General features: G+C 58.8%; 41 protein-coding genes, 1 tRNA gene and 2 pseudogenes (2 of these 44 only partly in view). 25 read left to right on the forward strand and 19 right to left on the reverse strand.

The annotated features are described in order from the left end of the window. A protein-coding gene (locus H3T90_RS05315) for an amino acid permease (protein ID WP_198191188.1) crosses the window boundary here: on the forward strand, nucleotides 1-1,291 show its 3' portion. It extends 185 nt beyond the left edge of the window; only the last 1,291 of its 1,476 coding nucleotides appear in the window; the start codon falls outside the window, past its left edge; the stop codon is at nucleotides 1,289-1,291. A gap of 205 nt (nucleotides 1,292-1,496) precedes the next feature. Beyond that, the gene (locus tag H3T90_RS05320) at nucleotides 1,497-3,002 is read left to right on the forward strand and encodes an amino acid permease (RefSeq protein WP_198229818.1); all 1,506 of its coding nucleotides are present in this window, start codon (nucleotides 1,497-1,499) and stop codon (nucleotides 3,000-3,002) included. A 311-nt stretch (nucleotides 3,003-3,313) separates the two neighbouring features. On the opposite strand, the gene ilvC is transcribed toward H3T90_RS05320, so the two are convergent. The 6 genes from ilvC to fbaA form a co-directional block, all read right to left on the reverse strand. Continuing rightward, nucleotides 3,314-4,363: a ketol-acid reductoisomerase gene (gene ilvC, locus H3T90_RS05325; protein ID WP_015022635.1), complete on the reverse strand. Its 1,050-nt coding sequence runs from the start codon at nucleotides 4,361-4,363 to the stop codon at nucleotides 3,314-3,316. A 264-nt stretch (nucleotides 4,364-4,627) separates the two neighbouring features. Continuing rightward, complete coding sequence (locus tag H3T90_RS05330; RefSeq protein ID WP_195760154.1) at nucleotides 4,628-5,884, reverse strand: MFS transporter; 1,257 nt, start codon at nucleotides 5,882-5,884, stop codon at nucleotides 4,628-4,630. Between the two features lie 399 nt (nucleotides 5,885-6,283). Continuing rightward, nucleotides 6,284-7,252, reverse strand: a complete 969-nt coding sequence (locus H3T90_RS05335) for an FAD:protein FMN transferase (protein WP_198229819.1) — start codon at nucleotides 7,250-7,252, stop codon at nucleotides 6,284-6,286. Between the two features lie 9 nt (nucleotides 7,253-7,261). Next, nucleotides 7,262-8,563, reverse strand: coding sequence for an adenylosuccinate synthase (locus H3T90_RS05340; RefSeq protein ID WP_046323543.1), 1,302 nt, complete (start codon nucleotides 8,561-8,563; stop codon nucleotides 7,262-7,264). A 142-nt stretch (nucleotides 8,564-8,705) separates the two neighbouring features. Further along, a complete protein-coding gene (locus tag H3T90_RS05345) occupies nucleotides 8,706-9,044 on the reverse strand; it encodes a hypothetical protein (protein ID WP_198229820.1) in 339 nt (112 codons plus the stop codon). Between the two features lie 192 nt (nucleotides 9,045-9,236). Then, nucleotides 9,237-10,301, reverse strand: a complete 1,065-nt coding sequence (gene fbaA, locus H3T90_RS05350; RefSeq protein WP_198229821.1) for a class II fructose-bisphosphate aldolase — start codon at nucleotides 10,299-10,301, stop codon at nucleotides 9,237-9,239. A gap of 273 nt (nucleotides 10,302-10,574) precedes the next feature. Between fbaA and H3T90_RS05355 the strand changes: the two genes are divergently transcribed. The 5 genes from H3T90_RS05355 (at nucleotide 10,575) to rlmB (ending at nucleotide 16,367) form a co-directional block, all read left to right on the forward strand. Then, the gene (locus tag H3T90_RS05355) at nucleotides 10,575-11,567 is read left to right on the forward strand and encodes a nucleoside hydrolase (protein ID WP_198229822.1); all 993 of its coding nucleotides are present in this window, start codon (nucleotides 10,575-10,577) and stop codon (nucleotides 11,565-11,567) included. A gap of 13 nt (nucleotides 11,568-11,580) precedes the next feature. Next, entirely contained in the window at nucleotides 11,581-12,984 is a 1,404-nt protein-coding gene (locus tag H3T90_RS05360; protein WP_198229823.1) for an MFS transporter, read from the forward strand. Nucleotides 12,985-13,828: 844 nt separating this feature from the next. Further along, nucleotides 13,829-14,410 (forward strand): dCTP deaminase, encoded by a 582-nt coding sequence (gene dcd / locus H3T90_RS05365; protein WP_198229824.1) that lies wholly within the window; start codon nucleotides 13,829-13,831, stop codon nucleotides 14,408-14,410. Between the two features lie 107 nt (nucleotides 14,411-14,517). Then, nucleotides 14,518-15,282 carry a carboxymuconolactone decarboxylase family protein gene (locus H3T90_RS05370; protein WP_198229825.1) on the forward strand — a complete coding sequence of 255 codons (765 nt, stop codon included), beginning with the start codon at nucleotides 14,518-14,520 and terminating at the stop codon, nucleotides 15,280-15,282. A gap of 92 nt (nucleotides 15,283-15,374) precedes the next feature. After that, nucleotides 15,375-16,367: a 23S rRNA (guanosine(2251)-2'-O)-methyltransferase RlmB gene (gene rlmB, locus H3T90_RS05375; RefSeq protein WP_198229826.1), complete on the forward strand. Its 993-nt coding sequence runs from the start codon at nucleotides 15,375-15,377 to the stop codon at nucleotides 16,365-16,367. A gap of 418 nt (nucleotides 16,368-16,785) precedes the next feature. Here the strand turns inward: rlmB and H3T90_RS05380 are convergent. From H3T90_RS05380 to H3T90_RS05390, 3 genes and pseudogenes are all read right to left on the reverse strand, one after another. Beyond that, nucleotides 16,786-18,147 (reverse strand): annotated as a pseudogene (locus H3T90_RS05380) (DUF4032 domain-containing protein); the annotation flags it as partial. Between the two features lie 172 nt (nucleotides 18,148-18,319). Then, complete coding sequence (locus tag H3T90_RS05385; RefSeq protein ID WP_198229828.1) at nucleotides 18,320-19,447, reverse strand: ABC transporter ATP-binding protein; 1,128 nt, start codon at nucleotides 19,445-19,447, stop codon at nucleotides 18,320-18,322. 204 nt (nucleotides 19,448-19,651) lie between these two features. Continuing rightward, complete coding sequence (locus H3T90_RS05390; protein ID WP_198191175.1) at nucleotides 19,652-20,050, reverse strand: carboxymuconolactone decarboxylase family protein; 399 nt, start codon at nucleotides 20,048-20,050, stop codon at nucleotides 19,652-19,654. A 172-nt stretch (nucleotides 20,051-20,222) separates the two neighbouring features. On the opposite strand from H3T90_RS05390, the gene H3T90_RS05395 reads away from it, so the two are divergent. The 7 genes from H3T90_RS05395 to H3T90_RS05425 all read left to right on the forward strand — a co-directional run bounded on the left by H3T90_RS05395 (nucleotide 20,223) and on the right by H3T90_RS05425 (nucleotide 27,649). Further along, nucleotides 20,223-22,193, forward strand: a complete 1,971-nt coding sequence (locus H3T90_RS05395) for a serine/threonine-protein kinase (protein ID WP_198229829.1) — start codon at nucleotides 20,223-20,225, stop codon at nucleotides 22,191-22,193. Nucleotides 22,194-22,254: 61 nt separating this feature from the next. Next, the gene (locus H3T90_RS05400; RefSeq protein WP_198229830.1) at nucleotides 22,255-23,178 is read left to right on the forward strand and encodes a DsbA family protein; all 924 of its coding nucleotides are present in this window, start codon (nucleotides 22,255-22,257) and stop codon (nucleotides 23,176-23,178) included. Between the two features lie 110 nt (nucleotides 23,179-23,288). Then, nucleotides 23,289-23,362: transfer RNA gene (locus tag H3T90_RS05405), tRNA-Thr, on the forward strand. Between the two features lie 402 nt (nucleotides 23,363-23,764). Then, nucleotides 23,765-25,195, forward strand: a complete 1,431-nt coding sequence (locus tag H3T90_RS05410) for a resuscitation-promoting factor (protein WP_198229831.1) — start codon at nucleotides 23,765-23,767, stop codon at nucleotides 25,193-25,195. A gap of 33 nt (nucleotides 25,196-25,228) precedes the next feature. Further along, nucleotides 25,229-26,110 (forward strand): 16S rRNA (adenine(1518)-N(6)/adenine(1519)-N(6))-dimethyltransferase RsmA, encoded by an 882-nt coding sequence (gene rsmA, locus H3T90_RS05415; RefSeq protein WP_198229832.1) that lies wholly within the window; start codon nucleotides 25,229-25,231, stop codon nucleotides 26,108-26,110. Further along, nucleotides 26,107-27,027, forward strand: a complete 921-nt coding sequence (locus H3T90_RS05420; protein WP_198229833.1) for a 4-(cytidine 5'-diphospho)-2-C-methyl-D-erythritol kinase — start codon at nucleotides 26,107-26,109, stop codon at nucleotides 27,025-27,027. The genes rsmA and H3T90_RS05420 overlap by 4 nt, the downstream gene beginning before the upstream one ends. 10 nt (nucleotides 27,028-27,037) lie before the next feature. Beyond that, nucleotides 27,038-27,649 (forward strand): LytR C-terminal domain-containing protein, encoded by a 612-nt coding sequence (locus H3T90_RS05425; protein WP_198229834.1) that lies wholly within the window; start codon nucleotides 27,038-27,040, stop codon nucleotides 27,647-27,649. A gap of 107 nt (nucleotides 27,650-27,756) precedes the next feature. Here the strand turns inward: H3T90_RS05425 and H3T90_RS05430 are convergent, their stop codons facing one another. Further along, complete coding sequence (locus tag H3T90_RS05430) at nucleotides 27,757-29,181, reverse strand: CCA tRNA nucleotidyltransferase (protein ID WP_198229886.1); 1,425 nt, start codon at nucleotides 29,179-29,181, stop codon at nucleotides 27,757-27,759. A 108-nt stretch (nucleotides 29,182-29,289) separates the two neighbouring features. Between H3T90_RS05430 and H3T90_RS05435 the strand changes: the two genes are divergently transcribed. The 5 genes from H3T90_RS05435 (at nucleotide 29,290) to H3T90_RS05455 (ending at nucleotide 39,055) form a co-directional block, all read left to right on the forward strand. Beyond that, on the forward strand, nucleotides 29,290-29,931 hold the full coding sequence (locus tag H3T90_RS05435; protein ID WP_390895323.1) for an NUDIX hydrolase: 642 nt from the start codon (nucleotides 29,290-29,292) through the stop codon (nucleotides 29,929-29,931). After that, a complete protein-coding gene (locus H3T90_RS05440) occupies nucleotides 29,928-32,123 on the forward strand; it encodes a DUF6049 family protein (RefSeq protein ID WP_198229835.1) in 2,196 nt (731 codons plus the stop codon). Before H3T90_RS05435 ends, H3T90_RS05440 begins: the two co-directional genes overlap by 4 nt. Continuing rightward, nucleotides 32,120-36,322 (forward strand): murein biosynthesis integral membrane protein MurJ, encoded by a 4,203-nt coding sequence (locus tag H3T90_RS05445; protein ID WP_198229836.1) that lies wholly within the window; start codon nucleotides 32,120-32,122, stop codon nucleotides 36,320-36,322. The genes H3T90_RS05440 and H3T90_RS05445 overlap by 4 nt, the downstream gene beginning before the upstream one ends. A 243-nt stretch (nucleotides 36,323-36,565) precedes the next feature. Then, entirely contained in the window at nucleotides 36,566-37,849 is a 1,284-nt protein-coding gene (locus H3T90_RS05450) for an aminotransferase-like domain-containing protein (RefSeq protein ID WP_198229837.1), read from the forward strand. A 3-nt stretch (nucleotides 37,850-37,852) separates the two neighbouring features. After that, complete coding sequence (locus tag H3T90_RS05455; protein ID WP_198229838.1) at nucleotides 37,853-39,055, forward strand: D-alanine--D-alanine ligase family protein; 1,203 nt, start codon at nucleotides 37,853-37,855, stop codon at nucleotides 39,053-39,055. A 1,243-nt stretch (nucleotides 39,056-40,298) separates the two neighbouring features. Here H3T90_RS05455 and H3T90_RS05460 read toward each other — a convergent pair. Continuing rightward, the gene (locus tag H3T90_RS05460; protein WP_198229839.1) at nucleotides 40,299-40,649 is read right to left on the reverse strand and encodes a hypothetical protein; all 351 of its coding nucleotides are present in this window, start codon (nucleotides 40,647-40,649) and stop codon (nucleotides 40,299-40,301) included. A 109-nt stretch (nucleotides 40,650-40,758) separates the two neighbouring features. On the opposite strand from H3T90_RS05460, the gene trxB reads away from it, so the two are divergent. Next, nucleotides 40,759-41,703: a thioredoxin-disulfide reductase gene (gene trxB, locus H3T90_RS05465; RefSeq protein WP_121912782.1), complete on the forward strand. Its 945-nt coding sequence runs from the start codon at nucleotides 40,759-40,761 to the stop codon at nucleotides 41,701-41,703. A 797-nt stretch (nucleotides 41,704-42,500) separates the two neighbouring features. Here the strand turns inward: trxB and H3T90_RS05470 are convergent. The 8 genes and pseudogenes from H3T90_RS05470 to rpmH form a co-directional block, all read right to left on the reverse strand. After that, complete coding sequence (locus H3T90_RS05470; RefSeq protein ID WP_198229840.1) at nucleotides 42,501-44,093, reverse strand: ParB/RepB/Spo0J family partition protein; 1,593 nt, start codon at nucleotides 44,091-44,093, stop codon at nucleotides 42,501-42,503. A 4-nt stretch (nucleotides 44,094-44,097) separates the two neighbouring features. Beyond that, nucleotides 44,098-45,045 (reverse strand): ParA family protein, encoded by a 948-nt coding sequence (locus tag H3T90_RS05475; RefSeq protein WP_046323942.1) that lies wholly within the window; start codon nucleotides 45,043-45,045, stop codon nucleotides 44,098-44,100. A gap of 2,045 nt (nucleotides 45,046-47,090) precedes the next feature. After that, nucleotides 47,091-47,975 (reverse strand): 16S rRNA (guanine(527)-N(7))-methyltransferase RsmG, encoded by an 885-nt coding sequence (locus H3T90_RS05480; protein WP_198229841.1) that lies wholly within the window; start codon nucleotides 47,973-47,975, stop codon nucleotides 47,091-47,093. Nucleotides 47,976-48,347: 372 nt separating this feature from the next. Continuing rightward, a complete protein-coding gene (locus H3T90_RS05485; protein ID WP_198229842.1) occupies nucleotides 48,348-48,989 on the reverse strand; it encodes a Jag family protein in 642 nt (213 codons plus the stop codon). Nucleotides 48,990-49,166: 177 nt separating this feature from the next. Further along, on the reverse strand, nucleotides 49,167-50,189 hold the full coding sequence (gene yidC, locus H3T90_RS05490; RefSeq protein ID WP_198229843.1) for a membrane protein insertase YidC: 1,023 nt from the start codon (nucleotides 50,187-50,189) through the stop codon (nucleotides 49,167-49,169). A gap of 2 nt (nucleotides 50,190-50,191) precedes the next feature. Further along, nucleotides 50,192-50,503 (reverse strand): membrane protein insertion efficiency factor YidD, encoded by a 312-nt coding sequence (gene yidD / locus H3T90_RS05495; protein WP_198229844.1) that lies wholly within the window; start codon nucleotides 50,501-50,503, stop codon nucleotides 50,192-50,194. A 107-nt stretch (nucleotides 50,504-50,610) separates the two neighbouring features. Next, nucleotides 50,611-51,003, reverse strand: a pseudogene (gene rnpA, locus H3T90_RS05500) (ribonuclease P protein component); the annotation flags it as partial. Nucleotides 51,004-51,029: 26 nt separating this feature from the next. Further along, complete coding sequence (gene rpmH, locus H3T90_RS05505; RefSeq protein ID WP_015022700.1) at nucleotides 51,030-51,164, reverse strand: 50S ribosomal protein L34; 135 nt, start codon at nucleotides 51,162-51,164, stop codon at nucleotides 51,030-51,032. Between the two features lie 331 nt (nucleotides 51,165-51,495). On the opposite strand from rpmH, the gene dnaA reads away from it, so the two are divergent. The 5 genes from dnaA to gyrB all read left to right on the forward strand — a co-directional run. Further along, nucleotides 51,496-53,238 (forward strand): chromosomal replication initiator protein DnaA, encoded by a 1,743-nt coding sequence (gene dnaA / locus H3T90_RS05510; protein ID WP_121912777.1) that lies wholly within the window; start codon nucleotides 51,496-51,498, stop codon nucleotides 53,236-53,238. 414 nt (nucleotides 53,239-53,652) lie between these two features. Continuing rightward, nucleotides 53,653-54,777 carry a DNA polymerase III subunit beta gene (gene dnaN / locus H3T90_RS05515; protein ID WP_198229846.1) on the forward strand — a complete coding sequence of 375 codons (1,125 nt, stop codon included), beginning with the start codon at nucleotides 53,653-53,655 and terminating at the stop codon, nucleotides 54,775-54,777. Nucleotides 54,778-54,806: 29 nt separating this feature from the next. Further along, nucleotides 54,807-56,060, forward strand: a complete 1,254-nt coding sequence (gene recF, locus H3T90_RS05520) for a DNA replication/repair protein RecF (protein ID WP_198229847.1) — start codon at nucleotides 54,807-54,809, stop codon at nucleotides 56,058-56,060. A gap of 8 nt (nucleotides 56,061-56,068) precedes the next feature. Beyond that, on the forward strand, nucleotides 56,069-56,554 hold the full coding sequence (locus tag H3T90_RS05525) for a DciA family protein (protein WP_390895321.1): 486 nt from the start codon (nucleotides 56,069-56,071) through the stop codon (nucleotides 56,552-56,554). 292 nt (nucleotides 56,555-56,846) lie between these two features. Then, on the forward strand, nucleotides 56,847-57,671 hold the start of the coding sequence (gene gyrB, locus H3T90_RS05530) for a DNA topoisomerase (ATP-hydrolyzing) subunit B (RefSeq protein ID WP_110424643.1). 1,224 nt of this gene lie beyond the right edge of the window; 825 of the gene's 2,049 nt are visible here — the first part of the coding sequence; its start codon is at nucleotides 56,847-56,849; its stop codon lies off the right edge, out of view.

Here is a 57,671-nt window from a genome sequence, read left to right on the forward strand (position 1 = left end):
CATGGGTCTCATGGTCTACTTCCTGATGACCAGCCTGGGTGAGCTGGCCACCCACCTGCCTATCTCCGGCTCCTTTGCCGCTTACAACGCCCGCTATGTGGATCCGGCCCTAGGCTTTGCCATGGGATGGAACTACTGGCTGAACTGGGCCATCACCGTGGCTGTGGACATCTCCACCGCAGCCCTGCTGATCCAATACTGGCTGCCACACACCCCTGGCTGGGTCTGGAGCCTCCTGGTCCTGGTGGTCATCTTCCTGATCAACGCCCTGACCGTGTCCACCTTTGGCGAGACCGAGTTCTGGCTCGCACTGATCAAGGTGGTGACAGTGATCGTCTTCCTGGTCATCGGTCTGGCCATGATCTGCGGAATCATGTTCCGTCCGGCCATAGGCTTGGGCAATTTCACCTACAAGGACGCCCCCTTCGTGGGCGGATTTCCCGCCATTCTCAACGTCTTTCTGATTGCAGGCTTCTCCTTCCAGGGCACCGAGCTGATTGGCGTCACTGCCGGCGAGTCCGAAAACCCCGGCAAGGCGGTCCCCAAGGCCATCAACGATGTCTTCTGGAGGATCCTGCTCTTTTATATTCTGTCCATCTTCGTCATCGCCGCGCTGATCCCCTACACCAGCCCCAATCTGCTCAGCTCCGCCGAAGGGGACATCGCCATGTCACCCTTCACCATGGTCTTCCAGCGGGCGGGCCTGGCCTCGGCAGCCAGCGTCATGAACGCCATCATCCTGACCTCGGTCCTCTCATCTGCCAACTCAGGTGTCTACGCCTCCACCCGAATGCTCTACGCTCTTGCCAAGGACCATTACGCCCCGGCCTTCTTCGGGCACACCACCCGACACGGCATCCCCATGGCCTCGCTGGTCGCCACTCTCGTGGTCTCCCTGGCTACCTTCGCTGCCAGCATCTTCGGTCAGCGGATCTACATGTGGCTGGTGGCCGCCTCGGGGCTGACCGGATTCATCGTCTGGATCGGCATCGCCCTGAGCCACTACCGCTTCCGCCGCGCCTGGGTGGTCCAGGGCCACCGGGTTGAGGAGCTGCGCTACCATGCCAAGCTCTTCCCCCTGGGGCCAATCCTGGCTCTGATCCTTTGCGTCGTCGTCATCGGCGGGCAAAACATCGAGGCCTTCGTCAACTGGAACTGGCAGGAGATCGGCGTCACCTACATCAGCGTGCCTCTGGTGCTTGCCCTTTACCTGGGCTACAAGATCCGACACCATACCCGAATCGTGCCCTTGGAGACCATGGATTTGAGCGGGGATCCTGAATCGCTATGAAAGATTTGTCAACTAGCATGACACATTATGACCATGGGAGCTGGAAAGCCACACCAATGGCATAGACTCCCTAAGCGTTCGAGGACCGGCCCAAGGACCCGGCTATATGAATCTATTCCGACATCCAGCCGGCAATATCAAGAATCACAATTTCAGTACGACCCCGGACTCCCCGGTGCGTCGCCCAGCCAAAAGGAGGAGGATCATGACGCAGAACACCAGCAATGCAGCGTCGAACACCAATCAATCCGACCGGGCCGGGCAAGAGCACCATGGCTATGGCAACGTCAAGCGCAACCTCAAGACCCGCCACATCTCCATGATCGCCCTGGGCGGCTGCATCGGCACCGGCCTGTTCATGACCTCCGGCTCCACCATCTCCACAGCCGGCCCCGGCGGAGGACTTCTGGCCTACATCGCCATGGGCGTCATGGTCTACTTCCTGATGACCAGTCTGGGCGAGCTGGCCACCCACCTGCCGGTGTCGGGATCCTTCGCCGCCTACAGCGCCCGCTACGTGGATCCGGCCCTGGGCTTCGCCATGGGCTGGGACTACTGGCTGAACTGGACCATCTCGGGTGCCGTGGACATCTCCACCGCAGCCCTGCTGATCCAGTACTGGCTGCCACACACCCCGGGATGGATCTGGAGCCTGCTGGTCCTGGTCATCGTCTTCCTTATCAACGCCCTGACGGTCTCCGCATTCGGGGAAACCGAGTTCTGGCTCTCCCTGATCAAGGTGGCCACTATCATCGTCTTCTTGGTCATCGGCATGGCCATGATCTGCGGAATCATGTTCCAGCCGGCGGTCGGCCTGAAGAACTTCACCTACAAGGACGCCCCCTTCGTGGGCGGATTCCCGGCCATCATGAGCGTCTTCCTGATCGCCGGCTACTCATTCCAAGGCACCGAGGTGGTAGGCGTGACCGCTGGCGAGTCCGAGAACCCCGGCAAGGCGGTCCCCAAGGCCATCAACGACGTCTTCTGGCGGATCCTGCTCTTCTATGTGCTGTCCATCTTCGTTATCGCTGCCCTGATTCCCTACACCAGCCCCAACCTCCTGGGAGCCTCTGACGGGAACATCGCCATGTCGCCATTCACCCTGGTCTTCCAGCGGGCCGGCCTGGCCTCGGCGGCCAGCGTCATGAACGCGGTGGTGTTGACATCCATCCTCTCGGCCGTCAACACCGGGGCCTACGCCTCCAGCCGCATGCTCTACGGACTGGCCAAGGACCACTATGCTCCGGCCATCTTCGCCAGGACCACCAAGAGGGGCATCCCCCTGGCGGCCCTGGTAGCCACGGTCTGCATGTCCCTGGCCACCTTTGCCTCCAGCATCTTCGGCCAGTCCTTCTATATGTGGCTGGTGACCGCCACTGGGTTGACCGGGTTCATCGCCTGGATCGGCATCGCGCTGAGCCACTTCCGCTTCCGGAGGGCCTTCAAGCTCCAGGGACACGACCTGAGTGAACTCAAGTATCACTCCAAGCTCTATCCGTTCGGCCCGATCCTGGCCATGGTGCTCTGCGTCATCGTCATCGCCGGACAGGATATCCCCTCCCTGCTCAGCCTGAACTGGTCGCACATGGCCATGACCTACTTCAGCGTGGTGCTGGTCCTGGTCCTCTACCTGGGCTTCAAGTTCGTCAACCACACCAAGATCGTGCGCCTCAAGGACATGGACGTGTCCGGCGCCGAATCCGCCCGCTGAAGCAGAAGGACACAGCAGGCACGGAGGACACCTTGTAAAAAACCGCGTCCTCTATAACCAATGGTGCCCCACCCAGATGAATTGACCATATGGGTGGGGCACCGCCGTACATCCTCTGGCATTGCATATTGCACATATCCACATGACCGATCCGGTCAGTGAAACAATCCGACCACACGATTGAAACGTAAGCGTCGGGTCATGATAACAAAATGGCCGTTCCTTCATCGGCATTGCATCCGGATGAGGGAACGGCCATTTGCTGAATGGTCAGTCGGACCAAACAAGGTCCTCCCAACAGAACCTAGAGGTCACTGCACCTGGGAACGGGCGATCTTGCCGGTGAAGGACTGGGCCTCGTCGGCATCCTTGACGTCCTTGTTCCAGGAGAACATGGCACGCAGCTTGGGGCCGACCTCCTCGATCTTCTCGTGGGAGTACTTCTCCTGGAGCTCCTTGAACTTGGGGGCGCCGGCATCCTGGTCGTCGATGAACTCCTTGGCGAAGGAGCCGTCCTGAATGCGCTGCAGCTGGTGACGCATCCTGTCCTTGGTGGACTCGTCCACCACGGTGGAGGTGAAATCGCCGTACTGGGCGGTGTCGGAGCAGGACCAGCGGGCCTTGTTCAGGCCGCCCTCGTTCATCAGATCGACCAGCATCTTGAGCTCGTGGCAGACCTCGAAGTAGGCGATCTCCGGCTGGTAGCCAGCCTCGGTCAGCACCTCGAAGCCGGCCTCGACCAGGTGGTTGACGCCGCCCATGAGCACATCCTGCTCGCCGAAGAGGTCGGTCTCGGTCTCTTCCTTGAAGGTGGTCTTGATGGCGCCGGCGCGCAGGGCGCCCAGAGCCTTGGCATAGGCCAGGGTGATGTCCCAGGCGTCGCCGCGCGGATCCTGCTCCACGGCCACAACCACGGGCACGCCACGGCCAGCGACATACTCACGGCGGACGATATGGCCCGGGCCCTTGGGGGCCACCATGAAGACCGGGTGGTCGGCGCTGGGCTTGATGTAGCCGTAATGGATGTTGAACCCGTGGGCGAAGGCGACTGCCGCACCCTCCTTGATGTTGGGCTCGATGTCGTCCCGCCAGATGTTGCGCTGGTACTGGTCGGGGGCCAGGATCATGACGATGTCGGCCTCTTTGGTGGCCTCGGGCACGGTCTTGACCTCCAGGCCCTGCTCCTTGGCGAAGGGCACCGACTTGGAGTTGGCGCGCAGGCCGACCACAACGTCCACACCGGAATCACGCAGGTTCAGTGCATGAGCATGTCCCTGGGAACCGTAGCCGATGATGGCCACCTTCTTGCCATCCAGAACCGAAAGGTCCCCATCCTTCTCATACCAGATCTGTGCTGCCATTATCTACACTCCTTTATGTGCGGTCCAACCGGACCGGCTCTTCCAGGCCGGGGAACGCTAAATACTGTGAATTCCTGTCGTTGTTCCAGGCGGACGATGCTCTTTCGACCGGGGCGACGGATTTTGTCCTTGACCCCGATCCGTACCCAATGGATACGGTATGCCTCCAACCATACTCGTGATATGGCCAGATGGACTGTCCGCAATTCGTTGTTCGGACACCGACGCGATTCAAAGAACCGGCCGGCGGGATGCATCCGGGGCTTACTTGGTGAAGTCCACATCCTTGGTTTCGTGGCAGGTCAGCACTGCCACCAGGCAGCAGACCGCCATGACGGCCAGGTAGAGCCCGACCGAGCGCACTCCCCAGTGGGAGGAGAGCCAGGTGGCGATGGTAGGCACGAAGGCCGCGCCCACGATGGCCGCCAAGTTGTAGCCGATACCGGAACCCGAGTAGCGCACGTTGGCGTCAAAGAGCTCCGGCAGGAAAGCGCCGATAGGCCCGAAGGCGATGCCCATCAGGGCGAATCCGACGCAGAGGAAGACCATGACCTGGAAAGTGTTGTGATGGGCCATGAGCAGGTAGGGGAAGACCAGGCTGAAGACCACCAGCATGACGGAACTGCCGATCAGCACCCGGCGACGGCCGATGCGGTCCGCATAGACGCAGGCCAGCACGATGAAGAGGGCGAAGACCAGGATGGAAACCATGAGCATGAGTAGGTACTCCTGGTTAGTGAAGCCCAGTCCGCCGCCTCCCTGGGACTTGGGCTTGGTGCCGTAAGCCAGGGACCAGGTGGCCAGGGTGTAGAAGAGGGTGTAGGTGACCGCGACCAGGAAGGTGGCCTGGAGCACCTGGCGCCAGCTCTTGCGGAAGACCTCCAGCAACGGGGTCTTGACGACCTTCTGCTGATCCAAGGCCATCTGGAAAATGGGTGTCTCTTGCATGGAGACGCGCACAGCCAGTCCTACGACCACCAGGATGGCGGAGAGCAGGAAGGGCACGCGCCAGCCCCAGCTCAGCATCTGCTCAGGGGTGCAGAACATCTCCAGCAGGAAGTAGGTTCCGTTGGCCAGGAAGAAGCCGATGGGGGCGCCCAGCTCAGGGAAGGAGCCATAGAGGGCCCTCTTGCCTTCCGGGGCGTTCTCGGTGGCCACCAGGGCTGCGCCGGACCACTCGCCGCCCAGGCCAATGCCTTGCACGAACCGGCAGAGGCAGAGGACCACCACGGCCCAGAGCCCCCAGGTGGCGTAGGTGGGCAAGACACCGATCAGGACCGTGGAGCAACCCATGGTCAGCAGGGAGACCACCAGGGTTGTCTTGCGTCCCTGGCGGTCACCGAAGTGTCCGAAGATCAAGGACCCCAAGGGCCGCGCGATGAAAGCGATGGCGAAGGTCAGCAGGGATGCCAGCAGGGCCACGGTCGGATCGGTCTTGGGGAAGAAGAGCTTGGGGAAATAGTTGGCCGAAGCCGTCCCATAAGCGTAGAAATCGTAGAACTCGATGGCCGTGCCGACCATGGAAGCCCCGATGACTGTGCGAACCGAGCTGCGGGTCACACGGGTGCTGCCGGACACGGAGGCTGCCGAGGCCGGGGAAGCAACACTAACGTCGTTTGCCGTCACTTCATCTCATCTCCTTATAGAAAAACCCCGCTGTTGGCAGGGTCTGATGCGATGAAGCCTATGCGTCCAGCCCCGCCTTCCGACGGGGTCGAACAATGAAGATTGTCGAGTCAGTCCGCCGGTGAGGACGGGCTAATAATTCGTGCGGACACGGTGCCGAATCGGCGGGTGTCTGTCAAGCTGGTCATCACGGCGAACCTCCCTTCATCATCCTCGAATCGGATGCGTTCTCTGCGCATCCGCATTGGTGCCGACCATAGGCCTGACCTCGGCCGGTCCAGCGAGACTGGTCCACTATGTGGACGGATGGATATTGGGGTCAGTAAAGAACCGACCCGGAAATTCGTCGGAGATCACGGCCTGACGGTCGGCATACATCAGCGCACAGGCGAAGGAAAATCCGGCAGCCAGCACATCCGGCTGCACCAGGAAGAGGGCAGTGGCCAGACCATCAGCCAGGCCCGTGGGGTGTTCATTGTCCTTTTCCTCAGTCACTACCCAGGAGGCCAGCACACGGTCAACTGGACGGCCGTCAATGGCGTCCAGGATGTGGTGAAGTGCCGTTAACCCTGCCGCTGCAGCATCCTCGGACCGGTCGGCCCAATGGCGGCGGCTGGGTGCCGAGGCGCACAAAGAACCACAGGACAGCTCAATCCGGCCCACGCCTGCAGACAAATCACCGGGATCTTCCATAGCGATGGAGATCGGGTGAGAGGTCCGCATACGCATGTCGCCGCCAGCATCGATCACATACTCTTCGACCCGAGGTTCGAGCAGGTCAGCAATCAGATCAACCAAATAGCCCTTGCCGACTGCCCCGAAATCAAGGCTGACCGGACCGGCAGTCATAAGGACAGCACCCTGACGTCTGAGGTCATTGCCCCAGGTCGGCCGCCCATGGATCCGTCCCAGATGACCGACGGCATCGGCCTGCAGCCGGAAAGTGGGCTGCATGCCGTATCCCAGACGGGTCAGATCCTCGCCCACCATGGGGTCCAAGGCCCCGCCGGTAGCAGAATACAGCCTGTCATACAGGTCAAACAGCCCCTGGCAGTAGTCAGGAAAGACGAACCTACCCCCATGGGTAGCCTGGGCCATTTGCGCAGGTATGGCATCCTGCCTGAACCTTGACAGGGCACACTCGTAATCCTCGATCAGATCAGCGATAGTCCCGTGCAGTCGTTCTCCCAGAGGCCTGTCCGTAGAGATGATGATTCCTGTCCCGACCGCCCCCGGGAAGGCAGTCAGGCAGGGCAGACCCATGGATCTTCCTCAGTCGATCAGAGAATGGATCTGCACGATCTGGTCGCGGCCCGGGCCCGAACCCACAGCAGAGATGCGGCAGCCGGACAGGTCCTCCAGGCGATGGATGTAGTCCTTGGCCTTGGTCGGGAACTCCTCGAAGCTCTTGGCACCGGAGATGTCCTCGCGCCAGCCCGGCAGCTCCTCGTACACCGGCTGGGCAGATTGGAACTCGGCCTGGTCCACGGGCATCTGGTCCACCCTGACGTGTGAGCCGTCGGACCGGGTGATGTCGTAGCCCACGCAGACCGGAATGGTCTCCAGACCAGAGAGAACATCCAGCTTGGTCAGCACGATGTCGGTCAGGCCATTGATCTGTACTGCATAGCGGCTGACCAGCGCATCGAACCAGCCGCAGCGGCGGGAGCGGCCAGTGGTTACCCCGTACTCATGGCCCTGACGGCGCAGCCATTCACCCTGCTCATTGTCCAGCTCCGTGGGGAAGGGCCCCTCGCCCACACGGGTCACATAAGCCTTGGCCACGCCGACCACACGGTCGATCCTGGTCGGGCCCACGCCAGTGCCGGTGCAGGCGCCCCCGGCCGTACAGTTGGATGAGGTGACAAAGGGGTAGGTGCCATGGTCCACGTCCAGCATGGTGGCCTGTCCCCCCTCGAAGAGCACGTTCTTGCCCTGCTCCAGAGCCTGGTTGAGCATCAATGAGGTATTGGCCACGTAGGGCTTAAGACGCTCGGCGTATCCCGCCAGCTCTTCAACGGTGGCCTCCACCTCGATGGCCCGGCGGTTGTAAAGCTTGACCAGCATCTGGTTCTTCTGGTGTAGGCTTGCCTCCACCTTGTCGCGCAGGTGGTCGACATTGAACAGGTCGTGCACACGGATGCCCACACGGTTGATCTTGTCGGCATAGGCCGGGCCGATCCCGCGGCCTGTCGTCCCGATCTTATGCTTGCCCAGGAAGCGCTCGGTCACCTTGTCCAGCGTCCGATGATAGGGGGCGATTATGTGCGCGGACTCGCTGATCCTCAACCGGCTGCAATCCACACCGCGGGACTGGAGTCCATCGATCTCCTCGAAGAGTGCGGCCGGATCGACCACGACGCCGTTGCCGATGACCGGGGTAATGGCCGGATGAATGATCCCCGAAGGCAGAAGGTGGAGGGCGTATTCCTGGTCGCCCACCACCACGGTATGGCCGGCATTGTTGCCTCCGTTGAACCTGGCGACGTAGTCCATGTGCTCGCCGATCAGATCCGTTGCCTTGCCCTTGCCCTCGTCGCCCCACTGGGCCCCGACGATCACGATTCCCGGCATACGATGCTCCTTATCCACTGGTCGCCATTCAAGGAAAACAAAGGCAGACCATCCATAGACGAGCCTAACCCCATGTATGGAGCTGGAGGTCGTTCAGACCTTTCAAATCAGCATGGGCAGATCCGCAATGGGAAAAATCCGGTCAGGTCCTGGAGCCGATCATGGTGTCCCGGCCCCGACAGAGCAGGAAGGCCGCACTGACGAGCAACCCTAGGATGACCGGGATCAGGGATGCTTCGATGCCGAATGATCCACCGGTCAGCAGGGTCGGCCCCTGAACCTTCATGACCATGAAGCCGTATATATGCTGGCCGGAGACCGGAATTCCCAACAGGGCCGCAGTGAGGTTCCACCCTATATGAAAGCCTATGCAGATCCAAAGATTATGCCTGGATACCATGATGGAGCCCAGCATAAGACCGGCTTCGATGGCTATGGCCAGACACGAGAAGAGGGTAGCCCCAGGGTTGAGAGCATGCATGAACCCAGATGCCGAAGACCATGAGGAGGATGGCGACCAGTAACTTCAACGACTGAGCCCATACGGCCTGCCCGCTCATCGGGGTCATTGAGGAATCGAGCATCAGCAATACGCCGAACCCCAGAAGTCCCCAAGCAGCAGTCTTGTGCATTCCCTGTCTGGGCTGGCATGAATTGGATTGCGTATGCTGTTTCATTTCATGGCCCGCCCTGCGCTGCCCAGCTGCTGGCAAGCCTGGACTACGCGCGCCGCCATGCCGTCTTCAGCCTGGCGCCCCCAGGAACGGGGGTCGTACTCGCTCTTTTCGCCGACCTCCCCATCCACCTTGAGGACCTTGTCGTAATTGGCGAACATGTGCCCTGCCACGGCCCTGGTGAAGGCGTACTGGGTATCGGTATCCACGTTCATCTTGACCACGCCATGAGCGACGGCCGATGCAATCTCTTCCGGCTGCGAACCAGATCCCCCGTGGAATACCAAGAGGAAGGGCTTGTCGGCAGGGGCGCTCGGGGAGGGGATGCCGCCAACCTCCCCATCGGATATGGCTTTGGCGGTCCTGGCCTGGATCTGCCCCAGCAGATCAGGACGCAGCTTGACTACACCGGGCTTGTAGGACCCGTGCACGTTGCCGAAAGTGAAAGCCACCATGTAGCGGCCGCGTTCGCCCAGACCCAAGGCATCAACCACCCTGGGGCCATCCTCGGGCGATGAATAGAGCCGCTGATCAATAGCAGCCGAATGACCATCCTCCTCGCCACCGACAGTGCCCACTTCGATCTCCAGAACGGTGTGGGCGGCCCGGGACAACTCCAGCAGCTCTGCCGCCGTGGCCAAATTTTCCTGTAAGGGCAACCCGGAGCCGTCCCACATATGCGACTGGAAGAGCGGATCCTGACCGTGAGCCACTTGCTCCTTCTCATAGGCCAGCAAGGGACGAACCCACTCGTCCAGGTATTGCGGGGCGCAGTGGTCCGTATGCAGGGCCACGGTGATGCTCGGATAGCGGGCGATCACCTCGTGGGCGAACTTGGTGAAGGCGATGGAACCGGCCACCCGGTCGGCCAGGCGCTGTCCCGACAGGTAGGCAGCACCTCCCACGGATACCTGGATGATCCCGTCGGACTGGGCTTCGTCCAACCCCTGCAGGGCCGCGTTCAAGGTCTGCGTACTGGTCACATTGATGGCGGGATAGGCGTAGGACCCCCGTCTGGCCGCATCAAGCATCGCCACATACTGTTCAGGAGTCGCTAAAGTCATACCCTCATTATCGTCGGTTGCGCGGAAAAGCGGCCGTCAACCTGCGAATGCATGATCACCGATAGATTTGCAGGTCTCTGCCCTGATGGCGAACACCCCCCGACGCGCTTTGACAAGCCTCCAAGCCGCAGGTAGTTTAGCTCCGTACAGTTTGATGAAACGTTACATCAAACAGGTTGTTTGTTTCACGGCAGTAACGAATCAGCCTAGGGAAGGCACGACATAGGTAAGCAGAAGGTTGGGGTCGCCCATCCTTCTGGGAAGGAGACCAACGTGTCAGCAAGCAAGGGAACCGTCCGCAAGATCATCCTGGATCTGGACACTGGCATCGACGACACGCTGGCTCTGTCCTATGTCCTGGGCTCCCCGGATGCCGAACTGATCGGAATCACCGGCACCTACGGCAACGTGGTGCTCGACCAAGGCGTCGACAACGATCTGCGGCTGCTGGCCATGTACGGCAGGGAGGACATCCCGGTCTTCAAGGGGATCGATCACCCCAGCACGGCTGACTCATTCAGCGTTCCGCCGGACTCCGAGATCTTCCATGGGGCCAACGGCACCGGCAACATCGAAATCCCCGCACAGACCGACCGGCAGGCCAGCCAGCAGAGCTCAGTCGACTTCATCATCGACGCAGTCCGCCGCTATCCCAAGGGCGAGCTGGTCGTGGTACCCACCGGCGCCCTGACCACCATCGCCGCCGCCCTGGAAAAGGCCCCCGACATCGTCGACCGCATCAGCATCGTCATGATGGGCGGCACACTGACCCAGCCGGGCAACGTGGGGCCCTTCGCAGAGGCCAACATCAACCAGGACCCCGAGGCCGCCAACCGTGTCTTCGCCACCACCGCAGACATCACCATGGTCGGCCTGGACGTGACCACCCAGGCTCTGATGAGCCGCGAGGACACCGAGGCCCTGCGCGCAACAGGCACCAGCGCCGGCCGCTTCCTGGCAGACATGACCGACTACTACATCGACATCAGCGAAAAGGAGAGCGGGGTCTACCTGGGCGGCTGCAATTTGCACGATCCCCTGGCCGCCGCTGTAGCCATCGACCCCAGCCTGGTCACCACCTTTGCCACCAACCTGATGGTCGAGACCGAGGGACCACAGCGGGCCCGTACCATCGGCGACCCCAGCAGGCTCCTGGACACAGTCAAGAACACCAAGGTGGCCCTGTCTGTCGACACCGAGCGGTTCACCCGGCGCTTCATGGACAGACTCCTGACCCTGGTGCGCAAGACCGAGAGCGAACGATAGAAGGACGGCAGTCATGAGCGAATCCATCACCACAACGGCTACCGAAGCGACCATGGAGGAAAACCGCCGCAGCACCAAGCGGGCCCTGCCCGCCCTGCTGACCATCTTCCTGCTGGGCACACTGATGATCCAGGCCTTCAACCTGGTCTTCCAGAACGTGGGCGACTCCCTGGGGATGTCCGCCAACGCCTCGCTGATCAGCACCCTGCCCGGCATCGTCCTGGGTGTGGTCTGCATGCTCTACGGCACCCTCTGCGACTACATCTCCCCCCGTAAGATGACCCTGTTCGGAGTGGGTGCCCTGATCATCGGCAGCCTCCTGGGCTTCTTCGGCGCATCGAACTTCTGGGCTGTCGTCCTGGCCCGCATGATCCAGACCGCGGGCGGTCAGGTGGCCGGCTCGGTCTTCCTGGTCATGGCTATGAAGTACCTGAGCGACAAGGAGCGTGCCTTCTACCTGGGCATCTTCAACGCCGTCTACTACGCATCCTCCGCTGTGGGCATCTTCGCCGGCGGACTGATCACCTCCATCGACTGGCGCTACCTTTTCCTGGTACCCCTGGTCTCCGTCCTGCTGATTCCTCCGGTGCTCAAGTACACACCTGACACCGGCATCAAGGGTGAGCGCATCGATGTCTTCGGCATCGCGCTGTTCGCGCTTATCGCCGGATTCGTGGCCGTCTACTTCTCCTTCCCGGCCACCTGGATGTTGGGGGTGCTGGCCGTCCTGATCCTGATCTTCGCCGGCTATGTCTGGAAGGGCGCCAACCCCTTCTTGAGCCGCGGGTTCGTGACCAACGGAGCCTACATGGCTGTCCTGCTGGCCCTCTTTGTCTTCTACTTCTTCAACTTCGCCTGCGTGCCCATCTACAACGTGATCGGCGACCGCATCTACGGGATCTCCCTGAGCCAGGTCTCCCTCTGCCTGACCATCGTCTACATCGTGGCCACCCTAGTGGGCTGCCTGTCCGGAGCCATCATAAACGCCATGGGACGCCTGCCCATGCTGATCCTGTCCGCCCTGCTCATGATCGCTGGAGCTGCCGGTTCTGCCCTAATGCTCACCTCGGGCTTCTGGGTCCTGACCGCGCTGGCCTCGGTCTTCATCGCCGGCATCACCATGTCCTACACGCCCCTCTACGACTCCTTCTCGGCCACTTTGCCCGTGGACCAGAACGGCCGCGGCATCGGCATCGGGGATCTGATGATGAACACCTCGGCCTCCATCGGCATGGCTGTCTACAGCGGACTCATGGCCAATCCCCAATTCGGGTCGCATGCTCTGGCGGGTGTAAAGACCGGCATCCAGGCCCAGGTGGCCAATATGTTCTGGGTCATGGCGCTGGCCGCCCTGCTGGCCCTGATCATTGTGGCCGTCTTCCACAAGGCCATGTCAGCCAAGGCTCCCCAGGAGTAAGGCTGGTGTGACCCACACATACTTGGTCGGATAGCCGCGCTGCTTGGTCCACTCTTCCTGTCCTCGGGAATGAGTCAGGCCCAGCATCGGCACCCGGCCGCTCGAACCGGGGAGGGAGCGGAGTTCGGACTGCTTTCGGCAAAGTGATAGTCCCCCTCTTCCCTCAGCCGCCGAAGGCAAGAAGATCGCCGGCCCTCCCCACGGTGAAGAACCCCCGTCATAGCCATAACTGACGGGGGTTCTTCCATATCTTCAGTTCCTGTCTTCAATCCTGCGCCTATAGTTCAGGCCGTGCATTGAAACACAACTTTTATACAGACACCAGAGAAGAGCAATCTGAATCTGAGAATGCGGCTGCGCGGAACTTCCGATCTCGTCTTGGAGATTCGCCAAACTTGAGTCTCGGATCCAAAGAAGATAGAAGATCAACGAGCAGATGACCGGCCCAGCCAAGCATCAGGCGACCCATGTGTTGCACACGCCTGACCATCCTGTATAGGCCTTAAGGAACTCAAGCAAACCATTGGTCATGTGGTTTCACGTGAAACGTCGGCGCACCAAAAGCCCCTCAAAATGAAGAGAACCCGGCGGTGCGTGAACACCGCCGGGCGAGAGAGAAGAAAGGGAAATCAGTTGTCGGGCGGAGGTCAACCGCCCATCGGTTTTTGAGCCGACATCTATAGTAAAGAACAGCTACCTTATGGTGACGATAGCGTTATCTGAAAATTCTCTGTGAATACAGCCAGATCAGAAGGCGGGTATAGGCCCGGTTAGACTGGATTCAGAATGGTTTCCCGCCAGAGGAGAGACCCTCGACCGACGAACCTAAAGGAGATACCCCGGCATGCTGCTCAGCGACCATGACATCCTGGATGCCTACCAGGCAGGACACCTGAATCTGGACCCGTGGACGCCGGCCATGGTTCAGCCATCCAGCGTGGACGTGCGTCTGGACCGCTACTTCCGGATCTTCAACAACCATCAGTACACCTATGTGGATCCGGCAGAGGACCAAGGTGCGCTGACCGAGCAGTTCGAAGTGCCCAAGGACGAACCCTGGATCCTACACCCCGGCGAGTTCGTTCTGGGATCCACCTGGGAGTATGTCAAGTTGGACTCCACCCTGGCCGCTCGCCTGGAGGGCAAGAGCTCCCTGGGCCGTCTGGGCATTCTGACCCACTCCACCGCCGGATTCGTCGATCCCGGCTTTGAAGGGCACATCACCCTGGAGCTGTCCAACGTGAGCACCCTTCCAGTCAAGCTCTGGCCCGGCATGAAGATTGGCCAGATGTGCTTCTTCCAGCTCTCTTCGCCCGCCCAGTACCCTTACGGCTCCAAGCACAACGGATCCCATTACCAGGGCCAGCGCGGGCCAACCCCTTCCCGCTCCTACATCAACTTCTACAAGGCCGACGTCTCGGACTGACTGCCAACGGCTCTCTCCGCCATCACCTTGACTTCGAGCACACTCGAAGGGGTATAGCTGAAACTGCCGGAATGACCCGGCCAAGATGATGGCAAGGAGACTAACTCATGGCAATCAAACAAACAGCGGGCCACGACCGGCTCGGTCGGTTCGCACCGCAATTCGCCCACCTCAACGATGATGTGCTCTTCGGCCAGGTCTGGTCCCGCGAGGACGAACTTTCGGCTCGGGACCGCAGCATGATCACCTGTGCAGGTCTGATGAGCATGGGACTCTTCCCCCAGCTGAAGAGCCATATGGCCATGGCCAAGGGCAATGGCGTCACCCGCACTGAAATGGTGGCACTGATCACCCACCTGGCCTTCTATGCGGGCTGGCCCAAGGCATGGTCGGCTTTCGACCTGGCCAAGGAGGTCTACGGTGAGGGCGACCGTGACGACGAGAGCCAGGAAACCCCTGCAACAGCAACTGGAACCGAGCCGGATTCAGGGCCCTATCCCTTGGGAGATTCGGCTGACGGACGCAACTTCACCGGTCATGTCTGGTTGCACCGACTGACTGATTCGGACGCAGAATGCTCCGCCAGCAATGTGACCTTCGCACCCGGGTGCGTCAACCGTTGGCACACCCACCCGCACGGCCAGCTGCTGATCGTCACCGCCGGGCAGGGGTGGGAGCAGGAGGAAGGCCATCAGCCCCGCAGGCTGGAACCCGGCGACGTGGTCTTCTGCCCGGCAGGCGTCAGACACTGGCATGGGGCCTCGGCCCGGTCATCCATGGCCCACATCGCCGTTACCCCGGCCTCAAGCGGACAGTCTCCGGTCGAGTGGATGGAGTTCCCAGATCCCGATCAGGTGTCCGCTCTGGGGTGACTCACACGGCCTGATTACAGCGTGTCTTCGCCCTGCAGATATTGAGGCCGACAGACAGCTAACCAGTTCCCGCCTGCCTTTACACTGAAGACATGGCTAACAAGAAAGGCCCGACCAAGGGTTCGGGCGGCAAGCACCGCAACAAACTGCGCGGCCGGGGACCTACCCCCAAGGCTGAGGATCGCGTCTACCACAAGGCCTACAAGGCCCGACAGGTGGCCCAGCGCAGGCAGGCGGCAGATCCACGTCTGGCAGCCCGCCGCCGGGCCGACCGATTCACCTCCGATTCCGATGATCTGGTCATCGGCCGCAACGCAGTCCTGGAAGCCCTGCGCGTAGGAGTCCCGGCCAGCCAGCTCTATCTGGCCGCCCGGATGGACCATGACGACAGGACCAGAGAAATCGTACGACTGGCTGGACAGGAGGGACTCAACCTGCTGGAAGCCGACCGTCTGGAGATGAACCGCATCGCCCGGTCCAGCAACCACCAGGGCGTAGTCCTCAAGGTGCAGCCCTACCAGTACGCCTCCCTGCAGAGCCTGGTCGACAGGGCCGAGAAGCACGCGGCTGCCCTGGAAGGAGCCGATCAGGCGACCAAGGTTGCCGCCCGTCCGCTGTTCATCGCCCTGGATGGGGTCACTGACCCGCAAAATCTCGGGGCCGTGATCCGTTCAGCAGCGGCCTTCGGCGCCTCGGGTGTGGTTCTGCCCGAGCGACGCAGCGCCTCGGTCACAGCTGCAGCCTGGAAGGTGTCTGCCGGAGCCGCCGCCCATCTGCCCGTGGCCCGCGTGGTCAATCTGACCAAGGCCATCCAAGGGCTCAAGGAGCGCGGCTACTACGCGGTTGGCCTGGACGGCGCAGGCACCACCACAGTAGGCGAGACAGGCTTCGAGACCGATCCGCTGGTGGTGGTCCTGGGCTCCGAGGGCAAGGGGCTGAGCCGCCTGGTCCGCGAGAACTGTGACGCCCTGGCCTCCATCCCCATTTCCAGCTCGGTGGAATCCCTGAACGCCTCGGTTGCAGCCGGCATCAGCCTCTACGCCGTAGCCATGGCACGCCGACGGTCCGCCCGCCAAGCGAAATAGCCCCAGGCAGGCACCGGCAATCTGAAGACAGACAAGCCAAGCGGCAACAGCCTGCGTGCGGCAACCGGTCTGCAGCAGACTGGTTGCCGCACAGACCAAAGAATCAGCTGGAAGCCCAGACTGCATCGTCCTGATCGTCCTGGTCGGCAGCCGCATCCAGGCTGCCAGGGGCATAGACCGATCTCAGCGAGCTTCGGCCGCCATTCGCGTCCTCAAAGGCCGGCTGCGACGACACCTCCTCGACAGCCCGGTCACGGTCCGTCTGGGTGCCTGCTCCGTTCTGGCCTCCAGCGTTGGTTTGGCCAGTCACCCCACTGTCGGCTGCGTCTTGGCCTTCCACTTCATGTCCATTCGCATCCTTGTCGGTCCGATCGCGGTCGGCTTGCTCACCTTGACCGGCCTGGGCATGGCCGCCCTGCCAATTCATCTCGTCGTCGACCACCCCGGCATCGGCCTCTTCGTTGATGGTCTTCATGTCCTCGGAATCCAGCCGGTACTCGGGCAGGGACTCGCTGATATAGCTCTGCACGGCCTCGGCCATGGGCACATCGTGGCCGGCCTTCTCGGCCATCAGCCAGCGGTGGGTCAGCACCTCATGGAAGAACTGGGCCGGTTCGATCTGCGAACGATATTCCGGCGGGATCATGCGCACAGTAGGCTCGAAGACCTCGCGCATCCAGTCGGTGGCCACGATTTCCAAGTCCTCGCCCTGACGCCAGGTGGAGGCACGATAGGCATCCAAATCATTGAGCAGCCGCCGGGCCTGGTTCTCCTGCACGTCCAGACCAGTCAGCCGCAGCAGCTTGCGGGAGGCGTAGCCGGCATCGACCACCCTGGGCCGAACCAGCACCCGGTTGCCGCCCTCCTCGGTCTTCATCTCCAGTTCGTCCACGTCGAAGCCCAGATCATTGAGCCGGTTGACGCGGCGCTCGATCTTCCACATCTCATCCGGGTCGAAGCTGTCCACGTCCGTCAAGGCGCTCCAGAGGGAGTGATAGCGGTCTACCAGCCGGTTGCCCACGCCGACCTCGTCCACCTCACCGGCCAGCAGGTTGCCGGAATCCAGATCCATGAGCTCACCGATGATGTTGGTCCTGGCCAGGTCGATGTCGTATTCGCGCTGCCCATCTGTCAGGCTGGGATGCAGATCGCCGGTTTCGGCATCGACCAGGAAGGCCGAGAAGGCATCGGCATCGCGTAGGAAGAGCACGTTGGACAGGGAAACATCGCCCCAGTAGAAACCGGCCAGATGGAGTCTCACCAGAAGGACCGCCAGGGCATCGATGAGACGCTCGGCCGTGTCCGGGCGCAGATTGCGGGCGAATAGGGCACGGTAGGGCAGTGAGAACTTCAGGTGCTGGGTGACCAGCATGGCCTCAAGAGGCTCGCCCTCGCGGGTGTGCCGACCGGTGACCACGGCGATGGGATTGACCGTAGGCAGCTCCAGTTTTTGCAGCTTGCGCAGGAGCTCATACTCACGCTCGGCCACTCGCTGGGTGATCTCCTTCATGGCGTAGACATCGTCGCCCACGTGGACAAAGCGCACCACGTGCCGGGAGATGCCCCTGGGCAGGTTGGCCAGCAGATCCCGGGGCCAGGTGGCCAGCGGCCGCTCCCAGGGCAGGGTAAACATCCTGGGGTTGGAGCTGGTGGCCGTGATGTGCAGGGCAGCCGGCTCCTGCTCGGAGGAGGGGTCGGCCGTGGTCTTTATCGAGGTGGCTTTCATGGCGCGAGGGTCCAGAGAGGAGGCCGTCGCCCGGTTGATATTCACGCTAGTCATACTTCCATCCATCCCATCGCCGCCCATCCTATACGGGAAGAGCCCCGCACGGATGTGCCGCGCGGGGCTCCTGGTCACCCGGTCAACAAGGAAAGGAGATGATATCAATGATCGACACGGGCCCTGCGGGTCGGCGGGAAACCGTGGCCGAACCACAGGGTCACAGAAAGGCTCAGTTCAGCCGCAGCTCACTGGCCGGGGAGAACAGGTGCATCTTTTCAGGATCGATGTGGATCTTGACCACGTCGCCCACCTTGGGCAGGTCGCGCGGGTTGACACGGATGGTGGTCAGCTTGTTCTGGTCAGACATGACGGTGGCCTGCTCAGCCACGCTGTTGTCGGTCAGAATGTTGCCATAGATGTAGCCGTCGGAGCCCAGATCCTCCACGTTGGCTACCTTCAGGGAGAAGGCATCCGGTTCGGAGGGACTGGCCAGACTGGCGTTCTCGGGACGGAAGCCGACGACGATCTTGCCCTGATCCTCGGGGGTCAGCTTGTCGACGGCCTCGCGCGGCAGGCTGATGGTGTCCTCACCGATCTTGGCCTGGCCGTTGACCACGGGGTGGATGTTGATGTTCATGGAGGGCGAGCCGATGAAGCCGGCCACGAAGACATTCTCGGGCCGATCATAGAGCTCGGTAGGCGCGCCCACCTGCTGCAGGACGCCCAGCTTGATGACGGCGATCCTGTCGCCCATGGTCAGAGCCTCTGTCTGATCGTGGGTCACATACAGGGTGGTGACGTTGAGCTGACGCTGCAGAGCAGCGATCTGGGTACGGGTCTGGACACGCAGCTTGGCGTCCAGGTTGGACAGAGGCTCATCCATCAGGAAGACCTTGGGCTGACGCACAATAGCGCGGCCCATGGCCACACGCTGACGCTGACCACCGGACAGAGCCTTGGGCTTGCGGTCCAGGTACTCGGTCAGATCCAGCACCTCGGCGGCCTTCTCCACCCGCTGGCGAATCTGGTCCTTGGGGGTGCCAGCGATCTTCAGGGCGAAGCCCATGTTGTCGGCCACGGTCATGTGGGGGTAAAGTGCGTAGTTCTGGAAGACCATGGCGATGTCGCGGTCCTTGGGCTGCATGGTCGTCACGTCCCTGTCGCCAATCATGATGCGTCCCTTGTTGACCTCCTCCAGGCCGGCCAGCATGCGCAGGGTGGTGGACTTTCCGCAGCCGGAAGGCCCTACCAGAACAAGGAATTCACCGTCTTTGATGTCCAGACTGAGGTCACTGACCGAGGGCTCATCGTTGCCCGGGTAGATACGAGTGACGTGGTCGAATACCACTTCTGCCATTGTTCATCCTTTCATCGGCAGGTACGTGCCGAACGATCCGTAGTGAAGGGTTGATTTTCACTGTGGTTTCCGTCCCGGGGTCAACACCGACATCGGCATGGCCATGCGACGGTTTTCTATTTTGTGGTTAAGAGAAACTCTCCCTTGAGCCAGTGCCCACTATACACCAAGGTCTGAATTCGACGTGCAAACCCTTGCCGAGACTCAATCCTTGGGCTTGTCGGAATCCTCAGAGCCGCGCTCGAAGACCGTCCTGGCCACGTTGATCGCGTTGATGACCCTGGGAAATCCCACGTATGGAGCACATTGGAGTATGGCTTCGACCACGGCCGCCTTGCTCAGCCCCACATTCAGGGCTCCCTGTATGTGAACAGTCAGCTGTGGAACCGTGTCACCCTGCGTCACCAGACTGCCTATAGTGACCAGCTCACGCTGCTGAAGATCGAGTCCTTTTCTGGTGTATATGTCACCAAAGGCGAATTCGACAATCCAACGGCCAAGGTCCGGCGCTATATCCTGAAGGGAGTCGATGACAGCCTGACCTCCCTTGCCGTCAATAGCGGCCAAGGCCTCGGATCCCTTTTCAAAGCGCGAAGCTTCCACGGAAGCCCCTTCTTTCTGTTGTTTTGTATATTTTCCCGCCGAGAATATTGTATCAACGCCTGTTTGCTCATTATGCCGTCGGCAGTCGAGCCATCTGAGGCAATCTCGGACGCGGCGAAACAGCAGAGGTCGCAATCAGATGCTTTTCAACCAGTCGGGGCACAATGGAGATATGAGCGATCTTGAGGGTTTGGACCTGAGGCCGGGACGGCTGGTAGGGGGCTACACCCTGATCGAGCCCCTGGGCGGCGGTGCCATGGGGTCCGTCTGGCGCGCACGTGATGGCGGGGGCCAGGACTATGCCATGAAGATCCTGCGGGAATCCCTGGAGGAGGATCAAGTCCCGTCAGACAGCCCTGACGAACGCGACCGCGCCTCGGCCCGCGAGCGCCTGCGGCGCGAGGCTCTGGCCCTGCAACGGATCCGCCATCCAGGCGTCTGCCGGATCGTGGATATGGAACTTGATGATGCCCTGGCCTTTATCGTGACTGAACTGATCGAGGGGCGCAACCTTCGCGACGATGTGGCCGTCAACGGCCCCTATCAGGGCGACGATCTGGAGCGGCTGGCACGAAAGCTGACCGATGCCGTCGCAGCCGTCCACCAAGCGGGCATCGTCCATCGGGACATCAAGCCCACCAATGTCATGATCTCGGTCTCGGGGCCGGTGCTGGTGGACTTCGGCATCGCTATGGGTCAGGGGCAAAGCCATGTGACCCGAACCGGGCTGGTCATGGGGACCCCTGGCTTCATCGCCCCGGAGATCATTGACGGAGCCGAGGCCGACCAAGAAACCGATTGGTGGAGCACGGCAGCCGTTCTGGCCTATGCAGCCACCGGACGAGCGGTCTTCGGCGACAAACCCATGATGGCGGTTCTGGAGCGGGAGGCTTCGGGCAATGCTGATCTGTCCGGGCTGCCCATGGGCACCATGAGAGCCCTGCGTTCGGCCCTCTCCCACGACAGAGGTGCACGTTGCACGCCCGAGGAACTTCTGGAGGCCATCGGTCGGGACGCCATGGATCCGCAGGCCTGGCAAGGAGAGCAAGACGACCAGGAGACGATGCGCCCTTTTGGCGACGGCTCTTCGGAGGCTGAGGGGCAGGCCGACTCACCCACCATGGTCGTTGAGCCGGCCACCATGCCAATGCCGCCAATCGCGCAGGCTGATCCGGACAGTCCGCGGACGGCCTGGTCACAACCCCCGACCGAAGACGAAGCCGATGAACAGACGACCCTCCTGCCCGACACGGAACAGCCCACCAGCCTGTTGAATCCCCTTCCCGCAGCCGAGGAGCAGACACAGGCATGGCAGGACCAACAACCATTAGCCGACCGACAAGATCTTCAAGCCACCACCGTTCAGGATCCGCTACCGCCAGCACAGCCCCTGCCCAGCGGATACCGCAATGAGGCGAATGCCCACTGGCTGGGAGACCAGCCTCCAGCTCAGATGCGGCGCCTGCGCTACCTGAAGGCGGGAACCCCCTGCCTGGTCATGCTGGGAATCCTCCCCGCCCTGCTGACAGCTCTGGCCCCGGTCTCGGCACTAGTGGCCGCCGGAATCCTCCTCTGGGCCCTGAGCACCGCAGGATGGAGCATAAAGGCCCAAATAGAACGGGAGCTGCGCCGCGAGGGCCCTCGGCGGGGCACCGACCGTCTGTTGAACGCGGCCGCCCTTCCCTGGCACTTGCTCAGGGGCCTGGCGGCCGCCCTGCTCCGCCTGCTGGGCATAATCCTTGTCCAAGCCTTGGCCGCGCTGCCGCTGACCTGGATAGGCGCCCTCACCACCGTTCATACAAGTCTGGCCCTGGGCGGACACCTGCTGATCTTCCCCCTGCCAGCGGCCAGGCCACTGTCCGCCGGCGGACTGGCCATGGCCCTGGCGACGCTGGCCGGCTGGCTGTTGACAACCCTGCCCACGCAAGACGGCTCAGCCCCCAAGGCCAGCAGCGGCAACATGGTCCTGCGTCTGGCGGCGGGCCGCATCCCCTTGGGCCGCCAGAATTCCGATGCGCCGGGTAGCCCCCGTCGCAGGTGGATTCTGCTCCTGGTCTGGTTGCTGATCATTGCCGTTCTCCTGGCCGGGCTGATTACCCAGCCCTCCATGGACTGGGCACCCATTCGCCTCCTGCGCGCCTAAGGTGGCGCTTCACCCCCGGCGGCTACACTATGCTCAGTATGCCAAGGAAAGGATCCAGGTCATGTCCAAGGGCAGGCAGAACCATCAGGCCGCGCTCAAGGCCCAGGAAGAAGCTCGGCGGCTCCAGGAGGCCAAGGAACGCCGCCAGCAGACCATGATCGGCATCATTGTCACCGTGGTGCTCATCGCACTGATCGCTCTGGGCGGATTCTTCTACTGGCGCAGCCATCGCCCGGTCAAAACCCAGGACCTGGAACAGGCCCGGCAAGCCGTCGCCCGGGTCAAGGAGAAACCCTCGGCCGCCAATGACCAGGGTGGCTTCCTGATCAGCTCCCGGGGGCTGGGCAAGCCAGTGGCCAAAGCGCCGACCGTGGAGATATACATGGACTTCATGTGCCCAGGATGCGGCGCCCTGCATCGCGGGCTGGACTCCACCTTGACCGGTCTTGTGGATGGCGGGCAGATCAACTTGGTCATCTACCCCATGAGCTTCATGGACCGGCTCTCCACGGACAACTACTCGACCAGGACGGGCACGGCCACCATCTATGTGGCCCAGCACGATCCGGACCACCTGCTGCCCTTCATAGCCAATCTCTACGCCAAGGACTTCCAGCCGGACGAATCCAACTACCAACCGATCAGCAACGACAAGATCCGCCAGCAGGCCATCAAGGCCGGGGTTGATCCCAAGGTTGCCGACCAGGCACTCAAGGGCCACTACCGGGACTGGATCAAGGCCATGGACGCCTATACCCCCATGCGTAAGGAGCTCTGGAATCCCTCCGGGTCCAACAAGGGACAGATGACCACGCCCACGGTCCGCATCAACGGCAATTACTGGGATCTGGGCAACCTGTCCCGGGCCGGCTTGGACTACCGCGCAGGCCTGCTCAAGGCTCTGGGCCTGGATCAGTCCAAGGTGGGCGTCAAGGGAGCCATGCCCGCAATCGGCGCCTCCGGCCATCCGCGCTCACTGGACTGAACTGGGTACGTCGAGAGAAATTTCGCGCCCAGCGTCCCCTTGGGGGCATGGTGATGGTACGATATCATTTCGTACCGCGGCCCGGAATGCTGTAATGGACCACCGGGACCGCCTCCTTAGCTCAGTTGGCCAGAGCAGCCGCCTTGTAAGCGGCAGGTCGTCAGTTCGACTCTGACAGGAGGCTCTACGCCAAGAACGAACTATTAAATCCAACTATTCATTTTTCTTCTTGGCAGGCTACAATAATGGACATTGCCTGGATAACTACAAATACTTCCCTCGAGTAAGTCATTTCGGAGGCTCGTCCTCCGAAGTACGAACGGAGCATTTCCCCAACCATCTCCGTTCGTATTCGAGGACGGGATCATTCCCCTTCATTCCCGTCCTCTTGACGTTGACCCGCCGACCAGGACCCGGGTCTTAAAAAAGCCGACTGACCGATGAAGGCCAAGTCGGCTTTTTTATTGCCGTCCGTCTACTACAAATGTGGATGTTTGCCCGACCTTGCGAATTGTGCGGCCTCGCTCCATGCCTGCACCGCTAGAATTGCCGGGTACAGACAAGGCAGAAACGGGGAGGCGAGCACATGGCCAGACGCTGGACACCGAGGCGTTTCGTCATGCTCAGAAGGATCCGCGTGGCCTCCTGCGCCCTCCTGGTCGTTCTGGCCATGATCCTGACCTTCGGCATTACCGCACGCAAGAGCGTGGCGTTGAGCGTCAACGGACAGACCAAAATGGTGACCACCTATGCCTACAGCGTGGACGGCCTGCTACGCCAGCAGGGGGTCAAGGTCAAGACCCACGATCTGGTCGATTCCACCTCGGGAGGCCAGCTGCGCAACCATGCGGCGGTCACTGTGCGCTCCGCCTATCAGACCACCATCGTCATCCAGGGCCAGCGGGTGCCCTTCTGGACCACGGCAACAAGCATGGACCAGCTGCTGGGATTCTTTGAGGAGAACCGCAAGCAGGCCATGAAGGTCACCGTGGATGTGGGCAACGTCTACAACCAGCTGACCGGCGGTCTGGTCATCAATCAGGCCGGGCCGGTCACGGTCGTGGCTGATGGGAAGACCTCGGTGGCCCCTGACGGCAAGCTTCCAGCCGCCTCCATCCTGGACTCCAAGGGTATCGTGCTGGGCAAAGAGGACCGAGTCAGCGTGGAGCATGACCAAGGCACCACTGTGCTGCGTGTCCAACGGGTCACCCACGGAAACACCCAAAGGACGGTTCCCCTCCCCTTCGCCACGAGGACCGTGGTCGACCCGAGCCTGGCGCCCGGTCAAACCCAGGTACGGCAGGCGGGTGTAGCCGGTCAACGCCTGCAGACCATCCAGGTCACCTACGTGGATGGGCAGGTCGAATCGGAGCAGGTGGTCAAGGAGGAGACCGTAGCCATGCCAGTGGATCAGGTGGTGGCCGTCGGTCCCGACAAGCCAAGGGAAGAGCAAAACAGCGGGCAGCAATCCAAAGACACGGGCAAGGATTCCCAACAAGCGCAGAAGACCCCCTCTCCGAGCCCCTCGTCCAACCAGGATTCGCAATCGTCAACAGCACCGGCCCCTACGCCAGCACAGACCAAGCCGCCGCAGACCACGCAGCCGACACAACCAAGCAAGCCGGATAAACCGACCACCCCAAGCAAGCCCGAGGACAAACCAGCCCCGTCTCCAGCACCGAACCCATCTCCAAATGGTCTTTGGCACGCCAGCGTGGACTTAGCCCAGACCTATGCCGGCGGTGCTGCCGCCCAGCGCGGATGGACAGGTTCGGAGTTCACGGCTCTAGTGGAACTGTGGAACAGGGAATCAGGATGGCTCTGGTATGCCGAAAATAAAAATTCAGGCGCCTACGGTATTCCCCAGGCTTACCCCGGCTCCAAGATGGCGCTATTTGGAGCCAACTGGCATGACGATGCCGCTGTCCAGATCGATTGGGGCCTCTACTACATTGCGCAGCAGTACGGGAATCCCAGTACAGCCTTGCAATACCAAAAACAGCATAATTCGTACTAATCCCCAACCACACCCGCCGAGCAACGAACCGACATGAACACTGAAAACGAAAGCGACCGCCTCCTGGGTGCCGCCGACATCCGACGCATCGCCGACCGGATCGATATCCACCCCACCAAGCGATTGGGGCAGAACTTCGTCATCGATCCAGGAACTGTCCGCAGGATCGTGCGTTTGGCGAGAGTGGAGTCCGACCAATCCGTTCTGGAGGTGGGTCCTGGTCTGGGATCCCTGACTCTTGGACTGCTGGAGACGGGCTGTCTGGTGACCGCCGACGAGATCGATCCCGTCCTGGCCCAGCAGCTTCCGCAAACCGTCCGCGAGCGCATGCCGGAGAGCCTGGACCGGCTGACCGTGATCAACCGTGATGCCCTGACCTTGACCCCTCAGCTGGCAGGCGACGCGGGCACGGCCGCCGACCTGGCCATGGTGGCCAACCTGCCATATAACGTTGCCACTCCGATCATTCTGACCCTCCTGGTCCGGTTCGCCAATCTGAGCCGGTTTTTAGTCATGGTCCAGAAGGAGGTGGCGGATCGGCTGACGGCAGCCCCGGGCTCCAAGGTCTACGGCGCTCCCAGTCTGAAGCTGGCCTGGTACGGGCATGCCGCCCAAGCGGGCAGAATCGGGCGCCATGTCTTCTGGCCAGCCCCCAACGTGGACTCGGCCCTGGTTTCCTTCACCCGGGACAAGGATGGACGCGGGCGCGGGGACGAGGGGACGAGGACCGAGGTCTTCGCCCTGATCGATGCCGCCTTTGGACAGCGCCGCAAAACCCTGCACGCCGCCCTGAAGGGTCTGGTGACCACCGAAGCCTTCCAGGCAGCAGGCATTGACCCTGCACGCCGGGGGGAAACCATGACCATCGAGGAGTTCGTAGCCCTGGAGCAAGCCCGCCGTGAGGTGACCGCGTGAGCCCGGCAGCCGGAAGGGACGGCGTGGGCCTCTGCTGTCCCGCCAAAATCAATCTGAGACTTCGCGTTGGCCCTACCCGAACCGACCTTGGAGGACGACACCGCCTGGACACCATATACAGCGCCGTGGGAATCTGGGACCGGGTGGAACTGCGCCCGACAGAACCTGGCAGCGGCTTCCGCCTGAGCTTGGAGGGTGAGCACCTTGGCGACCTGAACCGCCGGGATGCCGATCCACACGCCAACCTAGCCGTCAAAGCCCTCCTGGCCATGGCCCAGGCTACCGGGCACGAGCCTGATGTGGCCATCCACATCGTCAAACGGATACCGGTGGGCGCCGGCCTGGCCGGCGGATCAGCGGATGCTGCCGGAACCATGCTGGGCCTGAACCGGCTTTGGAATCTAGGGATGGCTGCCGCCGACCTGGATCGAATCGCTGCCAGTCTGGGCGCGGATCTGCCCTTCTGCCTGCATGGAGGGCTCAGCAGAGGCACAGGTTTCGGCCAGATTCTGGAACCCCTGGATCCTGATGGCCCGCAGGCCCAGCGGCTGTCCCGAGCTGGGCTGACCGGACACCTCCTGATCGGGGCATACGAGAGCCAACTGAGCACAGCCCAGGTCTACAAGGCCTTCGATCTGATCGGACCCGGCTCCCACGATCTGAACGACCTGCAGGAGACCGCCTGCACTCTGCACCCGCGCTCACGCCAAGCTCTGGACCTTGCCCGACGGGCAGGCATCGGGCCGGCTTTCGTCTCTGGATCAGGCCCCTCGGTTGTGGTCATGGCCCCTCGGCCCGAGCAGGCAATCGCACTGATAAGGCTCTGGCGGGAGCAAAATGCCGTGGACAGGATCATCGAGGCTGACTCGCCAGTCCTGCCCAGGATGGTCCCACTGCGAGTCACCCATAGACAGTAGAGTAGGCAACATGACGAATCCCGAACCACTGGACGAACGCGAGGCCCGCAGGCAGTTCGTACGACGGCGGCAGAAGATGGTCTTCACCATAGTCGTCAGCGCCCTAGTGGCCATCCTGGTCATATGCAGTCTGATCATCTTCGGGTCCATCGGGCATAACGCCAAACACACCAGCATCGCCAAGCCCAACTATGGGGTCGCCGTGCCCTGCCCGCCTGACAAGTCCAAGCTGGTCAACCACCCCGACATCCGCGTGCGGGTGCTCAACGGAACCAACAAGTCCGGTCTGGCCACTGCCCTGGCCTCGGCCCTGCGCAATCGGGGATTCAACATGCAGGATGTGGCGGACTATCCAGGCAAGACCGAGACTGCACGCACCGAGATACGCTTCGGGGCCTCGGCCATTGACCGTGGCTACACAGTGGGATCCCAATTCAACGATGCCGTGCTGATCATGGACGACCGCGGCGACGATCTGATCGACGTGGTCGTCGGGGCCACCTTTAACGATCTGAACGACGAGGACAGCACCTCTGTCGTGGGCCGCAAGATCGAAGCCATCAAGGGCTGCCAGACCGACCCCTCCTCCATGAAGAACCTGCCCAAGGCTCCCAAGGCCTGACGCTGGCGATCCGGCTTACTGCCGAATTCAACACAACGACACCACAATCCTCGCCGCCAATGTTCGCAGCTTTCTGACCAGGAGTTCCGGGGAAGGGTTGACCTGGGTCAGGCTTGGTCGGCGCCTTCTCTTTGCCACCAGTCCCGTAGCTCCTGCTCGGCTGTCTGCCGGTCGACAGGGCCCTGATCCAGGCGGTAGTCCAGCATGTGCCGGTAAGCACGTCCCACCTGCGGCCCGGGCTTGAGGCCCAGAATCTGCATGATCTGTCGTCCATCCAAGTCGGGCCGGATGGCATCCAAATCCTCCTGCTGGCGCAATTGAGCCACCCTGTCCTCCAGCTCGTCCATGGCGGAGGAGAAGACCTGGGCCTTGCGCTTGTTGCGGGTGGTGGCATCGGCCCGGGTCAGGCGATTGAGCCGCTCATAAAGCGGACCGGTCTCCCGGGCATAACGGCGGACGGCCGCATCGGTCCAGCGCTCGTCCACATAGCCATGGAAGCGCAGGTGCATGGAGATCAGGTCGCAGACGTCGGCGATCAGGTGGTGGTCGAAGCGCAGGGCCTTGAGGCGCTTACGGGCCAACCGGGCTCCGACTGCATCATGGTGATGAAAACTGACCTTGCCACCGGGCTCAAAGCGTCTGGTGGCGGGTTTGCCGATGTCGTGCAGCAGGGCAGCCAGGCGCAGGGTCAGATCCGGGGCGGGCACAGGTCCGTCAGGTCCGGTCTCCAGGGCGATGGCCCGGTCCACCACCATCAGGGTGTGTTCAAAGACATCCTTGTGCCGGTGATGCTCGTCTATCTCCAGCTGCAGAGCCGGCACCTCGGGCAGAACGATGTCAGCCAGGCCGGACTGCACCAGGGCCTCAATGCCCTGGACGGGGTGTTCGGCCAGCATGAGCTTGGTAAGCTCATCGCGAATCCGCTCGGCCGAGACAATGCTGATTCGATCGGTCATGCGGGTGATGGCCTCTGCGGTCTCCGGGGCGATGGTGAATCCCAGCTGGGCCACGAACCGCACGGCCCGCATCATCCGCAGGGGATCGTCGTCGAAGGACTGACGGGGATCCACCGGGGTTCGGAGCACCTGCTTGGCCAGGTCGTTGGCCCCCCGGTAGGGGTCTACAAAGACCAGGTCGGGCACCCGCAGGGCCATGGCATTGACGGTGAAGTCGCGCCGTGAAAGATCCCCCTCGAGGCTGTCCCCATAGTCCACCTCGGGCTTGCGGGAATCGGGATCGTAGGTGTCTCGCCGGTAGGTGGTCACCTCTACCTTGACCTCGGTGCCGTCAGGACGCCGCCGCAGCGCGCCCAGGGTGCCGAATTTACGCCCCATGTCCCAAAAGCCCGACCCCCAGTGACGCAGAATGGGCTCGAACTGCTCGGGTCGGGCCGAGGTGCAAAAGTCCAGGTCGTGGGAGGGCCGGTGCAGGAGCAGATCGCGTACAGGACCCCCTACCAACGCCAGTTCATATCCCTGCTCGGCGAAGAGGCGCCCGAGCTCAATGGCCTCCGGCCAGACTTGGAAATCCACGCTCACCCTTTCCTACGGAGTTGATGCGCCTACTAGCATACCGTTACCCCACCTGCACATTACCTTACGTAAAGTTGGAGTATGATTACGCCCGCAGACATGGCGCGCATGCTTGCACATAGCGCCAACTCTGCGGACACCCATGCCCGCGGCCAGCAGAGGCGGGACCATCTTGTGGAAACCGTAAGCGAACGTCTGGATCCGCAGGTCCGCGAGCACATACAGGCAGAGGATGACGCTCCCACGCCTGCTCTCATGCCCCGGCATAAGCAGGCACCAGGACCTTCGACCTTTGCCTCCCTGGATGCCCAGGAACTGCCCGTGGTGCGCGAGTATTCGGCGGGCGGACTGATCTTCGACCGGCATGACCGGGTGGCCATCATCGCCCGGCACTCCCGCTCAGGCCACCTGGAATGGTGCCTGCCCAAGGGCCATATCGAGAAGGGGGAAACACCCGAGCAGACGGCGGTGCGCGAGGTTCACGAAGAGACTGGGATACTGGGCCGGGTAACCGATTCCATCGCCACCATCGACTACTGGTTCACCGGAACCAACCAACGGGTCCACAAGTTGGTCCATCATTTTGTCCTGCGGATGATCGGCGGCTCCCTGAGTGTGGAAGGCGACCCCGATCATGAGGCCGAAGATGCCATCTGGGTGGACTTCTCCGATCTGACCTCGGTGCTCAGTTACCCCAATGAGCGTAAAATAGCCTGGCTCTACGCGAGGAAGTACAAAAAACAGCCATGATCCAGACCCCCCTGCGCCCGAGCGGGCGCACCAGCCAGCACACTCATGCCTTCAATCGGTGGACCCGGTGGGCTCGAATCCTGCTAACGATCGTCCTTCTGCTGACCCTGGTGATGGCTCCTTGGCATCCGGCACCAGCCTTGGCTGCCACCAATCATCAGAGCTCTGCCGAGGTGGCCCTGCGCTGGTCGACGCCAGTGGTGACCGACAAGTCCGGCTACACTCTGCGCGCCGCGGTGACCAACACCGCCAACCAGCCCATGGAGAATGCCCATCTGAGCGTGTCCACCAGCGCCCTTTACTCCTTCAGCTCCCGGGCCGACATGCAGGCCTGGTCCGAAGGCCACGCTCGCATCCCCACACCGGACGTGCTGGGTACGCAGACCGTACCGACAATACCGGCAGGGCAGAGCGTCGAGGTTGCAGTCAATGTGCCGGCTGATCAAGGCTCGATCAAGAAGATGACCAGCTGGGGGCCCAAACCTGTCCGGCTCTCCCTGAGCGACGATCAGGACCAGGTCCTGGGCGACGTGTTCACCTTTCTGACCCGGACCTGGGACGGCCTGCCTACCGCAGGCACCCCCGCCCTGGCCCTGACCATGGTCATGCCGCTGACCTCCTCGGACTGGAACATTGACGACAAGGCCATGACGGCGCTGATGACCCAGTCAGGTTCGGGCAACGATAAAAACCGGAGCGTGACACTGACCCGCCAAGGGGCCCGCCGCCAGGGGGATCAGAGCCAGCTGCTGGCCAAGCACGGGTCCCTGCAGGCCCTGGGCGATCCGGTCTATCTGTCCGCCTTCGCCAATCGTCCCCAGATCCAGGGGCTGATTCAGCCGGCCGACTTCGACATCACTGGGTATGCCTCCCAAAATCAGGACCGCTATGCCCAGGCTGGGGTCACGCCCGGATCCTGGAGCGCCAAGGCCTCGGCCAAACTCTATGCCGACAGCGCGCCTGACACATATGCCTGGCAGGGCAGACAGGAGTGGACCATGGAGTCCATCACCGCCGCCCGCCGTGCCGGCTATCAGACGGTCATCGCCCCCCAGGGCTTCGAGGTCGATGCCGGCACCTCCGCCCACACGGGCAAGTACACCATCGAAACCAAAGCCGGAAAGGTAACCGTCCTATCGGCCCAGCGCGAGCTCAGCAACCTGGCCAGGGGCCACCCCAGCTCCACGCGTGCCACCGGGGAGCAGACCCAGGCCGGGCAAACGGCCCGCTTCATAGCCCAGAGCGCCTTCTATCAGATGGAACAGCCCTACGCCGAACGTTCCCTTCTGGTCTGCTTCGATACCGATGAAGACACCCAGCAGGCGGACCAGATCATGACCGAATTGGAGCATGCCCCATGGATCAGCCTGAAGTCCATGGACAACCTGATGCAGGCACCCGACTTCACCGGCGGGTCGTCGGGTCTGCTCAAGGCCCTGGAGCTCGACAGCACCAAGGGCAGCGCCAAACATGGCGATGGACCGACAGGCACCCTGGACTCCCTGATCGCCAGCCGGGCTGAGATCGACCGGTTCGCTACCACCATCCTGGCTGACGGCAAGCAGGATTCCCAACCCACTGCCAGCGCCACGGCAGGCAAGACCGACAGCCAGGCCCTGGCCCGCCAGGATGCCGACACCACCGCCCGCCAGCCCAAGGATCCACATCAATGGCTGAGCCAGCTGACCGCCGCCCATGACGACCTGGCTCTGAAGTCACTGGGCGGAACCACAGCCGCCGCCGGTTTGGCCGATCAGGCCGAGGCCATGTCCCGCCGACTCCTGGATGGTGTCAGCATCACGCCCAGCGAATCTCTGAACGTCGTCAGCGAGACGGCCTCCATGCCAGTGACCGTCAGCAACAGCCATCCCTACCCTGTCCACGCCCGCATCAGCGCGCGAACCGACTCCATGGAGATCGTCACCTCGCGTATGGCGGAGGTGGTCATTCCCGCCCGATCAGAAGCCCAGGTGACCTTCAAGGTCAGAGTGGCAACAGCCGGCAGAGCCAATGTGGATATCGGTCTGCTGGATCGCCAGGGCCGACCCTTCGGCCAGGTGCGCCGGGCCCAGATCACCAGCAATCTACGGCTGAGCGACATGAGCGGCCTGATCATTATTGTCATCGCCGTGCTTCTGGGACTCCTGGGACTCTGGCGGCAGTTCCACCGTACGAAGGATCCGGACGAATGAGTTCCGTAGGGCGCAATTCCGCCATCATGGCCACCGGCACCGCGGCCTCCCGTGTGACCGGACAGATCCGCACCATCCTGCTGGCGGCCGCCATAGGCACCACCGGAATCGCGGCCGACGCCTACCAGACCGGCGCCATGATTCCTCAGGTCATGTTCACCCTGATCTCGGGCGGCATCTTCAACGCCGTACTGGTCCCGCAGATCGTACGCACCCTCAAGGAGCGGGACGCAGCAGACCGGCTGAATAAGCTGATCACGGTCGCCATGGTCCTCCTGGCCCTGTTGACCCTGCTGCTGATGCTGGGCACCCCGGTGCTGACCACCATCTATCTGAACTCCAAATGGAACCCGGCCCAGCGTGCCCTGGCCAACTCCTTCACCCTCTGGTGCATGCCGCAAGTGTTCTTCTATGGGCTCTACACGGTCCTGGGTCAGATCCTGGCCGCCAAGGGCCGGTTCACTGCATACGCCTGGAGCTCGGTGGGCGCCAACGTTATCAGCTGCCTGGGCTTCCTGGTCTTCATCTTCCTGTTCAGCAACGCCCGCAATCAGCCGGTCGGCTTCTGGGACGACGGTAAGGTGGCCTTGACCGCTGGAGCCTGGACCCTGGGCGTGGCCTTCCAGGCACTGGTCCTCTTCATCCCCCTGATCATGAGCGGCTTCCGCTATCGCCCTCGCTGGGGTCTGCGTGGAATAGGCCTGCGATCCATGGGGTCGGTAGCGGCATGGAGCATGTGCGTGGTCATCGTCGACCAGCTGGCCAACGTGGTCAATGCCCGCATCAACAACGGCGCGCCCCTTGAAGGCAACCCGTTTGACATCGCTGGCAACGGCTCCTATCAGAACGCCTACACCATCTTCATCCTGCCCTATTCCCTGGTAGCCGTCTCGGTCAGCACGGCCCTCTTCCCCAAGCTGTCCAAAGCGGTTTCGGACGGCCGCATTGGGGATGCCCGCAATGATCTGAGCCAAGCCCTGCGCAACGTCGGACTGGTCATGTTCTTCTTCGCCGCAGTCCTGTTGGCAATTCCAGTGCCCATCACACGAGCCCTGCTGCCCTCGGTAAGCGTCCATGAGTCTGTCCTTATCTCAGGACCGCTGATAACCCTGTCCCTGGGGCTGGTCCCCTCAAGCGCCTTCCTGCTCATTCAGCGCACCTTCTACGCCTTTGAGGATGGGCGGCATCCTTTCATCTTCGCAGCCGTCTCCAACACCATCCAGGTAGCACTGGTTCTGGTATCCATACGCTTGTTCCCTCCCCGCTACTGGGCAGCGCTGGTAGGCCTGAGCCTGTCCCTGAGCAGCATCCTCAGTTTCCCTGCCCTGACTCACATGCTGCGCAGCCCCTTCCAGGGGAATCTGGACGAGCGGCGGATTCTGACCACTTACGCCAAGGCTTTCCTGGCTGCGGGATTGGCCCTGGCAGCAGCCCTGACAGTCAAGACCCCGGTGACCCACCTAGTCGGCGCCTGGATTCAGGGCCGACAGGGCCACATGAGCTGGGTGCAGGCACTCTTCATCTGCGTGGTCATCACCCTGCTGACGGCGGTCATCTATGTCGTGACCCTGGTAGCCCTGCGCACTGAGGAATTCACCCAACTCCTGATCGACCTGGCCCGTCGACTAGGCAGGACAGCCCGGCACCCCGTCCGCAGCATGGACGCTCTGCAGGGACGACCCTCCCGGCTGGCCGACCGCTCGGTCAGGGTGGTGCACTCCTCCTCCCCTGACTCCGCTCTGCCCGGCATGGACGCAGCACTGGAGAACTTCGAAGAGGCCCGTGAGTCCGACGCTGATGGAGAATCCGCGATAGCCGGACCCCCACCGGCCCCTCCGGCCCAGCAACCCGTTAGGATTGTACCTAGGAACAGCAAGGTCCACCACGGTGTCGCCGACTACAGGCGACGCCCCACTTCTGATGAGAGCTCGGCAACCATGAACGCGCATATCGGAGACACCATCCTCGGCAGATATACCCTGGTCACCCTGCTCCGCCGCGCGAACGGTCTGAGCGCCTGGCGGGCCAAGGACAAGGTCCTGGAAAGGGACTGCCAGCTCTTTATCGCCGGGGATTCCACCTGCATGGACCGGATCAACGTCAACGCTTCCAGCCTGGCGCTGAACAAGGACCGCCGCTTCACCCCGGTCTACCAGCTGCACACTCGTGACAAGGTCTCCCTGATCGTCACCGCCCCCGATGCCGGCATGTCCTTGAGGGACTACATGCACGGACCCGCTGGGGGAACGCTCAGCGACCGGGCCATCGGCACCATCATGGGAGAGGTCACCGAGGCCATGCGCACCCTGCATGCCGCCGGCATGGTCGACTATGCGGTCTCCACGAGCACCATCAGGCTGGCACCAGCCTCGATCACCCTGGCCGATGCACCTATATCGCCCATGCTCGAGCACCCGTCGGTCTCGACTGAGATGGGACTGACGGACGAGGAGTATGCCATACACGAGCTGGCCGGCGTGCTCTATGCCATGCTGACCAGACGGGCTAATCAGGACGGACGACAGCCTAGTCTGCAGGAGCTGCCCAAGCAGACCCCGGAAGAGTTCAAAATCATCTGCATGCGCGGGCTGGGCCTGGCTAATGAGCAGGGAGCCGTGCCGGTTCCGCTGGTCACATTGGCAGAGCTCTCGGCCCTGCTCAGCCCCTGGGTCCCGCCAGAGGAGCTGACCGACAGCGATCTGATTTGGCCTGAGATGGACGGCCGTGCCTCCATCGAAGCTGTGGCCCTGCGCCCGGTGGATCCCAAGAATGTACTCCCGCTTCCCGCAGGGCTGACCTCCTCGGCCCTGCCTGCCGCGCAGACCGTATCTCACCATGAGCCGCACTGGAAGACCAACCAACTGCTCTTTCCCGGTCGCAGCGAGATTGAAATGCTCAATCCAGAGGATACGGATACCGACCTCTTCTCGCTCTTTGACGAGCGCCAGCGGCTGCGCTCGCTGAACAGCTCCTCCCGCAAGACCGCAGCCATGGATGTGAGCGCACTCAGGGCGACGGCAACCAGACCCACAGCCATGAATGAGGAAGAGTCCAAAGCTGTGACCGGACGGGTGCCGACCGTCAAAAGTGATCAGCGTAAGCCCTCCGAGACTCTCAGCGGCAACGGCGTGACTGCCGACAATCCCGTGGAGCGAGGCTTCTCCCAGTGGGACTTCCACAAGTCCGGCAACAGCCAAGCCAAGGCAACCTCCAACCTGAGCGCACCACAGGGCAACGTCGATTCGCGTGCGCGCCAAGCAGGAGCTGCGGCTGCAGAGCCTATTGTCGCAGGAGAATCTGCGGCCCGGAATGCACACTCCCCTTCCGCCGCTGCTGACAAGACCAAGGCACCTAGCAAAGCGTCCAGCCAAGCGAACCGGTCCTTTAAGAACCACGATTTCGATGAGGAGGAGCAGAAAACCACAGTTATGGAGCCGCTGCCCCCCAGCTTCACGCCTGAAATCCACTCCATGCCCGCTCCGGTGACTTACTCGGTTCTTCCCGACGATGAGCAGGATAATGATCTGGACGATGAGGCCGATATGGCTAACACCCGCCTGTTCGGCCGCTTCACGACTCGCTCAGTGGTTATTGCCATAGCGGCGGTAATCGTTGTGGTGGCCCTGGTCTGGGCTCTCTCGACCATTACCGGGTCCCGATCCAGAGTCGGCAAAAGTGAGGGCGGCTGGCCGGTCATGTCCAACGTGCCCTTCCCAGGCAAGACCAATGAGAGTGAAGAAGCAACCCCCTCCGGCAATGACAACGGCGATGACCAAGCTCAGTCCGGCACTGATGCTAGGAACGACAAGGTCAGCCACGCTGACAAAAAGGCGGGCAAGGTTCCCGATCCGCCCAAGCCCAAGAACACCACGGCCTATCCGATTAGCCGCCAGCTCTTCCTCAACAAACCCGCCGGCCTGCAGGGCTATGGATGGTATATGCATCTGACCCAGCCGGAAGAGGTCTCTCGCCTGACCATCGTCGCGCCTCAGAGCGGTGGCCATGCCCAGATCTATGCGAATTCCACGGCGGCTCAGCCCAACCAAGGACAGCCGCTGGCCGACTTCAGCTTCGATGCCTCCGGAACCACCCAGGTCACCCTGCGAGAACCGGTGACGACTCAGGACCTGGTCGTCTGGGTCCCCATGGATGGCATGCCAGGAAACACCCTGCGCTTCACTTCCGTTCAGGCTTTCTGAGCATGACTATGGGTCGACGGCAACAAATGCGAATCATCCCGACGTCGACCCACAGACCACTCGTCGACCGCAATTGCCTGCAAGCCCCATGGACCCAATCAGCCAGACATGGCTGCCTACCCATCCGTATGCCGATACTATGGGTGTACCGAAATGGTAATGTGTTGGATTTTTCCTCCTACATAGCGTCCGCAGGTAATACAGTTTCCTTAGACAACGGCGGCAGGAAGGCGGAAGTCAGTTATGGCGGATGATCCCAATATCGCGTCCAAGGTCATCAAGAACGATCCTTGGTATAGCTCCTATGCAACACGAGCCGAGCAGATGCGCGCCTCCGAGATTCGCGCCCTCTTCGCCGTGGCCAATCGGCCCGAGGTGGTCTCCCTGGCCGGCGGCATGCCCTACCTGGGCCGGATGCCTTTCGATAAGTTGGCCGATCAGCTTGGCGACATGCTACGGAGCAAGGGCCAGGTGGCCTGGCAGTATGGGTCAGCACAGGGCGATCCCCATCTGCGCGAAGACGTGCTGCCCATTATGGAGCTGGAAGGCATCAAGGACGTCCAGCCGGATGATGTGGTTATCGTCAACGGTTCCCAGTCGGGACTGGACCTGATTACCAGGATCATGTGCGACCCCGGCGATGTGGTACTGGCTGAGGCACCCAACTATGTAGGTGCCTTGGGTGTCTTCCAATCTTTCCAGGTCGATGTGGTCAATGTGGCCATGGACGGAGACGGACTGATTCCCGAGGCTCTGGAGGAGACCATTCTGGAGCAGCGCCGCCAGGGCAAGGCGGTCAAGTTCCTCTACACTGTGCCCAACTTCCATAACCCAGCCGGCGCCACCATGAGCGTCGAGCGGCGTCCACAAGTCATCGAGATCGCCCGAAAATACCACGTGCTCATCGTGGAGGACAATCCTTATGGACTGTTGGCCTTCAACGGCCAAACTTATCCGGCCCTGCGCTCTTACGACTCCGAGGGCATTGTTTATCTGAGCAGCTTCTCCAAGATCATCGCTCCGGGCATGCGCGTGGCCTGGATGGTTGCACCTCCTGGAATCAGACAGAAGCTGGTTCTGGCCAATGAGTCAGCCATCCTTTGTCCTTCCAACATGAGCCAGATGACCATCACCACCTATCTGGACAACTTCGACTGGAAATCGCAGATCAACGATTACCGGGGGATGTACAAGGAACGTTGCGATGCCATGGACGAGGCTTTGAAGGAATACCTGCCCTACTGTTCATGGCTCAAGCCCAAGGGCGGCTTCTACATCTGGCTGAAGATACCCCAGGGGCTCAACGCCAAGGAGATGCTGCCCAGGGCAATCACCGCCAAGGTGGCTTACGTGTCGGGCACAGCATTCTACGATAACGGGGAGGGCGCGGACCATATGCGCTTGTCCTTCTGTTACCCCACTCCCGATCGGATCCGAGAGGGAATACGCAGACTGTCCACGGTCATCGAGAATGAACTCGCCACCGTCCGGCTGTTCGAGCCCGACAGCGGCAAGGAAAGGGGCTGAATCATGGCGGCCAAGCACAGCAAGACACCACGGCAACAGACCGGCGGCAAAACCCCGGCAGTCGGCAAGGCCAAGACAACCGCGAGCGCAACGACGACCACAGCCGCCAGCTCGGCCAACACTGCGTCCACGGCTACAGGCGAAGTGGTCAAAAGAGCCAGGCGAACCTCGCATCGCTCCATCCGCGAGGCCACGCCGGTCACCATGGACGATGTCCTATCTCTGGCGAGCAAGGCCACCAAGCGTGCCGATAAGTCGCTTTTGGTTATCTGCGGCGGCCTCAGCCATGAGCGCGATGTCTCCATAAGCTCGGGCCATCGAGTCCAAGGATTCCTGGAGGAGGCCGGATGGACGGTCCACGTCCACGACATGGACGGCTCGCTCCTGCCATACCTGACCGACGAATCGACCCGCCCTGATCTGGTCTGGCCTTTGCTGCACGGCGCCAACGGCGAAGACGGCTCCATCCGTGATGTCTTGGAGATGGCTGAATTGCCTTACATCGGATCCCGAGCCAAGGCCTCCCGGACCGCTTGGAGCAAACCCATCGCCAAGAACGTTGTCCGCATGGCCGGATTGCAGACGCCACATTCCGTGACGCTGCCCGAATCCATGTTCCGCGAGCTGGGAGTCGAACCCGTTATCGACATGCTTCTAGGTTCGCTGGGACTCCCGCTCTTCATCAAGCCCACCATGGGCGGCTCAGCCATGGGTTGCACCATGGTAACTGAACAGAGTCAGCTCACTCAGGCGTTGATCAACTGCTTTGCCTACGGTGATGTGGCCCTGATCGAGCAGGCTGTAACGGGCACTGAAGTCTCCGTCTCCATCCTCGAGTTTGACGGACACCCCCTGGTTCTGCCTCCGCTCGAAATCTGGACTCCCTCAGGTACCTACGACTTCGAGGCTCGCTCCACCCCCGGTCCGACGGAGTTTTATGTTCCGGCCCGACTGGATGCCAAAACCACACAGGCTGTGAGCGATGCTGCATTGACCGCCCACCGGGCTTTGGGACTCCGCGATATCTCACGCACCGACTTCATCGTCGATGCCCAGGGTCAGCCGCAATTCCTGGAGTCCAACGTGGCGCCCGGCATGACAGACACTTCGCTTTTGCCGCAATCAGCCCTGGCTGCAGGCTACAACCTGCCAGAGCTATACACTGCATTGGTCCAATCGGTTTTGGATCAAAAACGAACCGACTGAAACCTCAAAGCCTGCCTGGTTCTGCCTACCATTCGGCAAGCATGAGTGAAGTCCGCATGATGCCTAGCGTGCAAATTGCGCAATATGCATCATGCGGACTTGTAATATACGTAGTTTGCAAACACAGCCAGAGCAAATAGTGCGTAAGACGAGCACGCTACACACAGCGCGAACTAACAGTTTGTAATCATTAAACCCGATGTTCTATTCTGCGTTCATTATTCTCAGCATCATTCTTCTCTGGAGCCAAATACCTGTTATTCACCATTCATCATCCACCATTCATCGTCAGTTATTTCCTCTCCCCCTATTTGCTAATCTCGACTCCCAGCTTCTCCTTTGCTCTCCTATCCCCCCCCCCTACTATTCCGCCAAAGCCAACATTCGAACCAACATTGAAACCAACATTGAAGCCGACTTCGATTGAAGGATTTGTTTAATCAGGTCCCTGTTTTTACATTGTCGGCTTATGCTGACTCGCAGAAGAGATGCAATCCAATAAATGGCCGATGTCAGAATGGCTAGTCACTCTCCAAGATTCAACTCACAATAGACGGCTGTCTCGCTCCACATCCATGCATGCAATCGTGGTCGGTATCGAATGTTTCACGTGAAACATTCTGTGGTGATCAACTTACTTCGTCGACTCCTGCGAGAGTCCCACACGATACAACACTTATGCCCGGCTACGAATGTTGCCCGTTAAAAGTGCGAATCTAATAAAGATATGAGTCAGAAAACAGCGAAGACAGCCTTCACGGTATTGCGACGCTACAGGGTCTAGATCAGTCAACACAAGATGGTTTTACCCAAGATGTTTATCAAGCAGACTTGATTACATATAGTTGTAGGCATCACTGCTTTTCCATCTTCGAAAAGCGAGCTATCGCTACTATGCCATCAAGAACCTCGAACGAGAACTGAGTCAGCGCCGGTAAATCGCAATGCCGTCACCGGCATTGCTGCATCTATTCATTTACCTCGATTCGTTCGTCCTCATCGCTGCGAACACGATCTTCCTATCCGAATTCATCGATCGAGTCATATCGCTTACGACCGGCTCGCTCCCCCGCGGCCGTCCTAAGCCCATTAAAAGCCAATAGATACCTTGCAGGTCAGTGGATACATATGTACAGGCGCATCCGTCCTTATTGAAAGACCATACTTTCGTAAGACCGAACAAACAATTGAAACCGTACCCACCGATATTGAATCGTCTACGACCTAGCTAGCTAGATATTCCCTACTTGTCTTTTTTGCTTTCCTTGTTCTTGTCCGATGCGCGCCAAGAACTTTCAACAGGTTCTTCTTGAATTGATGATGAATATCGTTCGCTACTCCCAGCAGTCATATCTTCATCGGCCCCAAGGCTTTTGTCTGTAGTCAGAGAATCAGCATCCAACTCGTCGTCATTGTCATCAGGGCTTGGTGGGTTCCAAAAACGCCAGCTATGCCAGCTGTCATCCCCGCTCTTATCATCTGTTTGATGGCTGGGATGCTCCCGCAGCAAACGGTCAACTCGGAGCATAAACCAGATCAGCACCAGAATCGTCCCAAGATTGGTTAGGATGGCGACTATCACAGTTTTCTCCATGATTCAAGAATAGCCTGCCGGTGTCAGAACCGAGCTTACTGTGAGATAACACGCGACCTTTTCGCCCACCGCATGTGACTCGGTCATCCTGAATGGATACAGTAGCGTTATGAAGCAAACTGTTCATGATGCGATTGTTATAGGGTCCGGACCCGCAGGTTACACCGCCGCCATTTATCTTGGCAGGGCTGGATATGCTCCACTCGTTATTGCAGGAGCCCTAACGCCCGGCGGTCAGCTTATGAACACGACGGAAGTAGAGAACTTCCCTGGATTCCCCAAAGCAGTACTCGGCCCCGATCTGATGGATCAGATGCGCGATCAGGCCGAACATTTTGGTGCTCAAATTGAATATGATGATGTTGTCTCAGTTGACTTGAGCGGAGACGTCAAGCGGATCACCACCGATGGCGGCGAGGAATATCAAGCTCGAGTCGTCGTCATCACCACTGGCTCGCAATATCGTAAATTGGAAATCCCTGGCGAGCGCGAGTTTTCAGGACGAGGGGTATCCTACTGCGCCACATGCGACGGCTTCTTCTTCAAGGACAAGCCCATTGTAGTCGTTGGTGGAGGCGACTCTGCCATGGGTGACGCGGACTTCCTGACCCGCTTTGGTTCGTCTGTTACACTGATCCACCGTCGCCAAGGCTTCCGCGCTTCAAAAATCATGGTGGACCGTGCTAAGGCCAATGACAAAATCAACTTCCTTCTTGATTCGGTCGTTACACGAATCAACGGCGACGATAGCGGCGTAACCTCTTTGGATGTCCGCAATACAGCCACTGACCAGCAATCCACTATTCCAGCTAATGGAGTCTTTGTCGCCATTGGATTCACCCCTCAGACCGCTTTCCTTAATGGCCAAGTTGATCTGGATCAGGACGGCTATATCCTGGTCGAAGGTGGGTCAACGAAGACTTCTGCACCTGGAGTCTTTGCCGCTGGTGATGTCACCGACAAGATCTATCGACAGGCCATCTCTGCGGCCGGCATGGGTTGTCGTGCTGCTTTAGATGCTCAGGAATATCTTACGAGTTTGGATAACCGATAGAACTCGATACGCACCCCCACAAACATGAATTCACGTGCCTGGCAGTTTACGATTGCCAGGCACTTCGTTTATCGATTATGCGCAGCTGCCTACTTAGTTTGCTTTTATTTCTCCATTGACTGCCAGCGGACACCCTACTCAACAAGAACATTTCCTACCCTACAGCTTCTTAAATCATCCTCTGCTGACGCAAGTTACTTCCCACTGACGTAACTTTCCGCAACAGAGCCTCCCTCCCCTCTAACGCACAGCTAGAATTCCCAGAGTTACGCTGCACGAATTTGTCACCCCACCTCAATGACTAAGACCAACTTCAGTGAAAAGCCGCACAGAAGCGAGGGCTTATTACCTACCAAATGACAAACACAAAAACAGAAGTTCCATCATGGCCGACTAAGTGGCCTGTCACCAACGACTAACTGGATACCTTACGATTGAATATACCTATCACACTACTGACAACTATGAAGGCGAGAGACCAATCCGACCAGATACAGTTCCCCGACAAAATGACCTGGGTGACCAGGCTCTAGCGATTCGCAATCCAATTCTTTGCCGGCCGACTGTTTGCCAGCTTCATGCTATTTATCAAACTTTACGCACAGATATATCTGGTCAGCGAATCGGACATACCTTGGACACCCAATCATTCTGGCCTTCCCAATCATTCTGTCCTTAAGGTAATTTCAGCGATTGCTCATCAGCTCATACCAAACTTGATCGGGCTATGAAGCAATCGCTCACTTTACGGCAAGGTTCGGATGAGCAAACCCTGAGGTCCCACTTCCAGAATGGGATCAAACCCAGCCTTTATCGCCAGAATGACTGTCATTACTTGCAGATTGATTCTTTTCCAAGAGAATGGCAACAATGCGGTCCATGTCTTCAGGCGAAGAAAACACGATTTCTATTTTCCCGTGCTTTTTAGTGCCCTTGATGGCCACCTTGGTATCAAAGTGGCTTTCCAGATCCTGGCGTACAGGACTGTCAGCCCAGGCGTTTACCCTAGGCTTCTTTGCTTTCTTCTTCGTCTGTCCAGTCTGCAAGGCGACAAGTTCCTCAGTAGATCTTACCGACAGACCTTCAGCAATGATCTTGTCTGCCAGAGTAGTCATAGACTTTTCATCCGGCAAAGTAAGCAAGGCGCGAGCATGCCCAGCTGACAACACACCTGAGCTTACTTTTTTCTGCACACTAGGGGGCAATTTTAACAAGCGAAGTGTGTTCGTGATCTGTGGCCTGGACTTAGAGATTGACTTAGACAAACCGTCCTGAGTCAAGCCGAACTCATCAATCATTTGCTGATAAGCGGCTGCTTCTTCCAACGGATTAAGAGCCACTCTATGGAGATTCTCGAGCAAAGCATCACGCAACATGGTGTCGTCGCTCGTTGTTTTCACAATTGCAGGTATGGTATCCAGACCAGCCAATCGAGTCGCACGCCAACGACGCTCACCCATTATGATCTCATAATGGGTTGTTTGCTGTAGACCCGCTTCCCTCTGATTTGAAAGCTGACTCGATTGTTCCTCACCGGTCTTAGCGCCAATTGCTCCGGATTTGCTTTCCGCGCCGCCAACTGAGGTTGTCTTATTTTTGATTGTTCCTGGACGGTCTATAAGAGTTGATCTTCGCACCACTATGGGCTGCAATACGCCAACTTCTTTGATGGAGCGTGAAAGCTCCAACAGTTCGTCTTCATCGAAGATTTGTCGCGGTTGCTGAGCATTGGGCCTAATATCGTCCACACGCACTTCAGCCAAGTACCCGCCTTGAACGGGTTTCAGCTCCTCTTGGCTATTGCTCTCCGTCTTATTCGGCTCAGTAGCATTGCCAACAATAGGTGCACGGTTGACGCTTTGCTGAGTCTCTTTTGTCCGATGATCGACAGCCTTACTCGATCCCATCATCGGCAATGTTTCACGTGAAACATTTGTCGTCGTAGGACCAAAGAATAGATCACTTGGGTGTTCCAGGCTGCTGATGGACGGAACTGACCGACGCTTGGTAGTTCTCTTCGAAGTGGATGTTTCACGTGAAACATCCTCATTAAGAGACTCGGAAATGCTGACACGCTTTTGTCCCTTGTTGGAACGTTTACGACCGTTCCCAGAAGACTTTGCCGAAGCCGCTAGTTGAGAGCTTGTACTCCCCGAATGCGTAGAACTGCGTTCTCTTTTGGCTCCGTCTTCTTCTGAGGCATCTATATCTTTGCGAAGTCGTCCGTCCGATTCAGCACCCAAGCCCTGAAGGGTGGGCTGCTTGTTGCCGGAATTCGGTACTTTGTTATCTTGTTGACGGCCATTGTCAGCATTGGTTTCGTCATCTTCACCTGGCAGGGCGGGAAATAGAGCCCCCAAGCCCTTGCCTAACCGTGAACGGCTTGTCATGTCCTCACTCCCCCTGTCTTCTATTGGCAATATGTTCCAACACTTGCTCGGATCTCTGGGCGATTTCTAACGCCGCCTCTTCGTAAGCAATAGCGCCAGCTCCTTTAGGGTCGTAGGTGACAACGCTTTGCCGGAAGCTGGGAGCCTCAGAGATTTTGACAGAACGCGGGATGGTCGTATTAAGCACTATCTCTGGATAATGTTCCTTGACTTGATCAAACACTTCTTTGCTGAGCAGCGTTCGCCTGTCATACATGGTCAACAACATGGTTGAGATTACGAGATAAGGATTATAGCTTTGCTGAACAAGTCCTATGGTATGCAGTAATTGTTGCAGTCCTTCAAGAGCATAGTATTCAGCTTGCACTGGGATCAATACCTCATTGACCGAACACATGGCATTCAGAACTAATAATCCGAGACTAGGAGGGCAATCAACGAGAACATAGTCATAATGCTGGTGGCAGATTTTAAGATAGTCGGCAACCGCTTTCTTCATGAGCTGATTGCGGTTGGGCATATCCGCAACTTCCAGCTCAGCACCACTGAGGTCAATAGAAGATGGGACAACCTCAAGGTTGGGGAATTGAGGGGATACTACCTTAACGTCGTCAATCCCAAGACGACCCTCGAGCACGTCGTATGTTGACGGCGTCCCGGATTCATGAGCTACACCCAATGCAGTAGAAGCGTTGCCTTGTGGATCCATATCGATTACCAACACACGTTCGTCGAATTCAGCAAAAGCACATGCCAAATTTACAGTGGTCGTGGTTTTCCCTACCCCGCCTTTTTGATTTGCAACGGCAATGAAGCGCGTTTTTGAAGGGTGAGGAAATTCAGCCTGATGTAAGGCCTGATAGCGCGCAGAAAGATCTGCCATCTCCGCACCAGACACCGAACCAGTCCCCTCAGCGAATATTCTATTGAGAATATCCGTTGTCGACTCCATACCTGATGCGGTTGGCGTGGGCTTCTCACCGATATCCGGGGTATTCCCCGAAACGGGTTTCACCTTCTTCGATGCGGTCACGAACCTTCCTCCTTTTGATAACCATTCAATTTTCCCGTCCTAGTTGGACATGTCAGAACAGCTGAAAGTTATACACGGTCACTGTTCATAACTGTGGATAAGTGTGGATAGATCCAACGGAGCCACAGCGGCTGGCCCTTACCCAAGATTATTAGATTTGCCTTGTAATTATTGACAAGTCTGGCACTTCCCACCCCAGGCCAGCGTCTTCAAACGACGATGTGGATAATTCGAAGGTCAGGTCCAAATTGTGCATAACTTATTAGCAACAAATCTATAAATCTATTAACTCGTCAAACCAAGCAACATTATTCATGGTTATATTCAATGATCTTATCCATCTGTACGATAGCCGCTATAAACACCGCTGTAATACCAAAATAAATCCTTCGGATGACAAGCCTTATACAAACGTACAGCAAGAGGGAGGTTTCACGTGAAACATCTATACTGCCTGAGCAGTATTATTACCCCGTTTATTTGTCTTCTAACACAGTCGGCTAACTCAGTTTTGTCTTTTATTTGCAGAATCTATCCATCTACCTCCAATAAAGGCTGCTGAATCAAGAAAACAGAACTAAATGCTAATTTTAAGTGGTTTTGAGTGCTGTTAAACAAAAGACTTCATTATGTCTATGAAGACTCTAGTCTACTCCGCAAAATTATGATTGAAGGAGACGTAGCTAAGAAGCAAGACCTTTAACAACTTTTACTAAAAAAGACACAGAAAATATTTCGATATCCTCTCGTTTGTGCTTTCATAAACCTAATCCTGATTATTTCATTCTGCGTTAATTGTTTCACGTGAAACATTACGATCTATCTCTACATAGCGATCATCCACCGGAAGCACACCCTCGAATATTGCTATATGTTGAGACGCCCTAAATGTAGTCGTTACTGAAGGACGTTCTTGTAGAACATACTCATAACAGTGTGCTGAGTCATCTAGATGAGTTACAGCTGGAACCAATGAAGCCTAGTTTACTTGTTTTGGGTTAAAAAAATCCTTTTTCAATGTTTCACGTGAAACATTCTTTAGTGGACACATCTGAAGACGGTGAACTGCTCTCTTATAGCTCAGTTCGGTTGTCATCCAACTCCCACATCAGAGGAATTCTCGCCATTTCGGATTATTTTAGAGACATAATCTATGCTGTTTAATCGATAACTCATGTAATCTTCATACATTTGCAAGAATCAGGATAACCCCATCGATATTTCTAAGGAAGGAGAGGAAACCGAACAGTTTAGAAGGCGGAGAAGATCGAGATAAAGGATAGACACAATAAACTCCCTGGGAGTAAGAGAAACACATAAATGAGTACAACAAGAGGTGCATAACTTCGACTGTCTAGTTAAGGACGTAGGTAAACACATAGATCCCCCAGCAACAAAAGTAGAGCATCTCCCGAGACTCTTAATGCAAGAATAGAAAGAGATGTCAGTATATCCAACTCAGATATAGGGCATCATACAATCATTCCAATATTACTTGGACGGCAACACCAGGATACAATGAAACCTCCTGCGCAACAAACCCAAAGAGGTACTTTGATGTGCGTTACATTCAAAATATATAATACCTTTATTTTAAATAATCTATTTGTATATAGCCAGTTCTGACTGTTGTCTACGGCGTTGTTTCAAACTAAAGTATCAAAATTACTACGAATGTTTGAGGTGAAAGCATACACGAGTCAGACAATAAAAATCACAAGCGTGCTTGCTTTCCTCTTAATCTAATACTCCATTCACCTCGAATGAATATCGGCTAAGCCGCTGTCTGGAAAAGGCCTACTTAGATCTGATAGAGCTTAATCGATTATCTCTAATCAGGTATTTGATAACGCTCTGTGTTGATTACTGATAATTGATTATCTTACCTAGCCTATTCTTGTCTTTAGATTGAGCAGCATCTCAGGCATCAAAGTCATTAAATAAGGTCATATCAGTGTAGTACTTTAGTGTTTATCCACAAGAACTACGTGGGTATCCTCAAGGCCAGGTGCGACTGGAGCTAGGCAAACCCGTGGATTCTCTCCATGACATTTTTTTATCTCTTTGGCAGCCTTATCCAGCTCAGCTTGTGCCGAACGACCCTTAAGGGCAATAAGCTGACCTCTCGATCTTAAAAGCGGCAGGGTCCATCCGGCGAGCTTAGTCATAGGGGCTACAGCTCGGCACGTCACAACATCAAAAGTCTGCGGAATTGAAAGATTAGATTGGACGTCTGCTAGACCCACACCACCCGTCACCTTCGAAGAGTCATGGTCATTTACATCTTGTTGGCTGTCAGCATTCCTGGCTTCGGTCGAGGTTAAAGAACCACCACGGACGTAAGCCGAAACAGACTGTTTCTGTATTCGACGACGACCATGACGGCGGCTTTGTGTACCTTTTTTGTTGTGCCGGATCGAAGCCTTAGAGGATTGTGGAACCAGATCCTCTGCACGCTTGCGAATCACAACAGCATTAGCCAGGTGCAACTCATCAACCACTTCTTGCAACCAGGTCACACGCCGCTCCATTGGCTCGACAAGAACAACATTGCACTGCGGAAGGCAGGCAGCCAGTACAATGCCTGGGAAGCCCCCACCGGAACCTATATCCACCACCGTTGCCGTCTGGCTGTCAGTGCTCAATCGCTCTCGCACGAAAGGCACAATAGCCGCTGAATTGAGTATGTGCCGCTCCCAAATAATGTCTTCATCGCGAGGGCCAATGATGCCCCTCTCCACACCCTCGCGCAAGAGCTTTTCATGAAAGCGCTGCATGGGTACCAGAGCATCGCCGAGCACCTGCCTTAAGAGGGGACTATCGTTCAGCTCATCGTCCACAACAGCCATTTCAACTCCTCACATTCACCTTCCACGCCCAGTCGGCCAAAGCCACAGACCACAACAGGGTTATACAGTCTCGTCGTATCCAGCAGGATTATTCACACTGCCAGAATCGAAAATAGCTGCATTTCTAAGACCGTTACCACCATATGATTTTCAAACGCAAAAGAGTAATCAGGATTAAACAACATGGCAGACTAAGCACAACAGACTAAGCACAATCATGAGCCAGACAATACTACACACCTGCCAAAGGGCACAGCGCTGGCAGATAGCACAACAAACCTCGACAGTATGACCGCACCAAACAGTGGACACATCCAAAAAGGCCGACGTCATGAACACTTCATCAACGCATAGCCCTGTGAGGCTTAAAAGTCACTCCCTATCAGCATCCGCAGGATCATCATCAGCCTCGTAGTCATCCGAATCGACGACCTGATCGGTTTCATCCACGTCCAGCGAGTCGTCATACCCGACTGGCTCGTCCTCAACATCGTCAGGGAGGTCTTCGTCTTCGCTCTTGGCCTTCAGATAGACAGTGACGTACCGGTGGGGCTCCTCACCGTGGGAACGTGACTTCAGCCCCTCCTCGCGGACCATGTCATGAACGATCTTGCGCTCAAAAGAGTTCATAGGCTTCATATTGACAGGGTCGCCAGTCTCACGAACCTCATCAATCACATCCAGGGCTTGTTCGCGAAGATGTTCGCGCTTGCGCCGCAGGAAGCCATCCACATCCACAATCAGATGGGAACGCTCCCCTATCTTCTGCTGCACGGCCAAGCGTGTCAGCTGCTGAAGAGCATCGACCACCTCACCATCCTTGCCGATCAGATGCTTGATATCCGTATCGTCGTCAGCCACAATCTGTACGGTCGGACGGTGGTTGCGCACCCCCATCTCAATATCGCCCTCGTAATCGACGATGTCCAGCAACCCCTCCAGATAGTCGGCGGCGACATCCGCCTCCTCATTGAGTTGCTCGATGGTCTTTCCCTGGTCCAGAGACTGAGACATCTATGCTCTCCTTACACGCGTTTACATCCGATTCATAACCTCAGGTCCACTGGATTCCTGGTCACCAATCGAGTGTCCAGTATTGAGGATACACGGACGTGATGATTGCAGATTACTCCAGTATTCGCCCGACCGAAAGCCGGGTTACCACGCCGGCCTCCACCGCCAGTAGCCGCATCAACGGCCGCGACGTTTGCGATGGGGCTGGGAACGCTGGTGGGAGATGTTCTTGTTGTTGCGGGCTTCCTCTTCCAACCTCTTGGCCTCCATCAACTGCTCCTCCTCCAAAGAGGGCAGCCCCTGGCGCTTGCGGCGGGCATTCTCACGGCGATGGTCACGCTCTTCCTTGCTCTCTGCGGCCGGCGAGCCAGGAGTTGGCATATGGCGGACCTGGAAGAGGGTTCGGCCCAGATTCCAAAGGTTGTTGGTCAGCCAGTAAATTAGCACTGCGAATGGGAAGTAGATGCCCGAGAAGATGTACATGACCGGGAAGATGAAGGCCATCATCTGCTGCATCTTGTACTGCTTTCCCTGCATGGCCGACCTCGGCATGTTCCGTCGAACATTATGGAACTGCGAGTAGAACATGGCCAGGCACATGAGCACGATGAAGACCACAATGACTATACGGCCCGCACCCTGGGCGGACATGAAGTTGTCCGAAATCCGCAACCCGAAAAAGGTAGTCTCTTCGAATTCCCGCGCCACCTCTCGATTGAAGGCTCCCAGAGGTGCCCGCTTGCCACGGGCGATGAAGGGCACAGCCGAAAGCACATAGAACATGGTCATGAAGACCGGGCCCTGCACCAGTGCTGGCAGACAGGACCCCATGGGGTTGGCATGGTTGTCCTGATAGACCTTCATGGTCTCCCGGCTCATGGCCTCTCGGCTGGCCGGATCCTTCTTGTTGCGGTATTTGTTCTGGATCTTCATCAGCTTCGGCTGCAGAGCCTGCATCTTTTGCATGGATCGCAGCTGCTTGATGAAGAGCGGCAACACGCACAGGTTGACGATCAGCACCAGCATCACTACCGAGAGCGCCCAGGCCACGCCGGGACCCTTATGGAACCCAATCAGGGTCAGGAACTTGTGGCAATAGGTCATGATGTAGGTCATGAGCCACTCGATCGGGTACAGGATTTTGTAGAAGAAACCGTATATACCCGTATCGAAGGTGAAGGTGTCGTTGTTGTGTAACATTGTCAGGCCGTCTCCTTGTCTGGGGCCAGGGGGGTCAGCCGGGCCTCCTCATGAGCCTTGGACCACGGGAACCGATAGAAGATGGAAAACCTTTGGGGCACGTCATCGATTCCACCGTTGTTGAAGGGCGTGCAACGCAATAACCGCAGAATGGCCAGGATGGTTCCGCGCAAGGCCCCGAACCGCTTCAAGGCGGTCAAAGCGTACTGGGAACAAGTCGGGTAGTAACGGCACCTCGGCGGCGACAAGGGTGAGATGTGGCGCTGATACCAGCGGACTGCGCTCTGCAGAGCCCGGGAGGCCAGGCCGCTCATACTCGGCATCCTTCACTGGTTTTCAGCTGTTGGACCGGTTGACGCTTGGATCCAGCGAACTGCGGACCTGACTGTCCCTGTACATCAAGACCGCCGGCAGTCTTTCCGGACTTACGCATGAGGTCACGGAAGAGCCTGTCCACTTGCTCCTCCAGCTGCTTGTAGGTGGCTGTAGCAGCGCTGGGTTTGGCGCGCATGACCAGATCACAGGAGGGTGGCAGCAGGTCCTCCTTGAATCCCGCGAGTTGCCTGAACCTGCGCTTGACCTTGTTCCTGGTCACGGCCTTGCCCACATTTTTGGATACAGCGAGCCCCATGCGGCGTCTGCCTGCTGGCAGGATGTCATGCCGCCCTTCGTGCACAGCCGATGCCGTTGGCAGCGGGGTCGCCGTCCGGTCAGGCCCAGGTATCAAATAATGTATGACCAGATCCCTGCTGCTGACTCGATGGCGTCGCCTGAGCACCGCCGTGAACTCCCGGTGGCTCCTCAGCCGTTCCACCTTCTGAAAAAGGATCGGGATCCGACTCAGGCAGAGAGGGTCCGACGGCCCTTGGCCCGGCGGCGGTTGATCAGGGCACGACCGGAGCGGGTACGCATGCGAGCGCGGAATCCGTGCTTCATGTGGCGACGGCGATTGTTGGGTTGGAATGTCCTCTTCATAATTCGTTGCTCCCGTGTGTAGACATACTCGAGTACGGCTCGTTATGAGTCAAGCTATATCACGGTACACATGAGCCGGGACGGAGTCAAACGAGCTTCCACCACCCAGCTGATTGGGACCGCTTCATGCCCTCCGCAAACCCTGTCATAGCAGGAAAAGGGCCTCCTCACTTATCCACAAATTACATCACTGTTATTCACATTCATCGCAGATACAACACGCTATCCTGTGGATAACCGCGCAAAGTCGGTGTAACAATGGGCTACTGTCGAATTTGAGAGAAGCAGAAAGACCGGGACAATCAGTCGTCAAGAAGAGAGGAGCACACTGATGGCGCAGGATCCGCTGGATGCCGCTGCCCAGGCCAAGAGAATCTGGGATTCGGTCCTGCAGGTGCTCCGCTATAGCAGTTCACTGACCTCCAGGGACAAGGGCTGGCTGGAGGACATCACCCCCGAGGCGGTTTTCGGCACCACCATCGTTTTGCGGGTCTCCTCCAAGGCAACTCAGGAGGCTGTGCAGGGACCGCTCAGCCAGCCCGTTTTAAATGCACTACAGCTGGTCACCAATCAGGAGATGTTCCCGGCTATTAAAATCGTCTACCCGGAGCAGATGGCCAAGCAGAAGGCTGCCGATCAACAGAACGACCACCGCGCATCCGCCATGGCCGGCACCGCACCGGGCAGTGGCGAGTTCCGTCAAGTCCCCAGTCCTGCTCAGGATCCCTATGACGACTACCAGCGTCAGGCCGGCACCGACCGATCCCCCAGCTCAGAGGTCCACTCGGACTGGCGGGCCGAGAATCCTGGAACATCCAAGTCCCCGATTGTCTCCGCTAATGACTTCCACGAAGGCACCTATGTGCCCATGACCTTGGATATGCAGGCCGAGCTATCCGAACCCTCCTCCGTGGTAAGGCCAACGGCAGGCGGTAATACCGATCGGCAGAGCGAGACAGAAAGGGCCACATCCCGGCCCGCCTTCACCGTGCCCCGCTTCCCCATGAACCAGAACCGGGTGGAGCGCGACCCACAGACTCACCTGAACAAGAACGCCACCTTCGATACCTTCGTCCCGGGCGATTCCAACCGCTTTGCGCGGACCGTGGCCTTGGCCGTGGCCGAAGGATCAGGTCAGGATTTCAACCCCCTGTGTATTTACGGCAGCTCAGGCCTGGGCAAGACCCATCTGCTCAACGCCATCGGCAACTATGCCCTGGTCAAGGATCCCTCGCTCAAGGTCCGATACGTCAACTCGGAGGAATTCACCAACGAATTCATCGACGCCCTGCAGAACTCCACCCAGGGATCGGGTCAGATCGCAGAATTCAATCGCCGCTACCGGCAGGTGGATGTGCTCCTTATCGATGACATCCAATTTCTAGGGGGCAAGGAAGCCACCCTGGACCAGTTCTTCCACACCTTTAATGCCCTGCATGACGCCAACAAGCGCATCGTCATCGCCTCGGACGTGGCCCCCAAGAATCTGAAGGGCTTCGAATCGCGACTAATCTCGCGTTTCGATTCGGGACTGACTGTAGACGTCAAGCCGCCAGATCGGGAGACACGGGTGGCCATCCTGAGAATGATGGCTTCCATGAACGGAGTCAGTATTCCCAACGAGGTTCTGGATCTGATCGCGGAACGCTTCACCGAAAACATCCGAGAGCTTGAGGGTGCTCTGACCCGTGTCACGGCCGTAGCCAGCCTCAATAATCAGCCGGTCACTACGGCCCTGGCTGAACAGACCCTGCAAGACTTCTTCTCTACGGACGTAGAAATCAAGCCCACTGACATCATCTCCCAAGTAGCCAAGTACTTCCATCTGACCTTCGACGATATCGTCGGCCGTACGCGCACCAAGAACATCGCCCTAGCCCGACAGATCGCCATGTATTTGGCCCGGGAAATGACCAGCATGTCCTTGGTCGACATCGGCGAGGTCTTTGGCGGCCGCGATCACACCACAGTCATGCACGCCTACACCCGTATCTCCAATGAGATGCAGGAAAAGCGAGAGATTTACAACTATGTCATGGAGCTCACGGTCCGGCTCAAGCAGCCTCAAAATTGATGCGACACGCAGACACTGTTGTGGATCGACAGAAAAAGATATCCACCTACTTATCCCCGGATGTGGGCAAACCTTGGGAATAACACACCGTTTTTCCGGGGATAAGTGGTGCATTTTCAGCGAATAACCGCGTCTCTTTTGTGGATAACCCAGCAAAAATACACCCCTGTGGATAACTTGGCCTCTTATTCACACCGACTCCACTGCTTATCCACATCGTCTGATTGAGGTCTATCCACTTCGTTGCAAGGGTTTGAGAACTTATCCACACCATCCACCGAGCTTATTACGATGACTCTATGTATATTTATGCAATAGTCACCTTCACACTCAAGCACATCTGCTTGTTCCAACCACATCACCTGAGCTATTCGATAGAATGAGTCCAGTTCATTCATCGACAAGAAGGCTCCCATGAAAGTAGAAGTGAATTCATCCGCACTCTCAGATGCAGTGGCCTGGACCACCCGCATCATCCCCTCCCGACCGGCTTCGCCGATTCTGGCAGGCATCAGGATGGAAGCCTCTGAAGGAACATTGAAGCTTTCTGCTTTTGATTACGAGGTTTCGGCAAGAAACCACATCGAGGCAGGCATCGATGAATCCGGAACAGCCTTGGTACTAGGCAAACTGCTGGCGGACATCACCAAATCACTACCATCGGAGAAAACCTATCTGTCAACCGAGGGATCCAAGATGACCATCACCTCGGGCAAGTCCACTTTTTCTCTGCAACTGATGCCTGACAGCGAATATCCCGACCTCCCTGCCGTTCCTGAGCCTATGGGCCAGGTGGATGCTGAGACCTTTATCCAGTCCATCTCCCAGTCCATCGTCGCTGTTTCCCGGGAGGAGAGCCGACCGGTCCTGACCAGCGTCAAGACCGAGATCACCGGGGACAAGGTGGTCATGACCGCCACCGACCGTTTCAGACTGTCCCGTTCGAGCTTCACCTGGACTCCTCGTGACGCCGATTTTTCCACCTCCATGCTGATCCGCGGCTCCCTGTTGCGAGACATCGCCCGTTCCCTGGACGAGCACCAGAATGTAACCATGGATTACGAGGCTGACAACCCCACCATCATGGGCGTGGAAAACGCTGGCAAAATATCCACCACCCAGCTGATCGATGGAGAATTTCCGGCCGTGGACCGTCTCTTTTCGGACGAGTACCCCATCCAGGCGGTCATCGCCCGGCAGGACCTGATCGATGCCATCAAGCGTGTGGCCCTGGTAGCCGAACGTAACGCCCCCATCCGTATGGTCTTCTCCGGCAACGAGGTGACTCTGAGCGCCGGCACAGCTGACGAGGCACAGGCACATGAGGTTCTGCAGGCGGATCTGGACGGGGAAGACATCACGGTGGCCTTCAATCCGAACTATCTGATTGACGGGCTGGGTGCCATCGCCGAGCCCTTTGTCCGCATCAAGATGACTTCGGCAGTCAAGGCTGTGGAATTCAACGGCCAGCAGGAGCAGGATTCCGAGGAGTCCATGGATTACCGTTACCTGCTGGTGCCCATGCGTTTCAACAACTGACATCCGGGTAGGTTCGAGGAACGATCGTCGTGCACATCTCCCGTCTGGTTCTGGATCACTTCCGTTCCTGGGAGCATTGTGTCCTCGATCTGGAGCCTGGAGTCACCATTCTGGAGGGGCGCAACGGTCTGGGCAAGACCAACCTGGTCGAGGCCGTCGAGGTCCTGTCCACCGGCGGCAGCCATAGGACTTCATCTTCACTACCCCTGGTAGAACGTGGGCAGTCCAAGGCCACCATAAGGGCCAGGCTGGAGCAGGACGGAACCGCTACTGACTATGAGCTGACCATTGCCGCCAAGGGAGCCAACCGGGGAAGAATCAACGGCGGGCCTTCCCTCTATCAGCGTGACCTGGTGGGCCGGGTACCCTGCGTGACCTTCAGCCCTGAGGATCAGCTGATGGTCTCCGGAGAGCCGGCGGCCAGGCGGGCCGTGCTGGACCAGGCCGGCAGCCAGCTCGATGTCGACTACTTCCAGGTCCGGCAGGATTTTCGTCATGTGGCCAAGCAGCGCGCCGCCCTGCTCAAGCAGCTCTCCCAGGCGGGCTATGATCCCTCGGGTGATGGGAGTGACGCCGCCCTTTCCGGCCTTGAGGTCTGGACTGGGCAGTTTATTCGCACCGGGCTGGATCTGAGCCGACGACGAGCGGCTCTGGTAGAGGCTCTGGACCAGCCCTTCAGCGATTTGTATGGTCGGCTTGCAGGCCCTGATCAGGATGCTCGATTGACTTACCAGCCATCCCTGGAGGAAATCGGACCCGATAGGCAGACCGGTCCAGAGGTCGCCGAAGCCGTCAGCCGTCACTTTCAGCGGATCTACCCGGGAGAAGTAGCTCGTGGCACTAATCTGATCGGTCCTCAGCGCGATGATTTGGTCTTCACCCTCAACGGCATGCCTGCTCGGGAGTTCGCCTCCAACGGTGAGATGTGGACCCTGGCTCTGGCTTTGCGGCTGGCTCTGCTGCAGGTGGTCAAGGATCGTCGCGATCTGGAGCCCATCGTCATTCTGGATGATGTCTTCGCCCAGTTGGATCGGGGCCGTAGGGATCAGATTCTGGACTTTGCCCGTCAGCAGAGCCAGGTGCTGATCACCGTGGCCGCCGACAGCGATATTCCCTCCCTGCAGGGTGCCAGGCTGGTGGATGTGTCCCGACTGAGGCATGTGCAGCCATCTGATCCGGCTGCCCAGGATCCAGCCATTGCCAGTGCCATGCAGGACCTGCGTCGAACCAGAGGGACGGCTCATGAGGACTCTGATATGCCGGAGGGGAACAACCTGTCATGAAGGCCCCCATGGTTGAGACTCTGCACCTGGATCAGCGTCGATTGCCGGCACTGGTCTTCGAGGGCTGCACGCGACGGGCGGCCACTCGTCGGCAGCGGGAGGACAACTCCCGTAAGGCCTGGTATGCATTCGGCAAGCCGGGCCGCGACCCAGCCAAACTGGGAGGTGTGGTGACCAGCCTTGCTGCTGGGAGCGGGTGGACCAGTCATCTGAAGGTTGCTCGGTTGCGCAACCAGTGGGACGGTGTAGTTGGACCCGGCATCGCCGCCCATTCGAGAGTGGTCTCCTACCAGGAGGGCGTGCTGATCATCCAGGCGCAGACCACGGTATGGGCCACTCAGCTGACCTACCTGGTCCCCCAGCTCAAAGCGACCATTGCCAAGCGGCTGGGCATGCCGGTCAGACAGATTCGGGTGACTGGCCCCCACAACTACAGCTTTCGCCGTTCGCGGTTCGATCCGCCCGGCCGAGGCGTGCGCGACACCTACGGGTGAACCCATAATCTGCGAATACCGTCTTCCCAGCTTTCTGTAAGCCTAAAGTCCCATAGCGCTGGTATTCTATAGGTTATAGGGTCAAACGCTTCCAAGGCCCCTTTATGGACGATTTGGAACCTGGTGACCATGAGTCAATCCCCCGCTCGACCACGAACGGAAGCTGCTTTGTCGTCAGTGGCCGACGATGGGGGTGCAGAAAGGACTATCCGTGGCAGATCTCAATACTGACCCGTCCCGGACCCCGCAAGAGGGCCGGGAAAACGAGGAGGACAAGCCTCAGGATGATGGCATGACGGGCCAGGATCAGCTGGATCAGCTGGACGATGCGCAGCTGGATGATTCGCTTTCACCCGAGCACTATGATGCCAGCGATCTGAAGGTGCTTGAGGGGCTGGAGGCGGTCCGCGTCCGTCCCGGCATGTACATCGGCTCGACGGGGCCCAGAGGCCTGCATCATCTGGTCTACGAGATCGTCGACAACTCGGTCGACGAGGCTCTGGCCGGGTACGCTGACCATATTGAAGTCACCATCCTGCCCGACAACGGCATCCGTGTGGACGACAACGGCCGTGGCATCCCTGTAGACGAGGTGCCAGGCGAGGGCAAGAGCGGCGTCGAGGTGGTCATGACCAAGCTGCATGCCGGCGGCAAGTTCGGAGGCGGCGGCTACGCGGTCTCGGGCGGTCTGCACGGCGTGGGCATCTCCGTGGTGAACGCCCTGTCCACCCGAATTGATGTCCAAGTGCGTCGACAGGGCTACCACTGGCATCAGAACTTCCGTAACCAGAAGCCGACCGCTCCCCTGTCCAAGGACCAAGCCATGGGGCCGGATGAGAGCACCGGCACCTCGGTGACCTTCTGGGCCGATCCCAAAATCTTCGAGACCACGGTCTATGACTTCGAGACCTTGCGCAGCCGTTTCCAACAGATGGCCTTCCTCAACAAGGGCCTGAGAATCACTTTGACCGACCTGCGTCCCAACGACCAGGCCGGCGACGAGGTGGCGGGCGAGGAGCAGACCCCGGAGCAGAAGGGACAGTCCGTCAGCTACCAGTATGCCAACGGCATCAAGGACTATGTGGACTATCTGGTCAAGGTCAGGAAGGCCACGCCT

Source organism: Bifidobacterium polysaccharolyticum, from assembly GCF_016101585.1.
GTDB lineage: Bacteria > Actinomycetota > Actinomycetes > Actinomycetales > Bifidobacteriaceae > Bombiscardovia > Bombiscardovia polysaccharolytica.

Bases quoted from the DNA above. Each gene is read 5' to 3' on its own strand.
- H3T90_RS05370 (WP_198229825.1), top strand. From the start codon at position 14,518: ATGGCAATCAAACAAACAGCGGGCCACGACCGGCTCGGTCGGTTCGCA.
- H3T90_RS05385 (WP_198229828.1), bottom strand. From the start codon at position 19,447: ATGGCAGAAGTGGTATTCGACCACGTCACTCGTATCTACCCGGGCAAC.
- H3T90_RS05450 (WP_198229837.1), top strand. From the start codon at position 36,566: ATGGCGGATGATCCCAATATCGCGTCCAAGGTCATCAAGAACGATCCT.
- trxB (WP_121912782.1), top strand. From the start codon at position 40,759: ATGAAGCAAACTGTTCATGATGCGATTGTTATAGGGTCCGGACCCGCA.
- H3T90_RS05345 (WP_198229820.1), bottom strand. From the start codon at position 9,044: ATGCATGCTCTCAACCCTGGGGCTACCCTCTTCTCGTGTCTGGCCATA.
- dnaA (WP_121912777.1), top strand. From the start codon at position 51,496: ATGGCGCAGGATCCGCTGGATGCCGCTGCCCAGGCCAAGAGAATCTGG.
- H3T90_RS05335 (WP_198229819.1), bottom strand. From the start codon at position 7,252: ATGGGTCTGCCCTGCCTGACTGCCTTCCCGGGGGCGGTCGGGACAGGA.
- dnaN (WP_198229846.1), top strand. From the start codon at position 53,653: ATGAAAGTAGAAGTGAATTCATCCGCACTCTCAGATGCAGTGGCCTGG.
- rpmH (WP_015022700.1), bottom strand. From the start codon at position 51,164: ATGAAGAGGACATTCCAACCCAACAATCGCCGTCGCCACATGAAGCAC.
- H3T90_RS05475 (WP_046323942.1), bottom strand. From the start codon at position 45,045: ATGGAGTCGACAACGGATATTCTCAATAGAATATTCGCTGAGGGGACT.
- H3T90_RS05440 (WP_198229835.1), top strand. From the start codon at position 29,928: ATGATCCAGACCCCCCTGCGCCCGAGCGGGCGCACCAGCCAGCACACT.
- H3T90_RS05395 (WP_198229829.1), top strand. From the start codon at position 20,223: ATGAGCGATCTTGAGGGTTTGGACCTGAGGCCGGGACGGCTGGTAGGG.
- H3T90_RS05460 (WP_198229839.1), bottom strand. From the start codon at position 40,649: ATGGAGAAAACTGTGATAGTCGCCATCCTAACCAATCTTGGGACGATT.
- rsmA (WP_198229832.1), top strand. From the start codon at position 25,229: ATGAACACTGAAAACGAAAGCGACCGCCTCCTGGGTGCCGCCGACATC.
- fbaA (WP_198229821.1), bottom strand. From the start codon at position 10,301: ATGACTTTAGCGACTCCTGAACAGTATGTGGCGATGCTTGATGCGGCC.
- dcd (WP_198229824.1), top strand. From the start codon at position 13,829: ATGCTGCTCAGCGACCATGACATCCTGGATGCCTACCAGGCAGGACAC.
- H3T90_RS05340 (WP_046323543.1), bottom strand. From the start codon at position 8,563: ATGCCGGGAATCGTGATCGTCGGGGCCCAGTGGGGCGACGAGGGCAAG.
- yidC (WP_198229843.1), bottom strand. From the start codon at position 50,189: ATGTTACACAACAACGACACCTTCACCTTCGATACGGGTATATACGGT.
- H3T90_RS05320 (WP_198229818.1), top strand. From the start codon at position 1,497: ATGACGCAGAACACCAGCAATGCAGCGTCGAACACCAATCAATCCGAC.
- H3T90_RS05435 (WP_390895323.1), top strand. From the start codon at position 29,290: ATGCTTGCACATAGCGCCAACTCTGCGGACACCCATGCCCGCGGCCAG.
- H3T90_RS05525 (WP_390895321.1), top strand. From the start codon at position 56,069: ATGGTTGAGACTCTGCACCTGGATCAGCGTCGATTGCCGGCACTGGTC.
- H3T90_RS05425 (WP_198229834.1), top strand. From the start codon at position 27,038: ATGACGAATCCCGAACCACTGGACGAACGCGAGGCCCGCAGGCAGTTC.
- H3T90_RS05400 (WP_198229830.1), top strand. From the start codon at position 22,255: ATGTCCAAGGGCAGGCAGAACCATCAGGCCGCGCTCAAGGCCCAGGAA.
- H3T90_RS05455 (WP_198229838.1), top strand. From the start codon at position 37,853: ATGGCGGCCAAGCACAGCAAGACACCACGGCAACAGACCGGCGGCAAA.
- H3T90_RS05445 (WP_198229836.1), top strand. From the start codon at position 32,120: ATGAGTTCCGTAGGGCGCAATTCCGCCATCATGGCCACCGGCACCGCG.
- H3T90_RS05360 (WP_198229823.1), top strand. From the start codon at position 11,581: ATGAGCGAATCCATCACCACAACGGCTACCGAAGCGACCATGGAGGAA.
- yidD (WP_198229844.1), bottom strand. From the start codon at position 50,503: ATGAGCGGCCTGGCCTCCCGGGCTCTGCAGAGCGCAGTCCGCTGGTAT.
- H3T90_RS05480 (WP_198229841.1), bottom strand. From the start codon at position 47,975: ATGGCTGTTGTGGACGATGAGCTGAACGATAGTCCCCTCTTAAGGCAG.
- rlmB (WP_198229826.1), top strand. From the start codon at position 15,375: ATGGCTAACAAGAAAGGCCCGACCAAGGGTTCGGGCGGCAAGCACCGC.
- ilvC (WP_015022635.1), bottom strand. From the start codon at position 4,363: ATGGCAGCACAGATCTGGTATGAGAAGGATGGGGACCTTTCGGTTCTG.
- H3T90_RS05470 (WP_198229840.1), bottom strand. From the start codon at position 44,093: ATGACAAGCCGTTCACGGTTAGGCAAGGGCTTGGGGGCTCTATTTCCC.
- H3T90_RS05410 (WP_198229831.1), top strand. From the start codon at position 23,765: ATGGCCAGACGCTGGACACCGAGGCGTTTCGTCATGCTCAGAAGGATC.
- H3T90_RS05330 (WP_195760154.1), bottom strand. From the start codon at position 5,884: ATGGTCGGCACGGCCATCGAGTTCTACGATTTCTACGCTTATGGGACG.
- H3T90_RS05485 (WP_198229842.1), bottom strand. From the start codon at position 48,989: ATGTCTCAGTCTCTGGACCAGGGAAAGACCATCGAGCAACTCAATGAG.